This is a genomic window from Halomonas organivorans (assembly GCF_014192055.1).
In the GTDB taxonomy this organism is placed as follows: Bacteria; Pseudomonadota; Gammaproteobacteria; order Pseudomonadales; family Halomonadaceae; genus Halomonas; species Halomonas organivorans.
Window position 1 is genome coordinate 1 of the sequence record NZ_JACHXM010000022.1, and the last position, 56,920, is coordinate 56,920.

The window sequence follows — 56,920 nt, forward strand, 5'->3', positions numbered from 1 at the left end:
AATTACCTGATCGATTGTTAAAGAGCAGCTCTTCCGCTTGGAGAGAGCGTCTTGCGTTGCCGTGGCGGCTGCCCCGGCGCCTCGCAAGGAAGGCGTATTCTACGTGATCGGCGCTTCGTGTCAACCCTGCGGCTCGCTGCGTTCGAAGCGAACCGGGCGACCGAGGCATCGGCTCAAGCTGTTCGAGCCAACTTCCGATCGAGTGGGGCGCATTCTACCGAATCCGCTGAGCTTGTCAACCGGGCGTTTTCGATGTCTTTCGAAAAACCCTCGGCAAAACAAGCACTTTTGCCACTCATCACCGCCTGCAACGTTGCCCGTCGCCGGCAGCGGATGCGTACTTTACGGATTCTCCCGGCACCGCGCAAGGACTTTTTTACCGAATCGTGTCGAAAGCATGAGAAGCCGGTGACACGGCCCCGCCCTGGCTATCCACAACCACCCCGACAACGAACCGGCTGTGGATAATCGTACGCCCCAGCCGGAGACGCGAACGCCCGCACGAGGCGGGCGTTCGTTCTGGCCTGACCCAGCAGTCGGTCAGGCGATGGAGACCTTGGCGTAGCGTTTCTTGCCGGCCTGGATCACGAAGCTCTTGCCGGTATCCAGCATGGCGCTCGGCTCCACGACTTCGCCATCGACCTTGACCCGACCATTCTTGAGCATGTCCTTGGCCTGGGCACTGTTCTTGGTCAAACCGGCACGATTGAGCACCGCCGCGATGGGCGCCTGCTCGCTACCCTCGAAGTCGACCGCCACCTCGGGCATGTCCTCCGGAAGCTCTCCGTCGGCCAACTGGTTGCCGGCACTGCGGTGGGCATTGGCGGCGGCTTCCTCGCCGTGATAGCGAGCGATCAGTTCGCGCGCCAGCTCCATCTTCACGTCCCGAGGATTGGCCCCGGCCTCGACGTCGCGCTTGAGCGCTTCTATCTCTTCGTTGCTCTTCAAGGAAAGCAGCTCGAAGTAGCGCCACATCAGGCTGTCGGGCATCGACACCAGCTTGCTGAACATGGCACCCGGTGCCTCGTCCACGCCGACATAGTTGCCCAGCGACTTGGACATCTTCTGCACGCCGTCCAGGCCTTCCAGCAGCGGCATGGTGATGACCACCTGGGAAGACTGGCCGAAATGCTTCTGCACCTCGCGTCCCATCAGCAGGTTGAACTTCTGATCGGTACCACCCAGCTCGACATCGGCCTCCAGGGCCACCGAGTCATAGCCCTGCACCAGCGGGTAGAGAAACTCATGGATGGAGATCGACTGACCGGCCTGGTAGCGCTTCTCGAAGTCGTCGCGCTCGAGCATGCGCGCCACGGTGCTCTGCCCGGCCAGCTCGATCATGTCGGCGGCGCTCATGGCGGAGAACCACTCGGCATTGAAGCGCACCTCGGTCTTTTCAGGGTCGAGGATCTTGAACACCTGGGCCTTGTAGGTCTCGGCGTTGACCTTGACCTCCTCCTCGGTGAGCGGCTTGCGCGTGACGTTCTTGCCGGTGGGATCGCCGATGCGGCCGGTGAAGTCGCCGATCAGGAAGATGACCGTGTGACCGAGGTCCTGGAACTGACGCATCTTGGTCAGCAGCACGCTATGCCCCAGGTGCAGGTCCGGGGCGGTAGGGTCGAAGCCCGCCTTGATGCGCAGCGGACGGCCGGAGGCCAGCTTCTTCTCCAGCTCGTCTTCCAGCAGGATCTCGTGGGTACCACGCTTGAGCAACGCTAGCGCGTCGGCGACATCGGTCATGCTCTCCTCTCCACTCGGCAGGGCGGCCCGTCCGGGCCAACGATGGACGTTGGGAATGGTCGAGGATGTTACCATGCCAGCCACCAACGGTTGAGCCCCACCGGGAGCCCTTATGCCTTACTTCATCGGCCTGATGTCCGGCACTAGCCTCGACGGTATCGACGCCGCCCTGGTCGACATATCGGCCTCGAGCCCGCCGCGCCTGGTCGCGACCCGCGGCGCGCCGATGCCGCCGACGCTGCGCGATGGCCTGTGGCGGCTGTGCCACGCCGAGCAGGCGAGCTTCGCCGAGCTGGCCGCGGCGGAAGACGCCTTCTGCGCCCTGCAGGCCGAGGCCGTGGCCGGGCTACTGGCCGAGACGGGCCTGGCGGCCGCCGATATCGCTGCCGTCGGCAGCCATGGCCAGACCATCGAGCACGCGCCCTGGGGCCACGACGGCGGCCCCGCCTATACCCTGCAGCTCGACGATCCCAGCCGACTGGCCGAGCTCACCGGCTGCACGGTAGTCGCCGACTTCCGTCGCCGCGACCTGGCCGCCGGCGGCCAGGCCGCGCCCCTGGCGCCGGCCTTTCACCAGGCGCTGTTTCGCGCCCCCGGCCAGTGGCGCCTGGTGCTCAATCTCGGCGGCTTCGCCAACCTGACGCTGCTCCCGCCGGTAGAGGATGGCCGCGACCCGCTGGGCTTCGACACCGGCCCGGCCAACGCGCTGCTGGATGCCTGGCACACCCGACATCGCGGCGGCAACTTCGACGCGGGCGGTGCCTGGGGGGCCTCAGGACGCGTGGACGAGGCCCTGCTCGAGCGGCTGCTCGCCGAGCCCTTCTTCCATCGCCCGCCGCCACGCAGCACCGGGCGCGAGGTCTTCCACCTGGAATGGCTCGAAGCACACCTGCGCGGGGACGAACGCCCCGAGGACGTGCAGGCGACCCTGGCTGAGCTCACCGCCGCCAGCGTGGCCCTTGGCATCGACATGGCCCGGGAACGCTATGCGGCGCCGAGCGCCGAATGCCTGATCCCCTGCGGCGGCGGCGCCCACAACCCGGACCTGCTGGCTCGGCTGGCCCGCCGCCTGCCCGACACGCCGCTGGAGGACGCCACGAGCTTAGGCTGGCCGCCGGACTGGCTCGAGGCGGCGGCCTTCGCCTGGCTGGCCTGGCGCCGCCTCGAGGGGCTGCCCGGCAACCTGCCCTCGGTCACTGGCGCGGCCGGCCCGCGGGTGCTGGGCGGACTGTTCGCCCCCTGAACCCGATCTCTCACATGAAGAAGGGAGCGGCACGCCGCTCCCTTCTTCGGCCTCCCTTCGCCGCCCTCCTCAATAGTCATCCTCGCCGCGCAGGGACAGATGACTGGCCGCTTCCTTGGCCTCGGCCAGCTCCTGGCCGCCTCCATCGCCGTACTTGATCATCATGCGCAGGTCGTTGGCCGAATCGGCATGCACCAGCGCTACCTCTTCGCTGATTTTCCCCTGCTGGTATAGATCGTAGAGCGCCTGATCGAAGGTCTGCATCCCCAGGTCGCGGGAACGAGCCATGAGGGTCTTGACCTCGGAAACCTCGCCCTTGCGGATCAAGTCCCCCATCAGCGGCGACTTCAGCAGAACCTCGATGGCCGGACAGCGGCCGCCGTCCACCGTGGGCAGCAGCTGCTGGGCGACGATGGCCCGCAGGTTGAGCGACAGGTCGAGCCACACCTGGTCGTGGCGCTCGTGGGGGAAGAAGTGAATGATCCTGTCCAGCGCCTGGTTGGCGTTGTTGGCATGCAGCGTCGCCAGGCACAGGTGGCCGGTCTCGGCGAAGGTCAGGGCATGTTCCATGGTCTCGCGGGTGCGAATCTCGCCGATCAGGATCACATCCGGCGCCTGGCGCAAGGTGTTCTTCAGCGCCACCTCGAACGACTCGGTGTCGATGCCCACCTCGCGCTGGTTGATGATCGCCCGGCGATGCGGGTGCACGTACTCGATGGGGTCCTCGACGCTGATGATATGGCCGCCGACGGTTTCGTTGCGCCGCTGGATCATCGACGCCAGGGTCGTCGACTTGCCAGTGCCGGTGCCACCGACCACGAACACCAGGCCGCGCTTGATGTTGACCAGCTCGCCAAGCACCTCCGGCAGCGACAGCTCTTCCAGGTGCGGGATCTCGAAGGCGATTCGCCGAATGACCATGGCCGCCTGACTGCGCTGGCGGAAGGCGCTGACGCGGAAGCGGCCACGCCCCGACAGGCTGAGGGCAAAATTGGCCTCCTGCTCGTCCGCAAAGCGCTGCCGGTGACTGTCCGGCATCGCCGCCACCACCAGCTCGTCGACCTGGGCCATGGACAGCCCTTCCTCGCCCATGGGGACCAGCGTGCCGGCCATCTTCAGCGTCGGCGGCGCGGCCACCGAGATCAGTAGATCAGAGGCATCCTTGTCGATCATGATGTCGAGCAACTGATACAGCCATTCTCTTGCGGTCATCCAGCGTCTCCTACTGCGGGGCATCATCAGCCGGGGAGCAGGGCCTTCGCCTTGGCCTGTGCCTCTTCGCGGGCCACCACATTGTCGGCCACCAGCCGTGACAGGGCCGCATCCAGAGTCTGCATGCCCAGGTTGCCACCGGTCTGGATCGCCGAGTAGATCTGCGCCACCTTGTCCTCGCGGATCAGGTTGCGCACCGCCGAGGTGGCAATCAGCACCTCGTGGGCCGCCACCCGCCCGCCGCCCTGGCGCTTGAGCAACGCCTGGGAGATCACCGCCTGCAGCGACTCGGACAGCATCGAGCGCACCATGGCCTTCTCGTCGCCGGGAAAAACATCGATGATACGGTCGATCGTCTTGGCCGCCGAAGTGGTGTGCAGGGTGCCGAACACCAGGTGGCCGGTCTCCGCCGCGGTCAGCGCCAGCCGGATGGTCTCCAGGTCGCGCATCTCGCCGACCAGGATGACGTCGGGATCCTCGCGCAGCGCGCTGCGCAGGGCCGGAGCGAAGCCGTGGGTGTCGCGATGCACCTCACGCTGATTGATCAGGCAACGCTTGCTGCGATGCACGAACTCGACCGGATCCTCGATGGTAAGGATGTGCTCGAAACGGTTGTCATTGATGTAGTCGATCATCGCCGCTAGCGTCGTGCTCTTGCCTGAGCCGGTCGGCCCGGTCACCAGCACCAGGCCGCGCGGCAGCATGGCCAGGCGACGGAACACCTCGCCCAGCTCCAGGTCATCCAGGGTCCACACCTGGGAGGGGATGGTGCGAAACACCGCGCCAGCGCCACGGGCCTGGTGGAAGACGTTGACGCGGAAGCGCGAGACGCCGGGCACCTCGAAGGAGAAGTCGGTCTCCAGGAACTCTTCGAAGTCACGACGCTGGCGGTCGGCGAGGATATCGTAGATCAGCCTGCGAACCTCGCGATCCTCCATGGCCGGCACATTGAGCCGGCGGATATCACCGTCGACCCGGATCATCGGAGGCAGTCCCGCCGAGAGATGGAGGTCCGAGGCGTTCTGCTTTGCCGAGAATGCCAGCAGTTCGGTAATATCCATGCGGTTCCCCTGCTCCCGGGATAAGGTGTTCTCAGTATGACAGACCTCACGACATGACGGATCTGGTACTTTCCGATTCGCTCGCCGCCGCTCGACGCCGACTCGAGGCGGCGCTGGCCGATGCCGGCCGTGCGCCCGACGCGGCGCGGCTGCTGGCGGTCAGCAAGACCAAACCCGCGGCCATGATCCGCGAGGCGCACCGGCTGGGCCAGCGCGACTTCGGGGAGAACTACCTGCAGGAGGCACTGGACAAGCAGGTCGAACTCGCCGATCTGGACGACATCGTCTGGCACTTCATCGGGCCGCTGCAATCCAACAAGACCCGCGACGTGGCCGGCCACTTCGCCTGGGTACACAGCCTGGACCGGGAGAAGATCGCCCGGCGTCTCAGCGAACAACGCCCCGACGATCTGCCACCGCTGAACGTCTGCCTGCAGGTCAACATCAGCGATGAGACCTCGAAGTCCGGGGTCTCCCTCGCCGAACTGCCGTCGCTGGCCGAGGCGGTGATGGCGATGCCTCGCCTGAGGCTACGCGGGTTGATGGCGATTCCGGCCCCGGCTGACGACCCGATCGCACAGCGCACGCCCTTTGCGCGACTGCGCGAGGCCCTGGCGACACTGCGCCAACGCTTCCCCGAGGCAGGGCTGGACACGCTGTCGATGGGCATGAGCGGCGACCTGGAGGCCGCCATTCAAGAAGGCGCCACCCAGGTGCGGCTCGGCACCGCCATCTTCGGGGCACGCGACCGCTCCGCCTGAGCAACCACGGCGCCGACGGCATGTCGACGGCGCCTCCACGTCGACACAGACAGGACTGAACGCATGGCAAGCCAAGTCACCTTCATCGGCGCCGGCAACATGGCCGGCGCCATCATCGGCGGAATGATCGACAGCGGCTATCCGCGCGATGCCATCACCGCCACCTCGCCCAGCGACGAGATGCTCGCACCGGCCCGGGAAAAGTACGGCATCCATACGTCCACCGACAACGCCGCCGCCGTGGCCCAGGCCGACGTGGTAGTGCTGGCGGTCAAGCCGCAGATCATGCAGGACGTCTGCCGCGCCATGCGAGAGGCCGTCCAGGCGCGCAAGCCACTGATCATCTCGGTGGCCGCCGGCCTGTCCGCCGAGACGCTGGAAGCCTGGCTGGGCGGCGAGCTCGCCGTGGTGCGCTGCATGCCCAACACCCCCTCGCTGGTTGGCGCCGGCGCCGCTGGCCTGTATGCCAATGCACGCGTCGACGACGCACAGCGCCATCTGGCCACGGAGCTTCTCGAAGCCGTGGGGCTGGTCGAGTGGGTCGATGAGGAGGCCCTGCTGGAGGCCGTGACGGCGGTGTCCGGCAGCGCGCCGGCCTACTTCTTCCTGATGTTCGAAGCCATGGAAGAGGCCGGCGCCAAGCTCGGCCTGCCCGCCGACACCGCGCGCCGCCTGGCCATGCAGACCGCTTTCGGCGCAGCGCGGATGGCCATGGACAGCGACAAGACGCCGGGCGAACTCAAGCGCAACGTGATGTCGCCCGGCGGCACCACCGAGCGCGCCATCTCCCATCTGGAAGACGCCGGCCTGCGCCGCATCATGGCCGAGGCCATGGACGCCTGCGCCGAACGCGCCCGCGAGATGGCCGCCGAACTCGGCAAGCGCTAACCGGGCTGGTTCACAAGACACGGAGGAGCCCCGATGGGCAGTCAATTGGGAAACGCCGGCCTGCTGCTGGTCAACACCCTCGTCAACATCTACCTGTTCCTGTTGATGCTGCGCTTCCTGCTGCAGGCATCCCGGGCCGACTATTACAATCCCTTGAGCCAGTCGGTGGTGAAGATCACCCAGCCGGTGGTGCGCCCCTTCCAGAGCTTCCTGGGGCCGGTGATGGGGCGCTTCGACCTGGCCACGCTGGCCGCCGGATTCGTGCTCAAGCTGGTGGCCATCATCGCGATCCTGCAGATCGCCGGCTACGGCATGGCGCCGATCGACAACCTGGCGATCGGCGCCGTGGCATCGCTGGCCAACGCCATCCTGAAGATCTACTTCTTCGCGCTGATCGTGATGATCATCCTCAGTTGGGTGGCGCCGCGCGCCAGCCATCCGGGCGCCATTCTGGTCATGCAGCTGGTGGAACCGATCATGGCTCCGGTGCGCCGGGTGATTCCGCCGCTGGGCATGCTCGACCTCTCGCCGATCGTGGTGTTCATCGCCATCAGCCTGCTCGATGGTATCGTGGTGGGCTCACTGATCCGCGCCGCCGGCGTCGTCGGCGCCCTGGTCGGGCTCTAAGAAGACGCATCACCCTGATGCGGGATTCGCGGTGATGTCCGGCGACCAGCCGTCGCGTGGGCGCCATGACCCCATCCATGGCCCCCTCGCGTCGGCTCATCCCCGACGATGTTCGCATCGCGTCTCCCGGCACGCTCCAAACACCAACGAAAACGACTGGACACGATACTTTAGATGACCGAGCTGCCCCGTGATTCGGTCGGCCTGGTGACGCCCGAGACGGCGCACTTCGACGACCCCCTGGACCTGGCCTGCGGCAGGACGCTGCCGGCCTATGACCTCGTCTACGAGACCTACGGCACCCTCAACGCCGAGGGCACCAACGCCGTGCTGATCTGCCATGCCCTGTCCGGCCACCACCACGCCGCCGGCTTCCACTCGATGGACGAGCGCAAGCCCGGCTGGTGGGACGCCCATATCGGGCCCGGCAAGTCGATCGACACAGAGCGCTTCTTCGTGGTGTCGGTGAACAACCTCGGCGGCTGTCACGGCAGCACCGGGCCCATCAGCGAGAATCCCGAGACGGGTACGGCCTGGGGCCCCGACTTTCCGATGATGACGGTGATCGACTGGGTCCACAGCCAGGCCCGCCTGGCGGATCGGCTGGGCATCGAGCGCTTCGCCGCCGTGGTCGGTGGCAGCCTGGGCGGCATGCAGGTGCTGCAGTGGGCGCTGAGCTATCCGGAACGCATCGCCCACGCCGCGGTGATCGCCGCCACCCCCAAGCTGTCGGCACAGAACATCGCCTTCAACGAGGTGGCCCGCCAGGCCATCCGCTCCGACCCCGAGTTCCATGACGGCCACTACGCCGAGCACGGCGCGCTGCCCCGCCGCGGACTCAAGCTCGCGCGCATGGTGGGTCACATCACCTACCTGTCGGAAGACGCCATGGGCAGCAAGTTCGGCCGCGACCTGCGCAGCGAGGACTTCAACTTCGGCTACGACGTGGAGTTCCAGGTGGAATCCTACCTGCGCTACCAGGGCGATACCTTCTCCACCTCCTTCGACGCCAACAGCTACCTGCTGATGACCAAGGCGCTGGACTACTTCGATCCGGCGGCGGCCCACGGCGGCGACCTGGCGGCGGCAGTGGCCCCGGCCGACTGCCCCTTCCTGGTGGTCAGTTTCTCCAGCGACTGGCGCTTCCCGCCGTCGCGTTCCAAGGAACTGGCCAACGCTCTGGTGCGCGCCGGCAAGGCGGTCAGCTTCGCCAACATCGACTCGCCCCACGGCCACGATGCCTTCCTGCTGCCCGAGCCCCGCTACCAGGCGATCTTCTCCGCTTTCATGGGCCGCGTGGCCCGCGACCAGGGACTGGAGGACCGCTCATGATGCGCGCCGACCTGCAACGGATCTACGACTGGGTACCCGCAGGCGCCCGAATGCTCGACCTGGGCTGCGGCGACGGCACCCTGCTGGCCGCCCTGGCACAGGACAAGGGCGTGACCGGCTACGGCCTGGAGATCGACCCCGACGGCATCACCGCCTGCCTGGCGCGCGGCGTCAACGTCATCGAGCAGAACCTCGACGAGGGGCTTTCCAACTTCGAGGACGATGCCTGCGACCTGGTGGTGATGACCCAGGCCCTTCAGGCGCTGCGCCGCCCGGACCGCATGCTCGACGAGATGCTGCGGGTGGCCGGCGAGTGCATCATCACCTTCCCCAACTTCGCCTACTGGCGCCATCGCGCCTACCTGGGCCTGCGCGGCTACATGCCGGTTTCCAAGTCGTTGCCACATGCCTGGTACGACACGCCCAACATCCACCTGTCGACCTTCAACGACTTTGAACGGCTGTGCCGGGACAAGGGTCTGATCATCATCGACCGCGCGGTAGGCATCGGCGGACGCTCGGGCAACTGGGCATCGCGGCGCTGGCCGAACCTGTTCGGCGAGATCGCCATCTTCCGGGTGACGCGGCGCCAACGCTGACCGGGCAACGCCGCTTCCCGGCTTCGAAGGGAGGGTACGGCATGAGGATTCGACGACTATTCGGTGCCCTGCTGGCCGGCGTATTGCTGGCCGCCCCGGCGGCCGAGGCCCAGCAGTACGAGCAGGTCGGCGACGTCCAGATCCACTACAACGCCCTGAACACCACCTTCCTGGCACCCGAGATGGCCCGAGCCGCCGGCATCCAGCGTAGCCCGGGGCTCGGCCTGCTCAATGTCAGCGTGCTGGAGTCGCGCCAGGACGGCACGTCGCGGGCGGTCAACGCCCGAGTCGACGGCAGGGTCGGCATCCTGGGCGGAGAGGGCCGCCCCCTGGACTTCCGCACCGTGCGCGACGGCGGCGGGATCTCGCACATCGCCACCTTCCGCATCCGCGAGGGCGAGCCGATGCAGTTCACCCTGGTGGTGACGCCGGATCCCGACCGGCCGCCGACCGAAATCGGCTTCATCCAGCGCTTCTATATCGATCGCTGACGCCATCTCCGCCGGCCTGATGCCCGTGGCTGGCCCGCGGCATCATCTCGCCAGGTCGCGTCCGGGGACGACCGGGAGCGCCCCGCCGAGGGCGACGCCCATCGGCCGCCCCTCGGCACGCTCGAAGCGACATGCCCGCGCCAGCACCTCCACGCCCTCCCCGATCACCCGACGCAGGGTGGCGGCGTAGGTGGGATCCAGGTGGGCGGCCGGAGCGACCGCCGCGATGCCCTCGTGGGCCACGCAGAACAGCAGCACGGCGCGGTGGCCCTCGGCGGCGAGCCCTGCCAGGGTCTCGAGGTGCTTGCGCCCTCGCTCGCTGACCGCGTCCGGGAAATAGCCGTGGCCGTCCACCTCGCGCAAGGTGACCTGCTTGACCTCCACGTAGGTGGTCGCGCCGGCATCGCCATCCAGCCGAAAGTCCAATCGCGCGCCCTCCACGCGGGCCTCTCGCTTCAGCCTACCGGCCCCAGCCAGTTCCTGGATCCTCCCGGCCGCCAGCGCCTCTTCGACGATACGATTGGCACGACCGGTGTGCACCGAGGCCAGCGCCGTGGTGCCGTCCGGCTGGGGCAGCTCGATCAATTCCCAGGTCCAGGCCAGCTTGCGCCGCGGGTCGTCGCTGGGCGCCAGCCACACCCGGCATCCCGGCACGTTGACCGCCCGCATCGAACCGGTGTTGGGACAGTGGGCGACCACCTCACGACCATCGTCGAGGCGCACGTCGGCCAGGAAGCGCTTGTAGCGGCGCAGCAGCACGCCGGACACCAGCGGCTCGGGATAGTCCATCAGGCGCCCTCGCGGCGAGACAGGAACCGCCCCAGCCGCGCCACGGCCTCCTCCAGCCGCTCGATGCCGGTGGTGAAGGCGATGCGCACGTGATGCTCGCCGCCCGCCAGGGCGAAGTCGGTGCCAGGGGTGATGGCGACGTTCTCTTCCTCGAGCAGCGCCTGGCAGAAGGCCTCGCTGTCGCGGCTGTAACGAGAGATGTCCAGCCACAGGTAGAAGGCCCCCTGGGGCGGCAGGTCGGGCACCAGCCCCAGTGTCTCGAGCCCCGCGAGCAGGGCATCACGGCGCCGAGCCAGTTCCGCGCGTCGACCTTCCAGGATATCGCGGCACTCGGGCTCGAAGGCCGCCAGGGCGGCGTGCTGGGCCGGAGTGGGGGCCGAAAGGAAAACGTTCTGGGCCAGCCGGGTCAGCGGCTCGATAGCCGCCTCGGGCGCCACCAGCCAGCCCAGACGCCAGCCGGTCATGCCGAAGTACTTGGAGAAGCTGTTGACCACGAAGGCCTCCGGGGCCACTGCCGCCGCGGACAGCGGCGCCAGGTCATAGCACAGCCCCTGGTAGATCTCGTCGACCAGCAGATGGCCGCCGCGGGAGGACACCGTCCTCGCCACGGCGGTGAGCCCGGCGGCATCGAGCATGTGCCCGGTGGGATTGGAAGGCGTTGCCAGCATCGCCAGCCGGGTGTCGTCGCGCCAGTGCTGGGCGACGCCCTCGGCGTCGAGCTGCCAGCCGCTCTCCGGCCCCACCGGCACCGCATCGACCTCGGCACCCGCCAGCGCCATGAAGTGGCGATTGCAGGGATAGGTAGGGTCGGCCATCAGCACTCGGTCGCCGCCCTCGACCAGCAGCTGGCTGGCCAGCAGCAGCGCGCCGGAAGCCCCCGGCGTGACGATGATCCGCGCCGGATCGACGTCGGCGCCGAAGTGCCGCGCATAGTGATCGGCAATCGCCTCGCGCAATGCCGGCAGGCCCGCCGCTGGGGTGTAACGGGTGCGCCCCTCTGCCAGCGCACTCTGGCCGGCGACCAGCACCGGTTCGGGCGTGGGGAAGTCGGGCTCGCCCACCTCCAGGTGGATGACGTCGTGGCCGGCGGCCTCCCGGGCCTGGGCAGCCTCCAGCAGGCGCATCACGCGGAAAGGGGCGACGGCATCGAGTCGCGAGCTCCAGGACATGGATGTCTCCTCTGCACGGCAACACATGGCGGGCATCTTTTCGGCCTGCCATAGTCAAAGGCCGCATGTTACGACTTTTGGCGCGACGACGCAGTCCGCTGCCGCCGGGGTGTTGCAAAGGCGGCGTTTTTTCGCTAAACAAGCATCCCTTTGGCGTGAGATACCTTGAGCAGTTCATCGGGTATTGATCAGCAGTCACACAAGTAACGAGGCAGTCCCATGCCAGTAGCAGAAAAGAAGATGGAAGCGCCCAAGAAATTCACCCCGTACGAGCCGGCACCGGGTGAAGAGTACATGAACGACAAGCAGCTCGAGCACTTCCGCCAGATCCTGCTGGGCTGGAAACAGGAGCTGATGGAGGAAGTGGATCGCACGGTGCGACATCTTCAGGAGGAGGCGAACAACTACGCCGACCCGGCGGATCGCGCCACCCAGGAGGAGGGCTTCAGCCTCGAGCTGCGCACCCGCGACCGCGAACGCAAGCTGCTCAAGAAGATCAACGAGACCATCGAGAAGATCGACGAGGACGACTACGGCTTCTGCGAGGCCTGCGGCGTGGAGATCGGCATCCGTCGCCTGGAGGCGCGTCCCACCGCTACCCTGTGCGTCGACTGCAAGACCCTTGCCGAGCTCAAGGAGAAGCAGCTGGGCGGCTAAGCCCCGGTTCGCACCGCTCCCGTGATGGGCACCCTGGGGTGCCCATCCGCCTGTTCGTCCCTCGCCCCGGAGCCGTCCATGCGTCCCTACCGTGGCCGCTTCGCCCCGACCCCCTCGGGCCCTTTGCATTTCGGTTCGCTGATCGCCGCCCTGGCCAGCTTCCTGGACGCCCGCCATGCGGCCGGCCACTGGGGACTGCGCATCGAGGACGTCGATCCACCGCGCTGTCCATCTGGCGCCGTCGACACCATCCTGCGCCAGCTTGAGGCCTTCGGCCTGCAGTGGGACGGCCCGGTCGTCTGGCAGAGCAAACACCACGACGCCTATGCCGCCGCCCTGGCCCGCCTCGAGATCCAAGGCCTGGCCTACCCTTGCAGCTGCTCGCGCAAGCAGTGGCGCGCTCATCCCGTCTACCCCGGCTGGTGTCGCGACGGCGTGTGCGAGCCGCACAAGCCGGCGGCCTGGCGGCTGCGCAGCGACCTCGGCCTGCGCCCGGTGCGTTGGGAGGATCGGTTATTCGGCCCCCAGGCCTTCGACCCCGCCGAGCTCGGCGACGTGGTGCTGCAGCGCAAGGATGGCCTGTGGGCCTACCAGCTCGCCGTGGTGGTGGACGACGCCGACCAGGGCATCAACGAGGTGGTGCGCGGCGCCGACCTGCTCGACAACACGCCCTGGCAGCGCCAGCTGCAGCACGCCCTGGCACTGCCCGAGCCCCGCTACCTGCACCTGCCGCTGATCCTCGGCGACGACGGCCAGAAGCTGTCCAAGCAGAATCTGGCTCCGGCGCTGCCGGACACCGAAACCGAGGCCCGAGCGCTATTGCATCGCGCCCTGGCCCTGCTCGACCAGGCGCCCCCCGCCGAGCTCGCCATGGCGCCGGTGGCAGAGCAGCTTGCCTGGGCCATCGCCCACTGGGACCCGGGCCGGCTGCGCGCCGACCCCGAACGCCGTTTGACGCACGACACCGTCGACTGAGGAGGCACCGTGTACGTCTATCGCATCGTGCTGTTCCTGGTGTTCGGCGGCTATCTGCTCTCGCCGCTGCTGATGAGCGGCTGGGGCAGCCCAGGGGCCGCCTGGTATCGGCCCTTCCTGATCTGGGGCGTGCTGATCGCCCTGACCCTGTGGCTGGAACGCAAGCGCAAGCTCGATGAACGACGTTAGGGGGTCCTCGCGATGAGCCTGACCGGCCTCATGGTCCTGGGCATCGGCTACATGCTGGTGCTGTTCCTGTGCGCCCTCGCAGTGGAGCGCGGCTGGCTGCCGTCACGCCTGACCCGCCATCCGGCGATCTACACCTTGGCGCTGGGGGTCTACGCCAGCGCCTGGGCGATTCACGGCAGTCTCGAACAGGCCGGACGCAGCGGCTACGGCTACCTGGCCTACTACCTCGGCGCGGCCGGGGCCTTCCTGCTGGCGCCAGTGCTGCTGGTACCGATCCAGCGCATGGCGCGCACCTATCAGCTGGCGTCGCTGGCCGACCTGTTCGCCTTCCGCTTCCGCTCGCGCTGGGTCGGCACCCTGATCACCCTGGTCAGCCTGCTGGCGGTGCTGCCACTGCTGGCGCTGCAGGTGCAGACCATGGGCAATGCCATCCAGTTGCTGTCCGGCGGCGGGTCGCAGGAGTGGCTGGCACTGGGATTCAGCGGCCTGATCGCGCTGTTCGCGATCCTCTTCGGCGCCCGCCATACCCATCTCAATGCCCGCCACGACAGCTTGCTGGCGGCGATCGCCTTCGAGTCGGTGGTCAAGCTCGGGGCCATGCTGGCGCTCGGCGCCTTCGCCCTCTATGGCATCTTCGACGGCCCCGGCGATCTCCAGGCCTGGCTCGACGGCCCCGGCCACCTCGAGCAGGCCGAAACGCATCCGCTGGCCCCGGCCCAGTGGCGCACCCTGCTGATGCTGTTCTTCGCCGCGGCCTTCCTGATGCCGCACATGTTCCACATCACCTTCGCCGAGCCTCTGAACCGACGTACCCTGCTGCGTGCCGGCTGGGTGCTGCCGCTGTTCCTGCTGCTGATGGCCCTGCCGGTGCCGCTGATCCTGTGGGGCGCCCAACGCCTCGGGATCGACGCCTCCGCCACCGGCACCGCCTACCTGGCCTTCGGCCTGTCATCCTCCTGGTGGGTCGGCGCGCTGGCCTTCATCGCCGGCCTGGCCGCGGCCAGCGGCACCATGATCATCATCTCCCTGGCGCTGTCGGGGATGATCCTCAACCACCTGGTGCTGGTGGCCCATCCGCCGATCGCCCAGCCCGATCTCTACCGCTGGCTGCGCTGGCTGCGACGCGGCCTGATCGCCGCGGTGATCGTCGGCGGCTGGCTGTTCTACCGCACCGTGGGCGTGCATCACGACCTCTCGACCCTGGCGATGGCCTCCTTCGTCGGCATGGCCCAGTGTCTGCCGGGCATGCTCGCCCTGCTCTACTGGCCGGGTGCCAACCGCAAGGGCATGGTCACCGGGCTCGTGGTCGGCGTGTCGATCTGGCTGGCCGGCCTGTGGCCGCCGCTGCTCGGGGCGCCCTCCGGAGTGGTACTGCTCCCGCCCGGTCTCGAAGTGCTGGCCGACGAACCCGACTGGTACCTGATCACGCTGGTCTCGCTGGCGGCCAACGTGCTCAGCTTCATTCTGGTTTCGCTGGCGACTCGCACCTCGGCCGGCGAGCGCGCCGCCGCCGAGGCCTGCTCGGTGGACGCCGTGGTGCGCCCGATGCGATTGCCGCTGGTGGCCGGCAACGGCATGGAGATCAAGCAGCACCTGGCGCGCGCGCTGGGCGAGGACGTCGCCGAGCGCGAGGTGGAACGAGCCCTGGCGGCGCTGAAGATGTCGCCGCTGGACGGCCGCCCCTACGCCCTGCGTCGTCTGCGCGACCGCATCCAGGCCAACCTCTCGGGCCTGATGGGCCCTTCGGTAGCCCAGGACATCGTCGACCGTTTCCTGCCCTATCGGCAGGACGGCCCTGGCGCCACAGAGGACATCCACTTCGTCGAGAGCCGTCTGGAAGCCTACCGCTCGCGGCTCACCGGCCTGGCTCGAGAGCTCGACGGCCTGCGCCGCTATCACCGCCGTACCCTGACCCGGCTGCCGGTAGGGCTGTGCGCCTTCGGCGAGGACGGCGAGCTGCTGATGTGGAACGACGCTCTGGCCGAGCTCTCCGGCATCCCCGGGGAATCGGTGATCGGCGCCCACCGCGACACCCTGCCGCCCCCGTGGAACGAACTGCTGGGCCGCATCCTCGCTGAACCCCATAGCCAGCTCTACAAGCAGCCGGTGGCCCTGGCCCGCGGCCAGCGCTTCCTCAGCCTGCACAAGGCCGCATTGCATGGCGACCATGGCGACCCCGGCGGCAACGTCATCCTGGTCGAGGACCACAGCGAGATGAAGTGGCTGGAAGACGAGCTGGTGCATGCCGCCCGACTGGCCTCGATCGGCCAGTTGGCGGCCGGCGTCGCCCACGAGATCGGCAACCCCATCACCGGCATCTCGTCTCTGGCCCAGAATCTGCGCTACGACACCGACGATCCGGCCCTGCTGGAGACCGCCGATCAGATCCAGCAGCTCACCGATCGGGTGTCGCGCATCGTCGGCTCGCTGGTCGGCTTCGCCCATGGCGGCCGCCACGTCACCGGGGCGGCCTTCGAGGCAGTGTCGATGGCCGAGGTCACCGATGAGGCGCTGCACTTGATCCACCTCGCCCGCTCGGGGGAGGATATTCAATACGTGAACCACTGCCCGCCCGCCCCCCGAGTGGACGGTGACGCCCAGCGCCTTCAGCAGGTGATGATCAACCTGCTCGGCAACGCCCGGGACGCCAGCGAGCCGGGGGGACGCGTGATCGTCGACGCCGAACCCCAGGGCGAGTCGCTGCTGGTCACCGTTACCGACGAGGGGCACGGCATCGATGAGCGCGTGCGCGACCACCTCTTCGAGCCCTTCACCACCACCAAGCCGGCCGGTGAGGGCACGGGACTCGGCCTGCCGCTGGTCTACAGCATCATCGCCGAGCACGGTGGCCAGATCGACATCGAGTCCCCTCCCGCCGGGCGGGCCAACGGCACCCGCATCAAGCTGTGGCTGCCCCTCAACCGAGAGGATGCTGAGAGTACCGATGAGCCGGATCCTGATCGTTGAAGACGAAGCCATCATCCGCAGCGCCCTGAGGCGCCTGCTGGAACGCCATGACCACAGGGTCAGCGAGGCCGGCTCGGTGGACGAGGCGCTGTCCCTCGATCCCCAGGGCTTCGACCTGGTGATCAGCGACCTGCGACTGCCGGGCGAGCCGGGCACCGACCTGATCGCCCGCGCTGCCCCGGTACCGGTGCTGATCATGACCAGCTACGCCAGCATGCGCTCGGCGGTGGAAGCATTGAAGCTCGGCGCCGTGGACTACGTGGCCAAGCCCTTCGACCACGACGAGCTGCTCGAGACCGTGGCCCGGGTGCTTCACCAACGCGCGCTGCAGCAGGGCGAGCCCCCGGACGTCACCGACCCCGGCGGCGAACGCCAGACCATGATCGGCAACTGCCCGGCCATGCAGGCGGTCTATACCCGCATCCGCAAGACCGCACCGGCCGACGTTACCGTGCTTATCCAGGGCGAATCCGGCACCGGCAAGGAGCTGGTGGCCCGCGCGCTTCACCAGCAGAGCCAGCGTGCCGCGGCCCCGCTGGTATGCGTGAACTGCGCGGCCATCCCCGAGACGCTGATCGAATCGGAGCTGTTCGGTCACGAGAAAGGGGCTTTCACCGGCGCCAGCGCCGCGCGCACTGGCCTGGTGGAAGCCGCCGACGGCGGCACCCTGTTCCTCGACGAGATCGGCGAGCTGCCCCTCGACGCCCAGGCCCGCCTGCTGCGGGTCCTCCAGGAGGGCGAGATTCGCAAGATCGGCTCGGTGGAAACTCGCCACGTGGACGTACGGTTGATTGCCGCCACCCACCGCGATCTACGCGTCCTGTCGAGAACCGGCGAGTTCCGCCTCGATCTCTACTACCGTCTCAACGTCATGCAGATCGACCTGCCGCCGCTGCGCGACCGCGAGGACGACATCCTGGAGATCGCCGACGTTCTGCTGGATAAGGCCTGCCGCCGGCACGAGCGCGACGGCCTCCGCCTGTCGCGTGCCGCGCGCCGGGTAATCCGCGATTTTCCCTGGCCCGGCAACGTGCGTGAACTGGAGAACGCCCTGGAGCGCGGCGTCATCCTCGCCGAGGGCCATCTCATCCACCCCGACGACCTGGGGCTCGGGCCAACGACGCCCCGGCCCAGCCCGCCGCCGCCGCCAGCGATCGAACCGATAGCCCCGGGGAGCGATGAAGCGCCCCACGGACAGACCGCCGAGACGGCAGCGGACGAAGAGGAAGAGGATCTGTCGCTGGAAGATTATTTCCAGCACTTCGTGCTCGAACACCAGGACCAGATGAGCGAGACCGAGTTGGCCCAGAAGCTCGGGATCAGCCGCAAGTGTCTTTGGGAGCGACGCCAGCGCCTGGGGATCCCACGCAAGAAGGGCCCGAGGCGCAATGCCGGCTAGGCGCCGCCTCACCTACGACCAAAGCACTAGCGCCCGCGGCCTCGGCCGCGGGCGCCGTTTTTGGCACGTTCGATGGCGTTCTCGCACCATTTGTTACCTTCCCACACAACCACTGCCCCATGGAGGGGCATATTGGGTAACACTCCACCCAGCTCCGACAGACGCCACAATGCATCATAAAAACAAACCATTGTTTTATATGTATTTTTCTAGAAATGGCACGCCCTCTGCTATATACAGGGCAAGAAAAACAACGCCGGATGCCACCCGCGGCCAACAACAACAAAAAGGCTCGCGAGCGGTGACAGGCCCGACCCGATAACAACAACAAGACCCCGGGCCACAGACACTGAGCGCCATGCCGACAACAAGAACAACAGCGGCAAGCAGGCGCGAGTCCTTCGAGGCAACAACAACAAGACGCTCGAAGTCCGGAATCAGGACGCGACGCACCATACCGGCCGCCAACAACAACAAGGGCCGTCAGAGGTGCACCCCCGTCAACAACGACAACACGTCGGGGGGAGGCAATCATCTGCCGTCGTGGTTGGATTATTGTTTTGAATACGAGGCGGTCGCCTTCAGGAACGTTTACAAAGACAACAACATTGCTTGCCTGAATTCCTTGGTGACTGTGGTGCGTATTCAAGGCGATGCGCCATCACGAAGAAGAATCAGCAGCAGGGATGCTGCATCCTGCTTGACAGGGGAGGCCAGTGGCCTCCCCTTTCTACTTTAGGGCCGATTGCCAGAAGGCCCAATGCTTTGCAAGGTGTCGGGTGTTCGCTACACTCAACGCTTTTCGAATCCTCGCGAGTCGACAACGCCGCATGATCAAAGGTTTTACCCGCTTTCTGCAGAGTCCGGGCGAGCATCTCCGGTCACTGTTCGGTCCTCAGGACGCGTCGGCCGCCGGCCCCGAGCTGCGCGTCATCCCCCGCCAGGAGCATCCGGTCTCGCGCCAGCACTTCAGCGATGCCGCTCTCAAGGTGCTGTACCGGCTGCACAACGCCGGCCACGAAGCCTTCCTGGTAGGAGGGTGCATCCGCGATTCCCTGCTCGGTCGCATGCCCAAGGACTTCGACGTGGCCACCGACGCCACCCCTGAGCGGGTCCGTGAGCTGTTCCGCAACTCACGCATCGTCGGCCGCCGCTTCCGTATCGTCCACGTGCGCTTCGGCCGCGAAGTGATCGAGGTCACCACCTTCCGCGGCAAGCCCGGCGACGACCATGCCGACCACATCGCCCAGCAGTCCGACGACGGCATGCTGCTGCGCGACAACGTCTGGGGCAACATCGAGGAAGACGCCATCCGACGCGACTTCACGATCAATGCCCTCTACTACAGCATTGCCGACTTCTCGATCCACGACTTCGCCGACGGCGTGCGGGACATCGAGTCGCGCACCCTGAGGTTGATCGGCGACCCGGCGACCCGCTATCGCGAGGACCCGGTGCGCATGCTGCGCGCGGTGCGCTTCGCCGCCAAGCTCGACTTCGACATCGAGCCGGCCACCGAGGCACCGATCGCCGAGCTCGCCGAACTGCTGCTCCAGGTGCCCCCGGCGCGACTGTTCGACGAAGTGCTCAAACTGTTCATGGGTGGCCATGGGGTCGAGACCTTCCGTCTGCTACGCGACTACGGCCTGTTTGCCATGCTGTTCCCCGAGGCCGATGAAGCCATGGAGGAATTGCCGTGGGCGGAGGCGGTCATCGAGCGCGCCCTGGCCAGCACCGATCGACGCATCCACGAAGAGCGCCCGGTAACGCCGGCCTTCCTGTTCGCCGCCCTGCTGTGGGGCCCGGTGCAGCAGCGCCAGCAGACCCTGGAGGCCGAAGGCATGCCTCCCATCCCGGCGCTGCAGGCCGCCTCCCAACAGGTCATCTCGCGCCAGCTGCAGCATGTGGCCATTCCCAAGCGTTTCAGCCTGCCGATGCGCGATATCTGGGACCTGCAGCAGCGCCTGCCGCTGCGCCGTGGCAAGAGAGTCTTCCAGACCCGCGAACATCCGCGCTTCCGTGCCGCCTACGATTTCCTGCTGGTCCGCGAGGCCGCCGGCGAGCTGTCTCCCGGCCTCGGCGACTGGTGGACCGCCTTTCAGGATGCCGACGAGCACGAACAGCGCCGCCTGCTGGGCAAGGTCGACGCCGATCCGGCCGGCACCCCGGCCCCACGCAACAAGCGCCGCCGACGCCGTCGCCGTCGCAAGCCGTCCAACGACGACTCATGAGCCGCCCGCATCGAGCCTGGATCGGGCTCGGCAGCAACCTCGACGATCCCCACGGCCACGTCGAGCGCGCCCTGGCCGAGCTCGACGCCCTGCCGCTGACGCGACGTCGTCAAGCCTCGTCGCGCTATGCCAGCCGCCCGGTGGGGCCTGCCGATCAGCCCGACTTCGTCAACGCCGTGGCCGAGCTCTCGACCCGACTGTCGCCGCTGGCACTGCTCGACCAGCTGCAGGCTCTGGAACAGCGCCACGGTCGAGTGCGTGGCCGACGCTGGGGGCCACGCACCCTCGACCTCGACCTGCTGCTGTTCGATCAACGCCGACTGGCAACGCCACGCCTGACGCTGCCCCATCCGGAAATGGTCCGACGCGCCTTCGTGCTGGTACCGCTGGCCGAGCTTGATCCCGAGCTCGAGCTGCCGGACGGCCGACACGTCGCTACCCTGGCGATAGCGCTGGACCAGACCGGCCTGCGCCGGGTGTTACCCTGGCCCTGAGACCGACGCCACAGTGTTACCTATCGACACCTTTGCCCGGATCGGGTAACAATTGCGGGTTACACGAGGGCCCGGCCCGCCGATGCCGCCCCGATAACGACACGAGAGCACGCCATGAAAACCGTCACCCTGAGCACGCTGCAGGCCACCAAGCGCGCCGGTGAGGCCTTCAGCTGCCTGACCGCCTACGATGCCACCTTCGCCCATACCGCCAGCCAGGCCGGTATCGAGGTGCTGCTGGTAGGCGACTCCCTGGGCATGGTCCTGCAGGGTCACGCCAGCACGCTGCCCGTCACCCTGGAAGATGTCTGCTATCACACCCGCTGCGTGGCCCGCGGCAAGGGCGCGAGCCTGCTGATGGCCGACCTGCCGTTCATGAGCAATGCCAGCACCGAGCGCCTGCTGGAAGATGCTGGGGCGCTGATGCGTGCCGGGGCGGAAATGGTCAAGGTGGAGGGCGAAGCCTGGATGGCCGACGGCGTTCGCGAACTGACGCGCCGTGGCGTGCCGGTGTGCGCCCACCTGGGGCTGACGCCCCAGACCGTCTACCAGTTGGGCGGCTACAAGGTACAGGGCCGCGACGCCGATCAGGCCAGCCGCATCCTCGAGGACGCCCGCACGCTGGTCGAGGCCGGTGCCTCGGTGATCCTGCTCGAGTGCGTGCCGGCGAGCCTGGGTCGCGCCGTGGCCGAGGCCCTGGACGTGCCGGTGATCGGCATCGGCGCAGGCCCCGACACCGACGGCCAGATCCTGGTGATGCACGACGTGCTCGGCATCACCGCCGGGCGCACCCCGCGCTTCGTGAAAAACTTCATGGCAGAAGCCGATGACATCCAGGCGGCGTTCCGCCGCTATCACGAGGACGTCAAGGCGCGGCGCTTCCCCGCCGAGGAGCACTGTTTCTGATGCGCACCCTGCACGACATCGCTGCACTGCGCGAGGCCCTGGCGACGCATCGTCGGGCCGGTCGCACCATCGGCCTGGTGCCGACCATGGGCAATCTGCATGCCGGTCACCTGGCGCTGGTCGCCGCCGCGCGCCGCCGCGCCGACGTGGTGATAGCGACCATCTTCGTCAACCCGATGCAGTTCGGGCCGAACGAGGATCTCGACGCCTATCCGCGCACCCTGGCGGAAGATCGCGCCAAGCTCGAGGCGGCCGACTGCGACCTGCTGTTCGCCCCCGACGTGGCCACCATCTATCCGCGCGGCCTCGCCGTCCAGACCCGGATCAGCGTGCCCGAGGTCTCGGAAGGCCTGTGCGGCGGCGATCGCCCCGGTCATTTCGACGGAGTAGCGACCGTCGTCACCATGCTCTTCAACCTGGTGCAGCCCGATCTCGCCTGCTTCGGCGAGAAGGACTACCAGCAGCTGGCAGTGATCCGCCGCCTGGTGGCCGACCTGCACCTGCCGATCGAGATCGTCGGCGTGCCCATCGAGCGCGCCGAAGACGGTCTAGCGCTGTCCTCGCGCAATGGCTATCTGGATCCGGCACAGCGTGCCCTGGCACCCGAGCTCCATCGCACCCTGTGCGGGCTGCGCAAGGCCCTGGAGGCCGGCGAGCCGGTCGAAGACAGCCTGGCGCACGGCCTTGCACGCCTGCGCGAGGCGGGCTTCGCCCCCGACTACCTGGAACTGCGTGCCGCCGACCTGGGCCCGGTCGGCGAGACCACACGCGACGCCGTGCTGCTCGTCGCGGCGCGCCTGGGCCCGACCCGGCTGATCGACAACCTGTCGCTGACCCTCCCTCGCTAAAGGCCCGGCCACCGCCACCACAGGAGTTGCCCGTCCATGCTGACCACCATGCTCAAGGCCAAGCTGCACATGGCCCGCGTCACCCACGCCGTCCTGAACTACGAGGGTTCCTGCGCCATCGATGGCGAACTGCTGGACATGTCCGGCATCCGCGACAACGAGCAGATCCAGATCTACAACGTCGAGAACGGCCAGCGCTTCACGACCTACGCGATCCGCGCCGAGGAAGGGTCGAAGGTGATCTCGGTCAACGGCGCCGCCGCCCACCTGGCCAGCGAAGGCCAAAGGGTGATCATCTGCAGCTATGCCCAGTACACGGAAGCCGAGCTCGACGCCCACGAGCCCTCCCTGGTCTACCTGCAGGAAGGCAACGTCGTCAGCCACACCAGCAACGCCATTCCCGTCCAGCTCGCCTGATCCGCGCCAGGGTATCGCTCCGGCTGCCTCCCGCTCACTCGCCTATACTGAAGTTCCATTTCTTTTACCTCAGCGGGGATTGCCGCAGCGCACAAAAGTCCCCTATGCTGAGCGGACGCTCGTCCGCGAACTTCAGGAGTAAGCCTCATGCAAGAAGTGGTGATCGTTGCCGCCCGTCGTACCGCCGTGGGTGCCTTCGGCGGCTCCCTGGCAGGCATTCCCGCCAGCGACCTGGGCGCCCATGTCATCAAGGACATCCTGGCCAGCACCGGCGTCGCCGCCGATCAGGTCGACGAGGTACTGCTCGGTCAAGTGCTGACCGCCGGGGTCGGCCAGAACCCCGCTCGCCAGGCCGCCATCAAGGGCGGACTGCCAGACGCGGTGCCCGCCATGACCATCAACAAGGTCTGCGGCTCCGGCCTCAAGGCGCTGCACCTGGGCGCCCAGGCGATCATGCTCGGCGACGCCGAGGTGATCCTGGCCGGCGGCCAGGAAAACATGTCGCTGTCCCCGCACGTGCTGCCCAACTCGCGCAACGGCCAGCGCATGGGCGACTGGAAGGCCATCGACTCCATGGTTCACGACGGCCTGTGGGACGCCTTCAACAACTTCCACATGGGCATCACCGCCGAGAATCTGGCCGAGAAGTACAGCATCACTCGCGAGGCGATGGACGAGTTCGCCGCCGCTTCCCAGCAGAAGGCCGCCGCCGCCATCCGCGAGGGCAAGTTCAAGGGCCAGATCGTTCCGGTGGAGATTCCCCAGCGCAAGGGTGACCCGGTGGTCTTCGACACCGACGAGAACCCCCGCGAAGTCACCGCCGACAAGCTCGGCGGCATGCGCCCGGCGTTCAAGAAGGACGGCACCGTCACCGCCGGCAACGCCTCATCGATCAACGACGGCGCCGCCGTGGTGATGCTGTGCTCCGCCGAGAAGGCCAAGGCCCTTGGCCTCGAGCCGCTGGCCCGCATCAAGGCCTACTCCAACGCCGGCGTCGATCCGGCGATCATGGGCATCGGCCCGGCACCGGCTACCCGTCGCTGCCTGGAGAAGGCCGGCTGGAGCCTCGACGACCTGGACCTGATCGAAGCCAACGAGGCCTTCGCCGCCCAGGCGCTGTCGGTCAACAAGGAGCTCGGCTGGGACGCCTCGAAGATCAACGTCAACGGCGGCGCCATTGCGCTGGGCCATCCGATCGGCGCCTCCGGCTGCCGTATCCTGGTGACCCTGGTGCACGAGATGATCGCCCGCGATGCCAAGAAAGGCCTGGCCACGCTGTGCATCGGCGGCGGGCAAGGTGTGGCACTCGCCATCGAACGCTAAGAGTGGAAGTACCGGCGCTCGGCGACTTCGCATGAAGGGTGCCAACCGCTGAATGAAAAGCCCCCGCTCAGATGAGCGGGGGCTTTTTCGTTCAGCCTGGCCTCCCTCGGCCTCAGCCCTGGGGTGGCCCAACCACCCGGGAGGGCGTGCACGCCACCAGCGCCGCGGCCAGGGTAAACAGCGCCCCGGCGCCGAGCAGCACGCCGGTCAAGCCGATGGCATCCACCACCCGGCCGCCGGCCATGGCACCGATGCCGATCGACAGGTTGAAGACGAAGGCCATCAGCGCGGTGGCCGCCTCGGTATTCAGGGCACTCTTGAGGATCCAGGTCTGCAGGCTCACCGAGATGCTGCCGAACACGGCCCCCCACAGCATCAGCAGCCCGATCGCGGTGGCCGGCTCTTGCCCCAGCCAGGGGAACGCCAGGGTCGCCACGGCGAGCAGCAGCGGAATCACCAGTACGGTGGCATAGGGCCGCCGCCCGGCGGCGCTGCCGGCGAGAAAGTTGCCCGCCAGCCCCGCCCCGCCGTAGCAAAGCAGCAGGGTGCTGACGCTGGTCAGGGGAATGCCGGCAATATGCTGCAGGATCGGACTGACGAAGGTGTAGGCAGCGAAGTGCCCCATCACGATCAGTGCGGTGACGGCCACCCCGACCCGCACCCCACGGCTGGCGAACTGGCCGGCCAGGCTGGAAAGCCGCACCGGCTGCTGCGCCGGCAGCGATGGCAGCAGCTGCCACAGCGCGATCGTCACCACCAGGCTCAGTCCCGACAGCGAGCCGAAGGCGATACGCCAGTCGGTATGCTCGCCGAGCCAGGTGCCTGCCGGCACGCCCAGCACCGACGCCCCTGCCACACCACTGAAGATCAGCGCCATGGCGCGAGGCACCTGTGGCAGTGCCACCAGACGCCCGGCCAGCCCACCGGCGATGGCCCAGAAGCCGCCGATGCACACGCCCACCAGCACCCGGGTGGCCAACAGCATGGCGAACCCCTCGGCCACCGCGCCAAGCAGGCTGGCCAGGGTCATCAACGCCATCAGCCCGGTGAGCAGCCAACGACGATCCAAACGGCCCACCGCTACCGGCAGCAGCGGTGCGGCGAACGCCGCCACCACGCCGGGCACGGTGATCAACAGCCCCGCGATACCCGGTGTGACGGCAAGCGAATCGGCTACCTGGGAGAGCAGCCCGATGGGCAGTTGCTCGGCGGTGACCAGCAGGAAGATGCCGATCATCACCGCGCCCACGCCCAGCCAGTCGCGGCGCTGGGTCATGGCCTTGGCGGCGGATGATGATGGGTCGGAATCGTGGCGCGTCATGGGTCGTCCTTGATCGATGGCGGGGCCGGCCCCGGAACGAGAACGCCCCCGCGGCGTGAGCCACGGGGGCGTTCGGCTCTTTTATCGTGCGATCAGAGCTCGGTCGCGGCTTCCTCGGCCTCGAAAGCACTCTTCTCTTCCGGCGTGATTTCCTTGATGGTCAGCTTCACCCGGTTGCGATTGTCGATATCGAGCACCTTGACCACCGGCTCGTCTCCCTCGTTGAGGAAGTCGCGCACGTCGTTGACGCGCTCGGGCACGATCTGGGAGATGTGCACCAGGCCATCGGTGCCCGGCATGATGTTGACGAAGGCGCCGAAGTCGGCGATCCGCACCACCTTGCCGCGATACAGCTTGCCGATCTCCGGCTCGGCGGTGATCGCCAGCACGGTGTCGATAGCCGCCTTGGCCGCCGACTTATCCTCGGCGTAGATGCGCACGGTGCCGTCGTCGTCCAGGTCGATGGAGGCACCGGTGTCCTCGCAGATCTTGCGGATGGTGGCGCCGCCCTTGCCGATGACGTCGCGGATCTTCTCCGGATCGATCTTGATCGTGGCCATGGAGGGCGCGTTCTCGGAGACCTCTGCACGGCTCTGGGCGATCACCGCGTTCATCTGCTCGAGGATGCTCAGGCGGGCCTCGTTGGCCTGCTGCAGCGCCTGCTCCATGATCTCCTCGTTGATGCCCTCGATCTTGATGTCCATCTGCAGGGCGGTAACGCCGGAGGCCGAGCCGGCCACCTTGAAGTCCATGTCGCCGAGGTGATCCTCATCGCCGAGGATATCGGTCAGCACGGCGAAGCCGTCATCGTCCTTGACCAGGCCCATGGCGATGCCGGCCACCGGGGCCTTCATGGGCACGCCGGCATCCATCAGCGCCAGCGAGGAGCCGCACACGGAAGCCATGGAGCTGGAGCCGTTGGACTCGGTGATCTCGGAAACCACGCGGATGGTGTAGGGGAACTCATCCTCGGCGGGCAGCATGGCCTGGACGCCGCGGCGCGCCAGACGGCCGTGGCCGATCTCGCGACGCTTCGGGCCGCCCATGAAGCCGGCCTCGCCCACGCTGTAGGGAGGGAAGTTGTAGTGCAGCAGGAAGCGGTCCTTGCGCTCGCCTTCCAGCGACTCGATCAGCTGAGCGTCGCGCAGGGTGCCGAGGGTGGCCACGACCACGGCCTGGGTCTCGCCGCGGGTAAAGATCGCCGAGCCGTGGGTCTTGGGCAGGCTGCCGACCTCGATGTCGAGCGGACGCACGGTCTTGTGATCGCGGCCGTCGATGCGCGGCTCGCCCTTGATGACCCGGGAGCGCACCACGCGCTTCTCGAGGCCGGCGAAGGCCCCCTTGACCTCGTCGGCAGCGAACTGGCCCTCTTCCTCACCGGCCAGCTGCGCTACGGCCTCGTCCTTCAGCGCGGACAGGGCGTCCTGGCGGGCCATCTTGTCGGTGATGCGATAGGCCTCGCCGACCTTGGCTTCGAAGCCCAGTGCCACGGCGTCCTTGAGAGCGGTGTTCTCGGCGGCCGGCTGCCAGTCCCAACGCGGCTTGCCGGCCTCGGCGGCCAGCTCGTTGATGGCGGAGACGGCGACCTGCATCTCCTGGTGGCCATAGAGCACGGCGCCCAGCATCTCGTCCTCGAGCAGCTCGTTGGCCTCGGACTCGACCATCAGCACGGCCTTCTCGGTGCCGGCGACGACCATGTTGAGCTCGGACGTGGTGAGCTCCTCGACGGTGGGGTTGAGGAAGTAGCCCTTGTCCTCGGTGAAGCCAACGCGAGCGGCGCCGATCGGGCCGTTGAAGGGCACCCCGGAGACGGCCAGCGCAGCGGAGGTACCGATCATGGCGGCGATGTCCGGGTCCTGGTTACGGTCGGTGGAGAGCACCGTGCAGATGACCTGGACCTCGTTCATGAAGCCCTTCGGGAACAGCGGGCGGATCGGGCGATCGATCAGCCGCGAGGTGAGGGTTTCCTTCTCGGTGGGACGCCCCTCGCGCTTGAAGAAGCCGCCGGGAATCTTGCCGACCGCGTAGGTCTTCTCCTGGTAGTGGACGGACAGCGGGAAGAACGGCTGGGCGGGATTGACGTCCTTCTTCGCCACCACGGTGCACAGCACCACGGTGTCGTCCATGGTGACCATCACGGCACCGGAGGCCTGGCGGGCGATGCGCCCGGTTTCCAGGGTGACGGTACTGCGACCGTACTCAAACGTTTTCTTGACCGGGTTCACGGCGACTTCCTTCAACTTTTCGATTCATGTTCGGGTCGTTTCGACTCGGCGACCATTTTAGGGGTTGACGCTCGCGAGGGCCACCGGTCAAACAGTGCACCGACCATAAACGCAAAACGGGCAGCCCCGGAGGGCTGCCCGTTTCACGTCGTCCTGGACGCCGTCGCTTAGCGACGGAGGCCGAGGCGCTGGATCAGTGACTGATAGCGCTCGAAGTCCTTGCGCTTCAGGTAGTCCAGCAGCTTGCGGCGCTGGTTGACCATGCGGATCAGGCCACGACGGGAGTGGTGATCCTGCTTGTTGGTCTTGAAGTGATCCTGCAGGCCGTCGATGTTGGCGGTCAGCAGGGCCACCTGCACCTCGGGGGAACCGGTGTCGTTCTCGCCACGGCCGTATTCGTTGACGATCTCGGCCTTCTGCTCAGCGGTCAGTGCCATCTGTCTCTCCAGTTCAGCAATATGCCTGAATGATGTGAATGTCGGAGACCACGCATATTTGCAGTCTCCACGCCGGCCCCGAAGGGTCGGATCATGCCGAGTCCGCCTCGGCGGTGCTCAGCAGGCGGCGCGGGGCGATCTCCCCCGCCGCTCTCACCACGCCGAGCCCCAGGAAGGTCTCGTCGCGATAGAGTCTGGCCAGGCCGTCGACCGGCAACTCGCCGGTGTCACACCTGGCACCCTGGCCGTGCAGCAGGCGACTCGCCGCCTGCTCGTCCAGAGCCAGCCTGGGCAGGTCGGCCACCAGCACGTCCACCGGCAGCAGCACGCCTTCGCGGGCCGCCTGGTCCGGCAACGTCTCCAGAGCCTCCGGCCTCAGCATGCCGTCGGCGCCGAAGGGGCCGGTGGCCAGCCGCCGCAGGGCGCTGATGTGGGCGCCACAGCCGAGCGCCTCGCCGATGTCCTCGGCCAGCGTGCGGATGTAGGTGCCCTTGCTCACCCGCACCTCCAGTTCGAAGGCGTGGCCCTCGAACGCAAGAAGGCGCGCATCATACACCGTCACGCGGCGCACTGCACGCTCCACGGTCTTGCCCTCGCGAGCCAGTTCGTAGAGCTTGCGCCCCTGGTGCTTGAGCGCCGAGTACATCGGCGGCACCTGGTCGATCTCGCCGGTGAAGCGCTCGAGAACCCCGCGCAGGTCGGCCTCCACGAGGCGTGGCACCTCGCGGCGCTCGACCACCTCGCCCTCGGCGTCGCCGGAGTCGGTGATCGTCCCGAGCTCGACCCGGGTGCGATACGTCTTGTCGGCATCGAGCAGGAAGGCCGAGAACTTGGTGGCCTCGCCGAAGCACACCGGCAACAGGCCGGTGGCCATCGGGTCGAGGGTGCCGGTGTGGCCGGCCTTCTGTGCCTGGAACAGGCGCCGGGCCCGCTGCAGCGCATGATTGCTGGACGCACCCTGGGGCTTGTCCAGCAGCAGCACGCCGTTGACCGGCAATCCGCGACGCCGACGCGCCATCAGTCGCGCTCTCCCTCGCCGCGCTCGCCGTCGTCACCTTCGACCTCATCGTCGTGACGGTCGCGATCGCTCGCCACCGCCTCGTCGATCAGCGAGGAGAGGTGCTGGCCGCGCACCACGCTCTCGTCGTAGTGGAAACGCAGCTCGGGCACATGGCGCAGCTTGATGCGACGGGCGATCTGGCTGCGCAGGAAACCGGCGGCACGCTTGAGCACCGCCAGATTCTCCTTGATGCGCTCGGCATCCTGCTCGCCGAGCAGCGTCACGTAGACGTCGGCATAGCCGAGATCACGGCTGACCGTGACCCCGCTGACGGTGACCATGCCCAGGCGCGGATCCTTGATCTCGCGCTGGATGAGTACCGCCAGCTCCTTCTGGAGCTGGTCGGCTACCCGGTCGGTACGCTTGAACTCGCGCATGATCGACTCCTCGCGGTCAGAGCGTCCGCTCGACCTTGACCTGATCGAAGACCTCGATCTTGTCGCCGACCTGGACGTCGTTGTAGTTCTTCACGCCGATACCGCATTCGATACCGCTGCGAACCTCGTTGACGTCGTCCTTGTAGCGGCGCAGGGACTCGAGCTCGCCCTCGTAGATCACCACGTTCTCGCGCAGCACGCGGATCTTCTTGTGGCGATAGACGGTGCCTTCGACCACCATGCAGCCGGCCACGGCGCCGATCTTCGGTGCGCGGAAGACGTCGCGAACCTCGGCCACGCCGACGATCTCCTCCTTCCACTCCGGCGCCAGCATACCGCTCATCGCCTGCTTGACCTCGTCGATCAGCTGGTAGATGACGCTGTAGTAGCGCAGGTCGAGGCCTTCGCGCTCGATGATCTCGCGAGCGGCGGCGTCGGCACGCACGTTGAAGCCGACCACGATGGCGTCACTGGCCAGTGCCAGGTTGGCGTCGGTACCGGTGATACCGCCCACGCCGGAGGACACCACGGCGACCTGCACCTCATCGGTGGACAGCTCTTCCAGCGCGCCCTTGATGGCCTCCAGGGAACCCTGGACGTCGGCCTTGAGCACGATGTTGACCTTGGCGACCTCTTCCTGGCCCATCTGGGAGAACATGTTCTCCAGCTTGGCCTTCTGCTGGCGAGCCAGGCGCACTTCGCGGTACTTGCCCTGACGGAAGTTGGCCACTTCACGCGCCTTCTTCTCGTCGTCGAGGACCATGAAGTCGTCACCCGCCTCGGGGGTGCCGTCCAGGCCCTGGATCTCCACCGGCATGGCGGGACCCGCCTCGTCGACCTGCTTGCCGAGCTCGTTGGTCAGGGCGCGCACGCGGCCGTAATGCAGGCCGGCGAGCACGATATCGCCCTTCTTCAGGGTACCGTTCTGGACCAGCACGGTGGCCACCGGGCCACGGCCCTTGTCCAGACGCGACTCGACCACCACGCCCTTGCCGGGCGCTTCCGGGACGGCCTTGAGCTCGAGCACTTCGGAGACCAGCTGGATCGACTCGAGCAGGCCCTCGATGCCTTCGCCGGACTTGGCGGAGACGTGCACGAACTGGGTATCGCCACCCCACTCCTCGGAGATCACGCCGTGCTGGGACAGCTCGTTCTTGACCCGGTCCGGATCGGCGCCCTGCTTGTCGATCTTGTTGACCGCCACCACCAGCGGCACGCCGGCGGCCTTGGAGTGCTCGATGGCCTCGATGGTCTGGGGCATGACGCCGTCGTCGGCGGCCACCACCAGCACCACCACGTCGGTGGCCTTGGCACCGCGGGCACGCATGGCGGTGAACGCCGCGTGGCCCGGGGTATCCAGGAAGGTCACGCCGCCGTGGTCGTCCTCGACGTGATAGGCACCGATGTGCTGGGTGATGCCGCCGGCCTCGCCGGTGGCGACCTTGGCACGACGGATGTAATCGAGCAGCGAGGTCTTGCCGTGGTCGACGTGACCCATCACCGTCACTACCGGCGAGCGGGTGATCTCCTCACCTTCGTAGGAGATGTTCTCGAGAACCTCGGTCTCCAGCGCATCGTCCTTGACCAGCTTGGGCTTGTGGCCCATCTCCTCGACCACGATGGCCGCGGTGTCCTGATCGATGGTCTGGTTGATGGTTACCGCCGCGCCCATGGTGAACATGGTCTTGATGACCTCGTTCGCCTTGATCGACATCTTGTCGGCCAGATCGGCGACGCTGATCGACTCGGGGATCGAAACCTCGCGGACGATCGGCTGGGTCGGCTTCTGGAAACCGTGCTTGCCGCCGCCCTGGCTGCCACCGCGGCGACCGCCGCGACGCTCGGCGCGCTTGGCCTTCTTGCCGCCGCGACGGCGCTCTTCGCGATCGCCACGATCTTCGTCACGGTCATGACGCCCTTTCTTGCCACTCTTCTTGGCAGGCGCGCTGCGACGGTCGGGACGACCCTCCTTGGGCGGGGCCGGCGCGTCCGCCGGAGACGGCGTGGCCTCGAGGTCGGGCACCGGGATCTCCGGCTCGGCCGGCACCGCGGCCTCGGCTTCCGCCTTGGCCTTCTCGTCGGCCTCGCGGGCAGCCTGTTCGGCGGCGCGCTGCTTGGCCTCCTCGGCCTCCTGCGCCTCGCGCTTGGCCTGGGCCTCGGCCATGTCACCGACCAGCTGGCGTGGACCGTGATCCTCGACCTTCGGCTCTTCGGCGGGCTTCTCTTCCTCGCGCTTGACGTAGGTACGCTTCTTGCGCACCTGCACCTCGATGCTCTTGCCGCGGTCACCGGTCTTGATGCGGCTGCGCGTCTTGCGCGTCAGGGTGATGCGGTTCCTGGGCGCGGCCTGCTCGGCACTGCCGCCGTGGCTCTTGGTCAGGTAATCCAGCAGCTGGCGCTTGTCCTCCTCGGACACGGCGTCGCCCTCGGCCTTGTGCTCAAGCCCGGCTTCTTTCATCTGTTCCAGCAGGCGGGGGACATCGCGCCCCACCTTCACTGCAAAATCCTTAACGGTCATTTCTGACATTACGACCCTCCTCAGCCCGTGACCCGTTTACTGTTCGCTCTCGAACCATGGCGCACGGGCAGTCATGATCAGTGCCGCGGCGCGCTCCTCGTCCAGTTCCTCGATATCCGTCAAATCGTCGACGGACTGTTCGGCGAGGTCCTCCATGGTCTTGATGCCCCGGCTGGCCAGAATGAAGGCCAGGTGACGTTCCATGCCCTCCATCTCGAGCAGGTCGTCGGCCGGCTGGGCCCCATCGAGTTCCTCTTCGGAAGCAATGGCCAGGTTCAACAACTCGTCCTTGGCGCGAGCGCGCAGCTCCTCGACGAGATCCTCGTCGAATTCTTCGATCTCCAGCATTTCTTCGGCCGGGACATAGGCGACTTCCTCCAGGGAGGTGAAGCCTTCCTCGACCAGCAGGCGCGCCACATCGTCGTCGATGTCCAGGTGCTGAATGAAATGCTCGACCAGGCTGTCGATTTCCTGGTCGCGCTTGGCCTCGGCCTCGTCCTCGGTCATGACGTTGAGACGCCAGCCGGTGAGTTCGGAGGCCAGGCGCACGTTCTGGCCGCTACGGCCGATGGCCTGGGCCAGATTGTCCTCGGCGACCGCCACGTCCATGGCGTGGGCGTCCTCGTCGACGAGAATGGAAGCGACATCCGCCGGTGCCATGGCGTTGATCACCAGCTGGGCGGGGTTGTCGTCCCACAGCACGATATCCACCCGCTCGTTCTGCAGCTCGGTGGACACCGCCTGGACCCGCGAACCGCGCATGCCCACGCAGGCGCCGACCGGATCGATACGACGGTCGTTGGTCTTGACCGCGATCTTGGCCCGCGAGCCCGGATCGCGGGCTGCGCCCTTGATCTCGATAAGCTGCTCGGCGATTTCCGGCACCTCGATGCTGAACAGCTCGATGATCAGCTCCGGGCAGGTTCGCGACAGGATGAGCTGTGCGCCGCGAGCCTCCGGGTCGACCTTGACCAGCAGCGCCCGAACCCGCTCGTTCATGCGGTAGCGCTCGCCGGGAATCATCTCGCTGCGCGGCAGGAAGGCCTCGGCGTTGTCGCCAAGGTCGATGATCAGGCCATCGCGTGTCGTCTTCTTGACGATGCCCGCGACCAGCTCGCCTTCGCGGTCGGCGTAGAGACGCACCACTTCGGCACGCTCGGCCTCGCGCACTTTCTGCACGATGACCTGCTTGGCAGTCTGCGCTGCGATGCGCCCGAAGGCGGCATTCTCGATCTGCTCCTCGACGACGTCACCCAGGCCCAGCGGCGGATCGCGGCGCTCGGCGAAGGACAACTTGATCTGGGCATCGGGCCCGTCGAAGTCGTCGTCCTCGACGACCTCCCAGCGACGGAAGGTGTCGTAGTCACCGGTGCGGCGATCGATATGCACCCGCACGCTGGCTTCCTCGTCCTCGAAGCGCTTGCGTGACGCGCTGGCCAGCGCCGCCTCGACGGCTTCGAAGATCACCTCGCGGGGGACCCCCTTTTCGTTGGAGATCGCATCGACGACCGCCAGAATCTCTTTACTCATGCCTTAGCCTCGCCAGAAAACCCGTCCTTGTGCATCGACCTCAGTCTTCGAACTGCGGCACGACCCGCGCCTGATCGATGCTCTCGATGGGAAAGCAATATTCCTCGCCGTCGAGCCGCACCAGCACCTCGTCGTTCTCGACCCCGGCCAGCAGCCCCTGGAACTTGCGCCGCCCGTCGAAGGGCACACGCAGCTTCACGGCCACCTGATGGCCGGCATAACGCGCGAACTGCTCGAGGGTATACAGGGGGCGATCCATCCCGGGGGAGGAAACTTCGAGTCGGTACTCGCCGTGGATGGGATCCTCGACGTCGAACACCGCGCTGACCTGACGGCTGACGTCGGCACAGTCATCGACGCTCACACCATCCGGATGATCGATGAAGATCACCAGACGCGAGTGCTTGCCCTGGGACAGGTAGTCGATGCCCCACAGTTCGAAGCCCATGGCCGAAACCACCGGTTCGATCAGCGCGTGCAGCGCAGCATCCTTGGTTGCCACGGAAGAAAGCTCCTACAGCCGTTGCATCAGGCACCTGGCCGGGAGTGAACAGGAAAGTCAGGTGGCTGATTGGCGTTGCCCGGATCAGCCCGCCGACCACGGCCGGCGGGCTGGCCGCTAACAAAAAGCCCCTTCACAGGAAGGGGCTTTTACAAGAAACCTGTATACCACTTCTAAGGTCTGGCATGCCCCTATGCGTACCTGCATGCCTGCCAGGAAGATGGTAGCGGGGACCGGATTTGAACCGATGACCTTCGGGTTATGAGCCCGACGAGCTACCAGACTGCTCCACCCCGCATCAATCTAGGTCGGTGATTCTATGTCGACTCGGCGATTGCGTCAAGCCACATCACACCGTATCGCCAATCCTGCTATGAAGGCCCGATGCGCGACGAACGACATTCGCCGGACCGGCTTCAAGATGGTGCCGAAGGCGGGACTTGAACCCGCACGGCCGTAAGGCCACTACCCCCTCAAGATAGCGTGTCTACCAATTCCACCACTTCGGCATCAGGGGAGGCCGGATTCGCGGCTCAGTTGCTGCCGCTCTCCTCCAGCACTGGCGCAGTATTATCCATACCCTGCCCCTCTTCGTCAAGGGCCGGCACGGCATTCTGCTGCTGTTCGATCAACTCGGCATCGGGAATGCCGGTTTCTTCGGGCGCCTCACCGGCCCGAGAGGCGAAATACGCCAGGGTCAGGGAGGTGGCGAAGAAGGCTGCCGCCAGCACGGCAGTGGCCCGCGACAGGAAGCTACCGCTGCCGCGTGAACCGAACACGGTCTGGGAGGCACCGCCGCCGAACGAGGCGCCGGCATCGGCACCCTTGCCCTGCTGCAGCAGGATCAGGGCGACCAGGGCGATGGCGATCGCCACATGGATCATGAGAATGGCAACTTGCATGGAATCAACCTGCTGACTGGCAAATGGCTAGGAAATCGTCGACTTTCAGGGAAGCCCCACCGATCAGGCCACCGTCGATATCGGGCTGGGCGAGCAGTTCGGCGGCATTGGCGGCCTTCATGCTGCCGCCGTAGAGCACCTGCATGGCGGCGGCGAGCTCGGCGTCGTAGCGGACCAGGCGCTCCCTGATGGCAGCGTGCACGACCTGGGCCTGCTCGGGCGTCGCGGTGCGGCCGGTGCCGATGGCCCACACCGGCTCGTAGGCGACCACCAGGCGGGCACGCTCGGCAGGCTGCAGGGCGTCGAACACCGCCTCGAGCTGGCCCAGCACCACGGCTTCGGTGCGTGCGGCGTCACGCTCTTCAAGGGTCTCGCCCACGCACAGCACCGGGGTGAGCTCAACGGCCAGGGCAGCCCGCACTCGAGCCAGCACGGCGGCATCGTCCTCACCGAACAGGGTGCGACGCTCGGAATGGCCCACCAGCACCATCCGCGCACCGCATTCGCGCAGCATCTCGCCGCTGACCTCGCCGGTGAAGGCCCCCGCGGGCTGATCGCTCAGAGTCTGGGCGCCCAGCGTCAGGCACGAGCCATCGAAGGCGCGCTCTGCGGCCTCCAGATAGGGAAAGGGCACCATCAATGCCACTGCCACGCCTTCCGGCAGGTCGGCATCATGGAAGGCCCGGCCGAACGCTTCGACCAGTGCCCGGGATCCGTTCATCTTCCAATTGCCGGCGATCAGCGGCGTAGGCATGCAACTTCCCTCTTTCAAGGTGGAGCGAAATGGTATAGGAGCGGCCCTGTCAACACAACCAGGGCCGTGAGCCTGTCGATCTCAACGCCGATCCAGGGTGACACATGGCTTGCGGCCGGGATCGTTCGATCCTGCTCGCTGAATGGCGGGCCATTCACCTCGTGAGATCGATCCACATGTCTCGACATCCGGACGCCCCCGAGACCGGGTCGGATCACACCGACCCTTTCGGTCAGGACAGCAGCCCCTCGACGTCACCGGCCAGGCGACGGGCCAGGCCGTCCACGTCGAGGTGCGGGCGCCCCTCGACCATCACCCGAATCAGCGGCTCGGTGCCGGAAGGACGCAGCAGCACCCGCCCCTGATCGCCGAGCTCTGCCTCGACCGCCGCCACCGCCGACTTGAGCGCGGGCTCGTCCATCAGCGCCCGGGCATCGGCGTTCGGCGTCAGCCGCACGTTGACCAGCGACTGCGGCGCCTTCTCCAGGCCATCGAGCAACTGCCCCAGCGCCCGACCCTCGCGAACCATGATCGACAGCACCTGCAGGGCCGAGACGATACCGTCGCCGGTCGTCTGCACATGGCCACAGACGATATGCCCGGAGGATTCACCGCCCAGCTGCCAGCCATTGGCCGCCAGGCGCTCCATGACATAGCGATCGCCGACCTTGGCCCGTTCGAAGGGGATGCCCAGCGTCTCGAGCGCCGCGGCCAGGCCGAAGTTGCTCATCAGGGTGCCGACCACGCCACCGCCCAGGTCGCCTCGCCCGTGGCGGTCGCGTGCGATCAGGTAGAGGATGTCGTCGCCGTCGATCTCGCGACCGTCGGCATCCACCATCAGCACCCGGTCGCCGTCGCCGTCGAAGGCCACGCCCAGGTCGGCGCCTCGCTGGATCACCGCCGCCCGCAGTGCCGCGGGGTGGGTGGAACCGACCTCATGATTGATGTTGAGCCCGTCGGGCTCGGCGCCGATGACGTCCACCCGGGCGCCCAGTTCGCGAAACACGTTGGGCGCAATGTGGTAGGTGGCGCCATGGGCGCAGTCGATCACCATCTTCAGGCCATGCAGATCGACCCGGTCAGGAATGGTCGACTTGCAGAACTCGATGTAGCGGCCGGCCGCATCGTCCACCCGGCGCGCCTTGCCCAGAGCATCCGGTGCCACGGTGGTCAGCGGCTCGTCGAGCATCGCCTCGATGCGCTCCTCGACGGCATCGTCGAGCTTGGCCCCGGCGGCGGAGAAGAACTTGATGCCGTTGTCGGCGAACGGATTGTGGGAGGCCGAGATGACGATGCCCGCATCGGCGCGAAAGGTCCGCGTCAGGTAGGCGATCCCCGGGGTGGGCATGGGACCGAGCAGGATGACATCGACGCCGGCCGCGGACAGGCCGGCCTCCAGGGCCGACTCGAACATGTAGCCGGAAATGCGGGTGTCCTTGCCGATCAACACTCGGGCCCGACCGTTCTCGCGGACCAACACCCGACCGGTGGCCCAGCCCAGCTTGAGCATGAAGTCGGGGGTGATGGGCGCCTCACCCACGGTGCCGCGAATACCGTCGGTTCCGAAGTAACGCTTAGTCATTCTCGCATCCTTCCTCAAGCACGGCCCAGGTCATGTTCACCGCGTCCACGTGGGGCCCCACATCATGGACACGCAGTATCCGTGCACCGCGCTCGACGGCCAGCGCCGACAGCGCCAGTCCGCCGGACAGGCGCTCCTCGACCGGCCGCTCCAGCACCTTGCCGATCATGCTCTTGCGCGACATGCCCACCAGCAGCGGCAAGCCGAGCCGCTGCAGACGCTCCATGCGATTGAGCAGACGCAGGTTATGCTCGACGGTCTTGGCAAAGCCGAAACCGGGGTCGAGGATCAGCCGCTCGCGACGCAGCCCGGCAGCCTCGCAGGCCGCCAGACGCTGCTCGAGAAACTCGGCCACCGCCTCCTCCACGGGCACGTCGTAGTGAGGCGCCTCCTGCATGTCGCCCGGCTCGCCGAGCATGTGCATCACACACACCGGCAGCCCGCTGGTGGCTGCCGCACGCAGGGCTCCTTCACGGCGCAGGTTGCGCACGTCGTTGAGCATCCCGGCGCCGGCCAGCGCCGACTCGCGCATCACCTCGGGCGTACTGGTATCCACCGACACCAAGGCGTCGAGCTCGCGTACCAGGGCCTCGACCACCGGCACCACGCGATCGATCTCCTGCTGCGCCGAGACGGGGTCGGCCCCGGGGCGCGTGGACTCACCGCCGACGTCGATGATCGCCGCTCCCTCGGCCAGCATCTGCTCGGCACGCTGCAAGGCGTCGTCGAGGGCCACGTGGCGGCCACCGTCGGAGAAGGAGTCGGGAGTGACGTTGAGGATCCCCATGACGCGGGGAAAGGAGAGATCGAGCCGGTGCCGGCCGCACTGGAGGGAAGTCGGGGCGCTGTTATGCATCGTCGTCCTGGAAGCGTTCTGGGATCGACGGGGGCCGGAGACGCCCCCGCCACGGCAAGGGCGCCCCGCGGGGCGCCCGGTGATCATCGATGCCGCATGGCGTCAGCTGCCGGCTGGCCCGCCGAGAGGATCGGAAGGACGTCGGCTCGGCGACTCCTCGTCATCGCCGTCATCGGCACTCGAGGCCGGCTGCTCGGGCGCCTCGGAGACCGGCGCGCCGCTGCCGGGACCACCCTCGTCCCAGTCCTTGGGCGGACGCGGCGTGCGGCCTGCCATGATGTCCTTGAGCTGGTCGGCGTCGATGGTCTCGTACTGCACCAGCGCTTCGGCCATGGCATCCAGCTTGTCGCGGTTGTCCTCGAGGATCTGCTTGGCCTGGGCGTAGCATTCGTCGATGACGCGGCGCACTTCCTTGTCGAGCTTGGTGACCGTCTCGCCGGACTTGAGCTTGCCGCCGCTCTGGCCGGGCCCGCCGAGGAACTGGTGGGACTCGTCCTCGTCGTACATGATCGGCCCCATCTCCTCCGACAGGCCCCACTTGGCGACCATGTTGTGGGCCAGCTCGGTGGCACGCTTGATGTCGTTGGAGGCGCCGGTCGTCACGCCGTTCGGCCCCAGGGTCATCTCCTCGGCGATGCGGCCGCCGAACAGCGAGCAGATCTGACTGATGATCTGCTGGCGCGACAGGCTGTAGCGGTCTTCCTCGGGAAGGAACATGGTCACGCCCAGCGCCCGGCCGCGCGGGATGATGGTGACCTTGTAGACCGGATCGTGCTCGGGCATCACCAGGCCGATGATCGCGTGGCCCGACTCGTGATAGGCGGTATTGAGCTTGTCCTTCTCGGTCATGACCATGGAACGGCGCTCGGCGCCCATCATGATCTTGTCCTTGGCCATCTCCAGCTCGTCCATGCCCACCAGGCGCTTGTTGCCGCGTGCGGCAAACAGTGCCGCCTCGTTGACCAGGTTGGCCAGGTCGGCGCCGGAGAAGCCCGGAGTGCCGCGAGCGATGTAGGACGGCTTGACGTCATCGGCCAGCGGCACCTTGCGCAGGTGCACGTTGAGGATATGCTCGCGGCCGCGGATGTCGGGCAGCGGCACGGTGACCTGGCGATCGAAGCGACCCGGACGCAGCAGCGCCGGATCGAGCACGTCGGGACGGTTGGTGGCGGCGATGACGATGATGCCTTCGTTGGCCTCGAAGCCATCCATTTCCACCAGCAGCTGGTTCAGCGTCTGTTCCCGCTCATCGTTGCCACCACCCATGCCGGCACCGCGAGAGCGGCCCACGGCATCGATCTCGTCGATGAAGATGATGCACGGCGCCTGCTTCTTGGCCTGCTCGAACATGTCGCGCACCCTTGATGCGCCAACACCGACGAACATCTCGACGAAGTCGGAGCCGGAAATCGAGAAGAACGGCACCTTGGCCTCGCCGGCGATCGACTTGGCGAGCAGCGTCTTGCCGGTCCCGGGCGGGCCCACCATCAGCACGCCGCGCGGAATGGTGCCGCCGAGACGCTGGAACTTGGTCGGATCGCGCAGGAAGTCAACCAGCTCCTCGACCTCCTCCTTGGCCTCGTCGCATCCGGCCACGTCGGCAAAGGTGGTCTTGATCTGGTCCTGGGAAAGCAGCTTGGCCTTGGACTTGCCGAAACTCATCGGCCCGCCCTTGCCGCTACCACCGCCCTGCATCTGGCGCATGAAGAACATGAAGATGGCAAGAATCAGCAGGATCGGGAAGCTGGCGATCAGCAGCCGCGTCCACAGGCTCTGCTGCTCGGGCTCCTTGCCCACCACCGTGACGTCGTGGGCCAGCAGATCATCCATCAGCTTGGGATCGTCCGCCGCCGGCCGGATGGTCTGGAACTGGGAGCCGTCGGTGCGTTCGCCATTGATGGTGTAGCCATCGATGGTCACGCTCTTGACCTGCTCGTTCTGCACCTGCTGGACGAACTGCGAATAGTTCATCGTCTGCGGTGTGTTCTCGACGCTGAAATTGTTGAACACCGTCAGCAGCACCGCCGCGATGACCAACCACAGAATCAGGTTCTTCGCCATGTCGTTCAAGGGACTACCCTCAATTGCAAGAATCTGTCGGCCGAACAGGCCTGGCCCTTCGACACTACCCTAGCAGTACATGTTCGGCCAGCGGGCGAGATGCCCGCACCTGCCCACACTGTGACACAGACACGCCACCGTGTCTGGCCATTGCATCGTTAGGCTGACACTATCAGGGCGCCGCGGCGCCCTGGAGGGCCGAACCGGCATCCATAGGCCGACTCAGCCGCGGAATCCTTCCGCCAGCAGGTAGACCTCGCGGGAGCGCGCCCGGGAGGCTTCCGGCTTGCGGGTCACCACCCGCTGGAAGCTGCCGCGCAGCTCCTTGAGGTAGGCATCGAAGCCTTCACCCTGAAACACCTTGGCCAGGAAGGTTCCGCCGGGCGACAGGGTCTGGCGCGCCAGATCCAGCGCCAGCTCCACCAGGTACATGGCCTGGGGCTGGTCGATGGCGGCCATACCACTCATATTGGGGGCCATGTCCGACATCACAAGGTCTACAGGGCGATTCCCCAGGCGGGCGAGGATCTCGTCGAGCACGTGGTCTTCGGTGAAATCGCCCTGCACGAAGTCGACGCCGGCCAGGGCGTCCATCTCGAGGATGTCGGATGCGATGACCACGCCCCGGTCGCCGACCTTCTCGGCGGCGATCTGGCTCCAGCCGCCCGGGGCGGCGCCCAGGTCGATCACCGTCATGCCCGGGCGCAGCAGGCGGTCCTTGTCGTCCAGGGCCAGCAGCTTGTAGCTGGCCCGCGAGCGGTAGCCATCCTGCCAGCTCTGCTGGACGTAGCGATCGTCGAAGTGTTCCTTCAGCCAGCCGGCACTGCTCTTGCTGGCGCTGCGCCGCTTGGCGCCGCCCTTGTTGCGGGAATCATGGGAAGAGGCCACGGCATCACCTGTGAATGGTCTGGATGACAGGCGGTCGAGCGGATTCCGGACATCGGGGGACGGGGTGCTGACCTGCGACCCGGCCGGGGGAGGCCATGTGGCGGCCGTGCTTTCGCCGCGCGGCAATTCGCCGTACCATGGAACGCTGCGCGCCAACCGGGAAGAAGCACGATACCATGAGCTTGTCACAGGCACAAAAGAAAGCATTTCGCAGCATCGGCCACCATCTCGACCCCGTGGTGACGGTCTCCGAGAACGGCCTCTCAGAGGGCGTGCTCGCCGAACTCGAGCGGGCCCTGAGAGATCATGAGCTGGTCAAGATCAAGCTGGCCCTGCCCGAACGAGAGGATCGCGCCGCCATGCTCGAGGCCCTGGTCGCCGAGAGCGACGCCGAGCTGGTGCAGAAGATCGGCAAGGTCGCACTCTTCTACCGCCACAACCCCAAGGTCAACCCGAAGCTCTCCAACATCAAGCGCTTCGAGGAGCACCACGGGCGGCGCTAAAGCTGGAAGCTGGAAGCTGGAAGCTGGAAGCTGGAAGAACAGCAGAATCAACGGCTTCAGAAATGGAAACACCCCCGCAGCGGCGCTGCGGGGGTGTTTTTCTTCAAGCTTCCAGCTTAAGGCTTCAAGCTTGATTTACAGGTGCTCGACGCTCGAGATCTCGTACTCGACCTCACCGCCGGGGGTGCGCACCAGCGCCACGTCGCCCTCTTCCTTGCCGATCAGGGCACGGGCGATGGGAGAGGTGACGGAGATCTGGCCGGCCTTGATGTCGGCCTCGTCCTCACCGACGATGCGGTAAGTCACCTCATCGTCGGTCTCCAGGTTGAGCAGCCCCACGGTCACACCGAAGATCACCTTGCCAGTCTTGGGCAGCTTGGTGACGTCGATGACCTGCGCGTTGGAGAGCTTGCCTTCGATCTCCTGGATCCGCCCCTCGATGAAGCCCTGCTGTTCGCGGGCCGCATGGTACTCGGCGTTCTCCTTGAGGTCGCCGTGCTCGCGAGCCTCGGCGATGGCCGCGATCACGTTCGGGCGGGCCTCGCTCTTGAGGTGATCGAGCTCGTCGCGAAGACGCTGCTCACCGACGACGGTCATCGGAACCTTGTTCATTGACTGACTCCTGCATGCTGTTCCTGTAACCGCCGCACGGTAATGGCATTGCCGTACTCGAGCGCCAGACAAACGGCCTTGGCCCCTGCCAGGGTGGTGGCATAGGGAACCTTGCGGGCGAGTGCGGTGCGGCGGATCACCGAGGAATCATTGATGGCCTGACGGCCCTCGGTGGTATTGACGATGTAGGCGACCTCGTCGTTCTTGAGCAGATCGACGATGTGCGGACGACCCTCATAAACCTTGTTGACGATCTCCACGGGCAGATCGGCCGCTTGAAGGGCCGATGCCGTGCCACGGGTCGCGCAAAGGGTGAAGCCCAATGTTAACAGAGAACGGGCCACCTCGATAACACCCTCCTTGTCCGGCTCGCGCACCGAGAGGAAGGCCTTGCGCTCGCCGGTCAATGCCGGAATCGCCTCGCCGGCGCCCAACTGCGCCTTGTAGAAGGCCTCGGCGAAGGTCTCGCCGGAGCCCATCACCTCGCCGGTGGACTTCATCTCCGGCGACAGGATCGGATCGACGCCCGGGAACTTGTTGAACGGGAAGACCGCCTCCTTGACGCTGTAGGTCCGCGGCACGATCTCGGCCACGAAGCCCTGGTCGGCCAGGCTGATGCCGGCCATGCAGCGCGCCGCCACCTGGGCCAGCGAGGTGCCGATGCACTTGGAGACGAAAGGCACGGTGCGCGAGGCGCGCGGGTTGACCTCGATGACGTAGATCTCGCCGTCCTGCCAGGCAAGCTGCACGTTCATCAGGCCTTTGACGCCAAGCTCCACCGCCATGCGCTTGACCTGGTCGCGCATCTCGTCCTGCACGTCGGCGGGCAGCGAGTACGGCGGCAGCGCACAGGCGGAGTCGCCCGAGTGCACGCCGGCCTGTTCGATATGCTGCATGATGCCGCCGATCACCACCTGCTTGCCGTCGGAGACGGCGTCGATGTCCACCTCGACGGCGGCGTTGAGGAAGTGGTCCAGCAACACCGGCGAGTCGTTGGAGACCTTGACCGCGTGGGTCATGTAGTTCTCCAGCTCGGAAGCGTCGTAGACGATCTCCATGGCCCGGCCACCGAGCACGTAGCTCGGGCGCACCACCAGCGGGTAGCCGATGGTCTCGGCCTTGGCGAAGGCCTCGTCGAAGCTGCGCGCGGTGGCGTTGGGCGGCTGCTTGAGCCCCAGCTTGTCGATCATCTGCTGGAAGCGCTCGCGGTCTTCGGCGCGGTCGATGGCGTCCGGAGTGGTGCCGATGATCGGCACGCCGGCGGCCTCCAGCTCGCGGGCCAGCTTGAGCGGCGTCTGGCCGCCGAACTGCACGATGACGCCGGCCGGACGCTCCTTGTCGGCGATCTCCAGCACGTCCTCCAGCGTCACCGGCTCGAAGTAGAGGCGGTCGGAGGTGTCGTAGTCGGTGGAGACGGTCTCCGGGTTGCAGTTGACCATGATGGTCTCATAGCCGTCGTCGCGCATGGCCAGCGCGGCGTGGACGCAGCAATAGTCGAACTCGATGCCCTGGCCGATGCGGTTCGGCCCGCCACCGAGCACCATGATCTTCTGCTTGTCGCTCACCTCGGCCTCGCACTCCTCCTCGTAGGTGGAGTACATGTAGGCGGTATCGGAGGCGAATTCGGCCGCGCAGGTGTCGACCCGCTTGTAGACCGGGCGGATACCGGCCTTCTGCCGAGTCTTGCGGAATTCCTTCTCGGCCACGCCGAGCAGCCGGGCCAGGCGAGCATCGGAGAAGCCCTTGCGCTTCAGTCGCAGCAGCTCGCGGGCGTCGAGCTCGGAGAGCGAGCGCTTGGCGATCTCGGCCTCGGTCGCCACCAGGTCCTCGAGCTGGACCAGGAACCAAGGGTCGATGTTGGTCAGCGCGAAGACCTCTTCGCGACTCATTCCAGCGCGCATGGCGTCGGCGACATAGAAGATGCGGTCGGCGCCGGCGGCCTGCAGCTCGCCCTTGATGTGGGCCATCGCCTCATCGGTGAAGCGGGTGACCTTGGGGTCGAGGCCGTCGTTGCCGGTCTCCATGCCGCGCAGCGCCTTCTGCAGCGACTCCTGGAAGGTCCTGCCGATCGCCATCACCTCGCCCACCGACTTCATCTGGGTGGTCAGGCGGTCGTTGGCCTGGGGGAATTTCTCGAAGGTGAAGCGCGGAATCTTGGTGACCACGTAGTCGATGGACGGCTCGAAGGACGCCGGTGTGCGGCCACCGGTGATGTCGTTCTGCAACTCGTCCAGGGTATAGCCGACGGCCAGCTTGGCGGCGATCTTGGCGATCGGGAAGCCGGTGGCCTTGGAGGCCAGCGCCGAGGAGCGCGACACCCGCGGGTTCATCTCGATGACCACCACGCGCCCTGTCTGCGGGTCGACGCCGAACTGGACGTTGGAACCACCGGTCTCGACGCCGATCTCGCGCAGCACCGCCAGGGAGGCGTCGCGCATGATCTGGTATTCCTTGTCGGTCAGCGTCTGGGCCGGTGCCACGGTGATGGAGTCACCGGTGTGCACGCCCATGGGGTCGAAGTTCTCGATCGCGCAGACGATGATGCAGTTGTCGTTCTTGTCACGAACGACCTCCATCTCGTATTCCTTCCACCCCAGCAGCGACTCGTCGATCAGCAGCTCGTGGTTGTTGGAGAGCTCGAAGCCGCGGGTGCAGATCTCCTCGAACTCCTCCTTGTTGTAGGCCACGCCGCCGCCGGAGCCGCCCATGGTGTAGGAGGGCCGGATGATCACCGGGAAGCCGAGCTCGCCCTGGATCTCCCAGGCCTCGCCCATGGTGTGGGCGACCTTGGCCTTGGGGCACTCCAGGCCGATGCGCTTCATGGCCTGGTCGAAGAGATCACGGTCCTCGGCCATGTTGATGGCGTCGGCGTTGGCGCCGATCATCTCCACGCCGTGCTTCTCGAGCACGCCGTGCTTGTCCAGGTCGAGCGCGCAGTTGAGCGCGGTCTGGCCGCCCATGGTCGGCAGCACGGCATCGGGCTTCTCGGCCTCGATGATCTTCTCCACCGCCTGCCAGGTGATCGGCTCGATATAGGTGGCATCGGCCATCACCGGGTCGGTCATGATGGTGGCCGGGTTGGAGTTGACCAGGATGACCCGGTAACCCTCTTCGCGCAGGGCCTTGCAGGCCTGGGCGCCGGAATAGTCGAACTCACAGGCCTGGCCGATGACGATCGGGCCGGCGCCGATGATCAGGATGCTCTGGATGTCGGTACGTTTTGGCATGACGGTTCCCGCGGCTAATCGGTGTAAAGACGGACTCGATGGTGACTGAGGATCAACGCTTAGCGGCGTTCCTTCATCATGGAGATAAAGCGGTCGAACAGCGGCGCGACGTCGCGCGGCCCGGGACTCGCCTCCGGATGGCCCTGGAAGCTGAAGGCCGGACGGTCGGTGCGCTCGATGCCCTGCAGGGTGCCGTCGAACAGCGAACGATGGGTCGCGCGCAGGGTGTCGGGCAGGGTCGCCTCGTCCGCGGCGAAGCCGTGGTTCTGGCTGGTGATCATCACATGCCCGGTGTCGAGGTCCTGCACCGGATGGTTGGCGCCATGATGGCCGAACTTCATCTTCACCGAGCTGGCCCCGCTGGCCAGCGCCAGCAGCTGATGACCCAGGCAGATACCGAAGATCGGCACCCCGGTCTCGAGCAGCTCGCTGATGGCGGTGATGGCATACTCGCAGGGCTCGGGGTCGCCGGGGCCGTTGGAGAGGAAGATGCCGTCAGGGTTCAGCGCCATGACCTCGCTGGCCGGGGTCTGGGCCGGCACAACGGTCAGCCGGCAGCCGCGGGAGGCCAGCATGCGCAGGATGTTGCGCTTGACCCCGTAATCGTAGGCGACCACGTGATAGGGCCGTTCGCTCTCGCCGGCATCGGCGTAGCCCGCGCCCAACGCCCACTCGCCCTCGCTCCACTCGTAGGGCGACTGGCAGGACACCACCTTGGCCAGGTCCATGCCCTTGAGCCCGGGAAAGGCCTTGGCCGCGTCCAGGGCGCGCGCCACGGCGTCTTCGCCCTCGGCCTCCGCGCCGGCCAGGATGGCGCCGTTCTGGGCCCCCTTGTCGCGCAGGATGCGCGTCAGTCGGCGGGTATCGATGTCGGCGATGCCCAGCACGTTCTGGCTGGCCAGGTAGTCGGAGAGCGACTGCTCGGAGCGGAAGTTGCTGGCCAGCAGCGGCAGGTCGCGGATCACCAGGCCGGCGGCGGCGATGGCACCGGATTCGACGTCCTCTGCATTGATGCCGGTGTTGCCGATATGGGGATAGGTGAGGGTGACGATCTGACGGGTATAGGAGGGGTCGGTGAGGATTTCCTGGTAGCCCGTCATGGCCGTATTGAACACCACCTCACCGCTGGTTTGTCCGTCGGCACCGATGGCGGTGCCATGAAACACACTGCCATCTTCCAAGGCCAGTATCGCGGGTTTGTTCAATGCAACGTCCTCCCAGGTGTTAAGAGACAGCTCGTCAGGAATAGGGCTCGGCTGGCACCCGACGGGCGATTCGACCCACGGCTTTTCGGCCCGTAAAAAAGCGGGACGAAACCCGACAGTAAAGACCGGTTTCATCCCGCTTGTTGTCATTCGCTCGGAACGCAGGGCCGACGCAACAAGCGCTTGCGCGGCGATGGGCCGTCGCCCGGCCAAAATTTGTGGGATTTTAAAGCATCGAGCGCCGCTCGGCTACCCCTTGGCGCAGAACAATGGCTCAGTTCAGCCCGATCACATCCTGCATGTCATAGCGTCCCGCCGGCTGGCCGGCCACCCAACGCGCGGCGCGCACCGCGCCCTTGGCGAAGGTCATGCGGCTACTGGCCTTGTGGGTGATCTCGATGCGCTCGCCCTCGGTGGCGAACATCACGGTGTGCTCGCCGACGATGTCACCGGCACGCACGGTCGCGAAGCCGATCTCCTTGTTGGTGCGCGGCCCGCACTGGCCGACCCGCTCGAACACCCCGTACTCCTTGAGCGGGCGATCGAGGGCCTCGGCCATCACCTCGCCCATCTTCAGGGCGGTGCCGGAGGGGGCATCGACCTTGTGGCGGTGGTGAGACTCGATCACTTCGATGTCGTAACCCTCGTCGCCCAGCGCCTTGGCGGCGGTCTCGAGCAGCTTGAGCGTCAGGTTGACCCCCACGCTCATGTTGGGCGCGAAGACCATCGGCACCCGATCACGGTAGCCGTCCAGCTCGGCCAGTTCCTCGTCGGACAGCCCGGTGGTGCCGATCACCATGCGCTTGCCGTGCTCGGCGCAGAAGGCCAGGTTGGCCAACGTCACCTTCGGGGCGGTGAAGTCGATCAGCACGTCGAAGTCGTCGACGATAGCCGCCAGGGAATCGGCGGCGGCAACCCCCAGCCTGCCCTGCCCGGCCAGCTCGCCGAGATCGGCGCCGGCCAGCGAGCTGCCCGGCTCGACGACACCGCCGGCCAGACTGGCCTCGGCATCCTGCTGCACGGCGTTGACCAGGGTGCGGCCCATGCGGCCGGCGACACCGACAATGGCGATACGAGTCATGCGGGAACTCCTGAAAGTGACTGGCCTGAAGATGCCCGAAGTATACCAGAGGCCCGAGGGCGGCTGGGGCGACGAGTCAAGGCGCGGTGGCTGACGACCGGCCGTGCAAACCCGCTTGGGGGCGGCCGGGTCTTCACCCACACTGGAAAGAGCCGCACAGGAGACGCGTCATGACTCCTTCCCTCGCCCCGCTACCCACCAACCACCCGCTACCCGCGCTGCTGCGCCGCCACTTGCGGGTGCTGCTGCTTGGCGCCCCCGGCAGCGGCAAGACCACCCTGGCCACTGCGGCCGCCGCGAGACTCGCGGCGACCGGCCAGCCCTGCCGCTGCCTGAGCGCCGATCCGGGCCTGCCGGGCGTCGGCCCGCCGGGGGCGCTGGGGCTGGGCGCCTGGAACGGCGATCACTGGCGCCTCGAGGCACTGGTGGCGCTGTGCAGTCTCGACGCGTCGCGCTTTCGGTTGCCACTGGCGGAAGCCGCCCACCGCCTGGCCGGGGAGGCGCCGCCCGGCCCGCTGCTGATCGACGCCCCGGGCCTGGTCCGCGGCGGAGGGGCCGCCGAACTGCTGATGGCCCTGACGATTGCCACCGACACCCGCGCCCTGCTGGTGATCGCCCCGTCAGACGCCCCACTGCCGCTGGCAGACGAGTGTCGCGCCCTGGGCATGCCCCTCGTGCGGCTGCCGCCTGCTCCCGCGGCGCGCCCTCCGGGCAAGCGACAGCGGCGGCTGCACCGCAGCGCGGCCTGGAATGCCTGGCTGGCCGACGCTATCGAGAGCACGCTACTCCTCGACGACCTGGCGGTGCTCGGCACCCCGCCGCCCCGAGAGGCCGCCGCGGCCTGGCGGGGGCGTCAGATCGGACTGCTGGACGCCCGCGGCGATACCCTGATTCTGGGCGAGAGCGTCGCCCTGGAGGGCGATCGGCTGCGCCTGCGCGCCCCACCTTTCGAGGGGCGAGTTCACGCCCTCGTCGTCCGCGATGCGCATCGCGACGACGAGGACCGGCTGGCTACCGCAGCGCCCTATCGTCCGATCCCTGCGGCTCCCGCACACCCTGAGCTGAGCGTTGCCCTGCCGTCGACGGCCCGTCCGGACAATCATCGCCCGGTGATCCGCCTCGAGGCGGCCACGGCCACCCTGATCAACGGCATGTTCGGCGACCCACTGCTGCACCTGCGACTGCATCGGCAGCGTCGCCAACTGCTGTTCGATCTCGGCGATGCCGGAAGGCTGCCGGCGCGACTCGCCCACCGGGTTGGCGACGTCTTCATCAGCCACGCCCATTTCGACCACATCGGCGGCTTTCCCTGGCTGCTGCGCTCGCGAATCGGCGCCTATCCACCCTGCCGGCTATTCGGCCCGCCGGGGCTCGCCGGCCACGTGGCGGCACAGGTCGATGGCGTACTCTGGGATCGAGTCGGCGACAAGGCGCCGCGCTTCGAGGTCGCCGAACTGCACGGCGAACGGCTCGAACGCTGGTCCATCGTCGCCGGCCGCCAGCCTCGCCGACTGCCCGACGCTCCCGCGCCGGACGGTGTGCTGCTCGCCGAGCCAGGCTTCCGGGTGCGCGCCGTCACCCTGGACCACGGTACGCCAGTGCTCGCCTTCGCCCTGGAGCCTGGGGCCCATGCCCGAGTTCGCCGGGAACAACTGGCGGCCCGCGGCGTTTCTCCGGGCCCGTGGCTCGGCGAGCTCAAGCGCCGGGTACTGGCCGGCGAGCCCGAGGCGCCGATCGTCCTGCCCAACGGCCGGATGCGCCCCGCAGCCGAACTGGCCAGCGAGCTGCTGGACGTCTTGCCGGGCCAGCGGCTGGTCTACGCCACCGACCTGGCCGACACGCCGGACAATAGAACGCGCCTGGTGACACTGGCGCGGGGGGCACACACCCTGGTCTGCGAGGCGCCCTTCCTCGAACGGGAGGCGGACCAGGCTCGCGACACCGGCCACCTCACCGCCAGGGCCTGCGGCGAGATCGCCGCCGCCGCTGGCGTGGCGCAGCTGGTGCCCTTTCACTTCTCGCGACGCCACGCCGGCGATACCGCGGCCCTGTATGCCGAGCTCGACGCCGCCTGTCAGCCGTCCCGTCGCGCGCCACCGGGAGACTCGGCAGGCGCGGAGGGCTGAACCAGCAGCAGGACGATGGCCAGCAGCACCAGGGCGCTACCCGGCAGCCAGACCCAGCCGATGCGCGACGGCGACTCGAGGAACAGCAGCAGCATGGAGACGAAAGGCACCAGGTAGCCATAGGCGGTGACGGTACCCGGACCCAGCAACGCGGTGGCCCGCTGCATCAGCCAGAAGGTCAATGCGCTGGAGCACAGCCCCAGGTAGACGATCAGCAGGCCGTCGCGCCAGGTCATCGCCGCGAGTTGACCAACCGGCTCAATCGCCAGCCCCAGCGCACCGATCAGCAGGCCGCCGAGCCCCAGGCTCCAGAAGGTCCGCACCGCCGCCGAGGCGGGCAGCCGGCCGCTCTCAAGGCCGTGCCGCGACAGCACCGGATAGAGCGCCGAACACACACAGCCAAGGAAGAACACGGCCTCGCCCGTGCCGAACCGCCACGAGCCGCCGCGCTGAATGGCCTCCGCCGCGGCCAGACCCAGGGCACCAACCGCCCCCAGGGCAAGGATCGCCGGCAACTGCCAGCTCGGGCGCTCCACGCCGAACCCCCGTCCCATGCCATAGGCCAGCAGCGGTACGCTGACGTAGAGGGTTGCCATGGACAGTGCCGTGGCGTGATGGGCCGCCCAGAACATGGCGCCGAAGAAGCCCGCCAGGCAAAGCCCCATGGCGGCGAACCACAGCAGCGCTCGCCAGCCGGGCCAGACGTCCGGCGCTCGACGCACCAGCCCCCAAAGGCCCAGGCAGGCGATGGCGAAGCGCAGCGCGGTCAACGACAGCGGCGGCAGCTCGCTGAGCAGTCCCACGGCGGGAAACGACAGCCCCACCAGCACCGACCACGCCAGCAGGCCGAGGTGGGCGCCGCGCGCCGACCGCTGCTCGATCGTCAATTCTCCCAGACGATCTCCAGCGATTCCTTGCCGGCCATGCGCTCGAGGTGGCTGGCCACCACGCCCTCGAGTCGATCGAGGGCCTCTTCGTCCAGGGCCTCGACGGCCACGTGCAGCTTGCCGGGCTCGGCCCGCATCAGGCAGCTCCCCGCGTCGAAGGTCACCCGCCCCTCGCCCTCGCTCTGCTCAACCTCCAGCTTGTGGGCCCAGTGCTTGCAGAGCCGGTTGATCAGCTTGTCGCCGGATTCGGTGGCAATCTCGGCACGTGAAATCGGCATATCGGACTCCGTGTTCCTTGGTCATGGGCCTCCAGCCTATGACGTCGCCCCCTCCCAGCGCCAGCCCCATGCCGACAACCACGCGTTCGACGTAGCGAGACGGCTATGCTCTCTAGCAGGAGGCTCCGTTCACGACAGGGAGGAAGCGTCATGATCGTCAACTGCGTTGCCTACGAGCAGGGGCGCCGACTGCGCGACATCCGGCCCGAAGAGGTCGCCGAGCACATGGCCCGACCGAACTGCTTCGTGTGGGTGGCCCTGCACGACCCCGACCCGGAGGAACTGGCCCCCTTTCAGGACATCTTCGGTCTTCACGAGCTGGCCATCGAGGATGCCCTGCGCGGCGAGCAGCGCCCCAAGGTCGAGGAGTACGGCGAGACGCTGTTCGTCATCATGCACATGATCACCATGCGCGACGAGCGGCTGGAGTCGGGGCAGGTAGCGGTGTTCGCCGGCCCCGGCTACGTGCTCTCGGTGCGCTTGCGCTCGTGCCAGGGCTTCACCGCCGTGCGCCGCCGCTGCGAGCGGGAGCCGAAGCTGCTCAAGCAGGGCCCGGCCTTCGTGCTCTATGCCCTGCTGGATGCCGTCGTCGACCGCTACTTTCCGGTGGTCGAGGCGCTGCAGGCGGAACTGGAAAGCATCGAGGACCAGATCTTCGTGCGCGGCACCGCGCGTGCCAGCCTCGAGCGCCTCTACCAGCTCAAGCGCCAGACCATGCAGCTCAAGCATGCCGCCATGCCCCTGGGCGACGCCGTCAGCCACCTGTTCGGCGGGCGGGTCCCGGCGCTGTGCCGCAAGACCCGCGAGTACTTCCGCGACGTCTACGACCATCTGCACCGCCTCGAGGCGGCGGTGGACACCATGCGCGAGATGATCATCACCGCGATCCAGGTCAACCTGTCGATGGTGGCCATCGACGAGGGCGAGGTGCACAAGCGCCTGGCGGCCTGGGCGGCGATCTTCGCCGTGGCCACCATCCTCGCCGGCGTCTGGGGCATGAACTTCGCCCACATGCCGGAGCTCGACTGGCGCTACGGCTATCCCCTGGCGCTGCTGATGATGGGGCTGGCATGCGGCGCCCTCTACCGGCGCTTCCGGCGCACCGGCTGGCTGTAACCGCACCTCGACGGCACTCGACGTTTCGGCCATACTGGCGCCGCCTGCGAATAGTAACGATACGCAACGGCCAACGAGAAAGGCTTGCGAAAGCCCTCGGGGAGACGCACGCCCGTGACACGGCGACGGCCTCCGCGCCTCCGTGCCGGCCAGACGCGCCCGGCCTTCGCAGCACGGCCATCAACGAGATCCCACCCCATGCTGAACTCCCTGCTCAACGCCGTCGGCGGCACGGCCTTCGCCCTCGCATCCTCGGCCGTCCTGGCCGAGGAAATCACCGTCACCGATGTCGCCGGCCGCGAGGTTACCGTCGACGTTCCGGTAGAGCGCATGATCCTCGGCGAGGGCCGCCAGATCTACCTGCTGGGCGCCCTGCAGCCCGACGCCCCCTTCGCGCATGTCGCGGGCTGGCGCGCGGACTTCTCCCAGGCCGACCCGGACAACTACGCCCGCTACGCGGCGAAGTTCCCCGAGCTGAAGGACATTCCCACCTTCGGCGGCTTCAAGGACGGCACCTTCGACGTGGAGCAGGCCGCCGCGCTGCAGCCGGATGTGGTGCTGATGAACCTCGAGGCCAGAACGGCCACCGAGGACGCCGGTTATGACGACAAGCTGGCCGAGCTCGGCATCCCCATCGTCTACGTGGACTTTCGCGAGGCGCCGCTCGCGCACACCATCCCCTCCATGCGGCTGATGGGCGAGCTGCTGGGCGAGGAGGACGACGCCGAGGCCTTCATCGACTTTGCCCGGGAGCAGATGGCGCGCGTCACCGAGACGATCGCCGCCGCCGACCCCGAGCGCCCGCGAGTCTTCATCGACCGCGCCGGTGGCTACTCCGAGGAATGCTGCATGAGCTTCGGCCCGGGCAACTTCGGGGAATACGTCGAGATCGCTGGCGGCACCAACATCGCCGGCGACATCATTCCCAACACCTTCGGCACACTGAACCCCGAACAGATCATCGCCGCCGACCCGCAGCAGGTGGTGGTGACCGGCGGCAACTGGGACGCCTATGTGCCCGGCGGCGCCTGGGTAGGCGTGGGGCCCGGCGCCGACATGGACGCCGCCCGGGCCAAGCTCCAGGCACTGACCGAGCGCACCGCCATGACCGGCATCGAGGCCGTGGAGAGCGGTAATTTCCACGCTATCTGGCACCAGTTCTACAACAGTCCCTACTATTTCGTCGCCGTCCAGCGGCTGGCCAAGTGGTTTCACCCGGAGCTATTCGGCGACCTCGATCCCGAGGCCACCCTGCAGACGCTGCACGAGCGTTTCCTGCCGGTGGACTACGCCCCGGGCTACTGGCTCTCGCTGAAGGACCGCTAGGATGCATGCCGGCATGAATGCCTCGACCACCGACACCGCGTCCCCTGCTCCGCGGGGAAGAGGCTTCTATCGCGCCCTGGTGCTGCGCCGCCAGTTGATCCTCGCCGCCCTGACACTGGCACTGTTCCTGAGCTTGTGCGTCGACCTGGCCCTGGGGCCGGCCCGCTTCAGCCTCAGCGAGGTGATCGCCGCGCTGCTCACCCCAGAGTCGGTGAGCCAGCAGGCAAGGGTGATCCTTTGGGAGATCCGCATGCCGGTGGCGCTGATGGCCCTGGTGGTGGGCGCCAGCCTGTCGGTCGCCGGCGCCCAGATGCAGACCATCCTCAGCAACCCGCTGGCCAGCCCCTTCACGCTGGGCATCTCCGCCGGGGCCAGCTTCGGTGCCGCCCTGGCGCTGGCCTTCGGCGTAGCGATCGTGCCCGCCGCGGTCGACTACGTGATTCCGATCAATGCCTTCGTGATGGCCATGCTGACCGCCTTCGCGATCCACGCCCTGAGCATGCGACGCGGGGTGACCATCGAGACCATCGTGCTGCTGGGCATCGCCATGGTGTTCATCTTCAACGCCCTGATGGCGCTGATCCAGTTCTTCGCCAGCCAGCAGGCGGTGTCCGCGGTGGTGTTCTGGACAATGGGCAGCCTGACCAAGGCCACCTGGCCCAAGCTGTGGATCGCGCTGGGCGTGCTGGCCGCGGTCATGCCGCTGCTGGCCCGCCACGGCTGGGCGCTGACCGCCATGCGCCTGGGCGACGCCAAGGCCGAGAGCCTGGGGGTGAAGCCCCGCCGGCTTCGCCTGGAAGTCCTGGTGCTGGTCTCGCTGCTGGCCGCCATCGCCGTAGCGTTCGTCGGCACCATCGGCTTCATCGGCCTGGTCGGTCCGCATATCGCTCGCCTGCTGCTGGGCGAGGATCAGCGCTTCTTCTTGCCGGGGGCGGCGCTTTGCGGCGCGCTGATTCTCTCCGTCGGCTCGGTGCTGTCGAAGATCATCCTGCCCGGCACCATCATTCCCATCGGCATCATCACCTCGCTGGTGGGCATCCCCTTCTTCCTGTTCCTCGTCCTCAGCCACAAGAAGGCCTCATGGTAACGCTCACGCTCGACCGCCTGTCGGCCCGCTACGGCCGCCGCCGGATTCTCTCCGAGATCAGCACGCCCAGCTTCGCGGGCGGCCAGGTGGTGGCCCTGCTCGGCCCCAACGCCGCGGGCAAGTCCACCCTCTTCCGCCGCATCCTCGGGCTACTCGAGGGCGACGGCTCGGTGCGCATCGATGGCGCCCTCACGGAGCGCCCGCTGGCCTACATGCCTCAGGACACCGGCGCCAACGCGGTGCTGACGGTCTATGAATCCGTGCTGCTGGCACGCATGCAGGGGCGCCGCCTGAAGGTCCAGGCCGACGACATGGCAGAGGTCGACCGCGCCCTGGATGACCTGGGCATCGCCGAGCTTGGCGAGCGCGACATCGGCGACCTCAGCGGCGGGCAACGACAACTGGTCGGGGCGGCGCAGGCGCTGGTACAGGCACCCGAGATCCTGCTGCTCGACGAGCCCACCTCGGCGCTGGACCTGCATCGCCAGATCCAGCTGCTGTCGATCCTGCGCCGCCTGGCGCAGGAACGCGGAATGCTGGTGATCGCGGCATTGCACGACCTTGGCCAGGCGCTGCGCTTCACCGACCAGGCCATGGTCCTCAAGCGCGGCGAGCTGATCGCCTGCGGGCCGACCGAGGACGTGGTCACCCCCGAGCTGCTGCATCGCGTCTACCGGGTGGCCGCCCGCATCGAACGCTGCTCGAGGGGCGAGCCCCAGCTCATTGTCGAAGCGGCCGTCTGAAGCGACGCCCCTCGAGCGCCGCCAGGCCCGCGCCACCCAGCACCAGGGGCAGGGCCACCAGGAAGCCGCTGGATGGCGCCAGACCGAAGATCAGCAGGTCGGCCAGCACCGGCCAGACCAGTGCCACGTATTCGAAGGGAGCCAGGCGGGAGACTTCGGCATAGCGCAGCGCCAGGGTCATGCAGATATGGGCGGCACCGCCGAACAGCCCCGCCATTACCAGAAGTGCCAGCGTCTCCCCGGATACGGCCACCCAGCCCAACGGCAAGGTGGCAAGCCCCGCCAGGGCCGTGACCAGCACGAAGTAGAAGGCGATGGACGCCGCCGTCTCGGTGCGCGAGATGCGCCGCACCGTGACCAGCGCCCCGGCCGTCAGCAGGGCGGCGAGGACGCCCAGGCCGTAGCCCAGCACCTGCCCCCGGGACTCGCCCAGGTCGGGCACCACCAGCGCCGCCACGCCCGCCAGCACCAGCGCGAAGGCCGCCGCCCGATGCAGGGTGAAGCGCTCGCCCAGCAGCAGCACGCCGCCTATCGCCATGGCCACCGGCGACAGCTGCGCCAGCAGCGTCGCCTCGGCGACCGGCAACCGCGCCACCGCCGCGAAGGAAGCGAACATCGCCGCCGCACCCAGCCCCGAGCGCACGAGGTGCCCCAGGGGCTTGCGGGTGACCAGTGCCCGGGGAAACTCCCGCCGCCAGGTCATGAAGATCACGATCGGCAGCAGCGCAAAGGCCGAGCGAAAGAACACCGTCTGGCCCAGCGGCACCTCCGCGCTCACCGCCTTGACGCACACCATCATCCCCGTGAACAGAATGCCCGACAGCAGCCTGAGCAGAATGCCGGCCAGCGGCCGATCCGCGACGTTGTCCATGCGTGTCCTTGTCCCGTGATTCGAAATTTTCATTCTGGCGCGCCCGCTTGAGCATCGACGCCCCTCGGCACGCGAGGACAGCCCCCGATACCTGGACCAAGCCAACCATGATACGCCACTAACGGGAATGATTCCTATCCCAATTCCCCTGCCTGTTGGCGCCCGTCACATCGGCACGGACACGACAAGGCCCCGCCTCCTGATGGAGCGCGGGGCCTCGTGCGTTCAGACGAGGGGCGAGCCTTACGGCTTCATGTCCTCGAAGAACTTCTTCACGCCGTCGAAGAAGTTGCTCTTCTTCGGCGAGTGGTGGCTGTTGCTGCCCTCCAGGCTGTCCTGGAAGCGGCGCAGCAGCTCCTTCTGCTCTTCGCTGAGCTTGACCGGCGTCTCGACCACCACCTTGCACAGCAGGTCGCCGGCAGGGCCGCCGCGCACCGGCTTGACGCCCTTGCCCTTGAGCCGGAACAGCTTGCCGGTCTGGGTCTCGGGCGGGATCTTCAGCTTGACCCGGCCGTCCAGGGTCGGCA

General features: G+C 67.3%; 51 protein-coding genes and 2 tRNA genes (1 of these 53 cut by a window edge). 24 read left to right on the plus strand and 29 right to left on the minus strand.

Translation table 11 applies throughout. The features are described 5' to 3' along the window. Positions 1 to 540 precede the first annotated feature (540 nt). Positions 541 to 1,740, minus strand: coding sequence for a tyrosine--tRNA ligase (tyrS, locus tag FHR96_RS16610; RefSeq protein ID WP_183388847.1), 1,200 nt, complete (start codon positions 1,738 to 1,740; stop codon positions 541 to 543). 112 nt (positions 1,741 to 1,852) lie between these two features. On the opposite strand from tyrS, the gene FHR96_RS16615 reads away from it, so the two are divergent. Continuing rightward, positions 1,853 to 2,983: an anhydro-N-acetylmuramic acid kinase gene (locus FHR96_RS16615; RefSeq protein ID WP_183388848.1), complete on the plus strand. Its 1,131-nt coding sequence runs from the start codon at positions 1,853 to 1,855 to the stop codon at positions 2,981 to 2,983. Between the two features lie 69 nt (positions 2,984 to 3,052). On the opposite strand, the gene FHR96_RS16620 is transcribed toward FHR96_RS16615, so the two are convergent. Together FHR96_RS16620 and FHR96_RS16625 are read right to left on the minus strand one after the other, a co-directional pair. After that, positions 3,053 to 4,195 carry a PilT/PilU family type 4a pilus ATPase gene (locus FHR96_RS16620; RefSeq protein WP_183388849.1) on the minus strand — a complete coding sequence of 381 codons (1,143 nt, stop codon included), beginning with the start codon at positions 4,193 to 4,195 and terminating at the stop codon, positions 3,053 to 3,055. 26 nt (positions 4,196 to 4,221) lie between these two features. Beyond that, positions 4,222 to 5,256: a type IV pilus twitching motility protein PilT gene (locus tag FHR96_RS16625; protein WP_183388850.1), complete on the minus strand. Its 1,035-nt coding sequence runs from the start codon at positions 5,254 to 5,256 to the stop codon at positions 4,222 to 4,224. Positions 5,257 to 5,309: 53 nt separating this feature from the next. On the opposite strand from FHR96_RS16625, the gene FHR96_RS16630 reads away from it, so the two are divergent. From FHR96_RS16630 to FHR96_RS16655, 6 genes are all read left to right on the plus strand, one after another. Beyond that, positions 5,310 to 6,017, plus strand: a complete 708-nt coding sequence (locus FHR96_RS16630; protein WP_183388851.1) for a YggS family pyridoxal phosphate-dependent enzyme — start codon at positions 5,310 to 5,312, stop codon at positions 6,015 to 6,017. A 63-nt stretch (positions 6,018 to 6,080) separates the two neighbouring features. Continuing rightward, on the plus strand, positions 6,081 to 6,905 hold the full coding sequence (gene proC, locus FHR96_RS16635) for a pyrroline-5-carboxylate reductase (RefSeq protein WP_183388852.1): 825 nt from the start codon (positions 6,081 to 6,083) through the stop codon (positions 6,903 to 6,905). A gap of 33 nt (positions 6,906 to 6,938) precedes the next feature. After that, on the plus strand, positions 6,939 to 7,532 hold the full coding sequence (locus FHR96_RS16640) for a YggT family protein (RefSeq protein ID WP_183388853.1): 594 nt from the start codon (positions 6,939 to 6,941) through the stop codon (positions 7,530 to 7,532). Between the two features lie 174 nt (positions 7,533 to 7,706). Continuing rightward, a complete protein-coding gene (metX, locus tag FHR96_RS16645) occupies positions 7,707 to 8,864 on the plus strand; it encodes a homoserine O-succinyltransferase MetX (protein WP_183388854.1) in 1,158 nt (385 codons plus the stop codon). Beyond that, positions 8,864 to 9,463: a methionine biosynthesis protein MetW gene (gene metW, locus FHR96_RS16650; protein WP_183388910.1), complete on the plus strand. Its 600-nt coding sequence runs from the start codon at positions 8,864 to 8,866 to the stop codon at positions 9,461 to 9,463. Before metX ends, metW begins: the two co-directional genes overlap by 1 nt. 41 nt (positions 9,464 to 9,504) lie before the next feature. Then, the gene (locus FHR96_RS16655) at positions 9,505 to 9,954 is read left to right on the plus strand and encodes a DUF4426 domain-containing protein (protein ID WP_183388855.1); all 450 of its coding nucleotides are present in this window, start codon (positions 9,505 to 9,507) and stop codon (positions 9,952 to 9,954) included. A gap of 42 nt (positions 9,955 to 9,996) precedes the next feature. On the opposite strand, the gene sfsA is transcribed toward FHR96_RS16655, so the two are convergent. Continuing rightward, the gene (gene sfsA, locus FHR96_RS16660; protein ID WP_183388856.1) at positions 9,997 to 10,743 is read right to left on the minus strand and encodes a DNA/RNA nuclease SfsA; all 747 of its coding nucleotides are present in this window, start codon (positions 10,741 to 10,743) and stop codon (positions 9,997 to 9,999) included. Then, complete coding sequence (locus tag FHR96_RS16665; protein ID WP_183388857.1) at positions 10,743 to 11,912, minus strand: pyridoxal phosphate-dependent aminotransferase; 1,170 nt, start codon at positions 11,910 to 11,912, stop codon at positions 10,743 to 10,745. The genes sfsA and FHR96_RS16665 overlap by 1 nt, the downstream gene beginning before the upstream one ends. Positions 11,913 to 12,131: 219 nt before the next feature. Between FHR96_RS16665 and dksA the strand changes: the two genes are divergently transcribed. From dksA to FHR96_RS16720, 11 genes are all read left to right on the plus strand, one after another. Then, entirely contained in the window at positions 12,132 to 12,569 is a 438-nt protein-coding gene (gene dksA / locus FHR96_RS16670) for an RNA polymerase-binding protein DksA (protein ID WP_183388858.1), read from the plus strand. A 78-nt stretch (positions 12,570 to 12,647) separates the two neighbouring features. After that, entirely contained in the window at positions 12,648 to 13,544 is an 897-nt protein-coding gene (gene gluQRS, locus FHR96_RS16675; RefSeq protein ID WP_183388859.1) for a tRNA glutamyl-Q(34) synthetase GluQRS, read from the plus strand. Between the two features lie 9 nt (positions 13,545 to 13,553). Next, positions 13,554 to 13,733, plus strand: a complete 180-nt coding sequence (locus FHR96_RS16680) for a hypothetical protein (RefSeq protein WP_183388860.1) — start codon at positions 13,554 to 13,556, stop codon at positions 13,731 to 13,733. Between the two features lie 12 nt (positions 13,734 to 13,745). Beyond that, positions 13,746 to 16,700, plus strand: a complete 2,955-nt coding sequence (locus FHR96_RS16685) for an ATP-binding protein (RefSeq protein WP_183388861.1) — start codon at positions 13,746 to 13,748, stop codon at positions 16,698 to 16,700. Further along, entirely contained in the window at positions 16,678 to 18,099 is a 1,422-nt protein-coding gene (locus tag FHR96_RS16690) for a sigma-54-dependent transcriptional regulator (RefSeq protein WP_183388862.1), read from the plus strand. Before FHR96_RS16685 ends, FHR96_RS16690 begins: the two co-directional genes overlap by 23 nt. A gap of 830 nt (positions 18,100 to 18,929) precedes the next feature. Further along, a complete protein-coding gene (pcnB, locus tag FHR96_RS16695) occupies positions 18,930 to 20,330 on the plus strand; it encodes a polynucleotide adenylyltransferase PcnB (protein ID WP_183388863.1) in 1,401 nt (466 codons plus the stop codon). Next, complete coding sequence (folK, locus tag FHR96_RS16700; protein WP_183388864.1) at positions 20,327 to 20,824, plus strand: 2-amino-4-hydroxy-6-hydroxymethyldihydropteridine diphosphokinase; 498 nt, start codon at positions 20,327 to 20,329, stop codon at positions 20,822 to 20,824. Before pcnB ends, folK begins: the two co-directional genes overlap by 4 nt. 114 nt (positions 20,825 to 20,938) lie before the next feature. After that, a complete protein-coding gene (gene panB / locus FHR96_RS16705) occupies positions 20,939 to 21,730 on the plus strand; it encodes a 3-methyl-2-oxobutanoate hydroxymethyltransferase (protein ID WP_183388865.1) in 792 nt (263 codons plus the stop codon). Next, complete coding sequence (gene panC, locus FHR96_RS16710; protein WP_183388866.1) at positions 21,730 to 22,578, plus strand: pantoate--beta-alanine ligase; 849 nt, start codon at positions 21,730 to 21,732, stop codon at positions 22,576 to 22,578. Before panB ends, panC begins: the two co-directional genes overlap by 1 nt. A 36-nt stretch (positions 22,579 to 22,614) precedes the next feature. Further along, on the plus strand, positions 22,615 to 22,995 hold the full coding sequence (gene panD, locus FHR96_RS16715; RefSeq protein ID WP_183388867.1) for an aspartate 1-decarboxylase: 381 nt from the start codon (positions 22,615 to 22,617) through the stop codon (positions 22,993 to 22,995). A 147-nt stretch (positions 22,996 to 23,142) separates the two neighbouring features. Next, entirely contained in the window at positions 23,143 to 24,318 is a 1,176-nt protein-coding gene (locus FHR96_RS16720) for an acetyl-CoA C-acetyltransferase (protein ID WP_183388868.1), read from the plus strand. Between the two features lie 112 nt (positions 24,319 to 24,430). Here the strand turns inward: FHR96_RS16720 and FHR96_RS16725 are convergent, their stop codons facing one another. From FHR96_RS16725 to rlmE, 16 genes are all read right to left on the minus strand, one after another. Continuing rightward, positions 24,431 to 25,639, minus strand: a complete 1,209-nt coding sequence (locus FHR96_RS16725) for an MFS transporter (protein WP_379685101.1) — start codon at positions 25,637 to 25,639, stop codon at positions 24,431 to 24,433. Positions 25,640 to 25,731: 92 nt separating this feature from the next. After that, positions 25,732 to 27,864, minus strand: a complete 2,133-nt coding sequence (pnp, locus tag FHR96_RS16730) for a polyribonucleotide nucleotidyltransferase (protein WP_183388869.1) — start codon at positions 27,862 to 27,864, stop codon at positions 25,732 to 25,734. 167 nt (positions 27,865 to 28,031) lie between these two features. Further along, positions 28,032 to 28,301, minus strand: a complete 270-nt coding sequence (rpsO, locus tag FHR96_RS16735; RefSeq protein ID WP_183388870.1) for a 30S ribosomal protein S15 — start codon at positions 28,299 to 28,301, stop codon at positions 28,032 to 28,034. A gap of 91 nt (positions 28,302 to 28,392) precedes the next feature. Continuing rightward, positions 28,393 to 29,319 carry a tRNA pseudouridine(55) synthase TruB gene (gene truB, locus FHR96_RS16740; RefSeq protein ID WP_183388871.1) on the minus strand — a complete coding sequence of 309 codons (927 nt, stop codon included), beginning with the start codon at positions 29,317 to 29,319 and terminating at the stop codon, positions 28,393 to 28,395. Continuing rightward, positions 29,319 to 29,738 (minus strand): 30S ribosome-binding factor RbfA, encoded by a 420-nt coding sequence (gene rbfA, locus FHR96_RS16745; RefSeq protein WP_183388872.1) that lies wholly within the window; start codon positions 29,736 to 29,738, stop codon positions 29,319 to 29,321. Before rbfA ends, truB begins: the two co-directional genes overlap by 1 nt. 16 nt (positions 29,739 to 29,754) lie before the next feature. Further along, complete coding sequence (gene infB, locus FHR96_RS16750) at positions 29,755 to 32,265, minus strand: translation initiation factor IF-2 (protein WP_183388873.1); 2,511 nt, start codon at positions 32,263 to 32,265, stop codon at positions 29,755 to 29,757. A 27-nt stretch (positions 32,266 to 32,292) separates the two neighbouring features. Beyond that, complete coding sequence (gene nusA / locus FHR96_RS16755) at positions 32,293 to 33,786, minus strand: transcription termination factor NusA (RefSeq protein ID WP_183388874.1); 1,494 nt, start codon at positions 33,784 to 33,786, stop codon at positions 32,293 to 32,295. A gap of 40 nt (positions 33,787 to 33,826) precedes the next feature. Then, a complete protein-coding gene (gene rimP / locus FHR96_RS16760) occupies positions 33,827 to 34,288 on the minus strand; it encodes a ribosome maturation factor RimP (RefSeq protein ID WP_183388875.1) in 462 nt (153 codons plus the stop codon). A gap of 221 nt (positions 34,289 to 34,509) precedes the next feature. Next, a tRNA-Met gene (locus tag FHR96_RS16765) sits at positions 34,510 to 34,586 on the minus strand. A 124-nt stretch (positions 34,587 to 34,710) separates the two neighbouring features. Then, positions 34,711 to 34,797, minus strand: a tRNA-Leu gene (locus FHR96_RS16770). Positions 34,798 to 34,821: 24 nt separating this feature from the next. Then, the gene (gene secG, locus FHR96_RS16775) at positions 34,822 to 35,190 is read right to left on the minus strand and encodes a preprotein translocase subunit SecG (RefSeq protein WP_183388876.1); all 369 of its coding nucleotides are present in this window, start codon (positions 35,188 to 35,190) and stop codon (positions 34,822 to 34,824) included. A gap of 4 nt (positions 35,191 to 35,194) precedes the next feature. Continuing rightward, positions 35,195 to 35,944 (minus strand): triose-phosphate isomerase, encoded by a 750-nt coding sequence (gene tpiA / locus FHR96_RS16780; protein ID WP_183388877.1) that lies wholly within the window; start codon positions 35,942 to 35,944, stop codon positions 35,195 to 35,197. A 232-nt stretch (positions 35,945 to 36,176) separates the two neighbouring features. Next, the gene (glmM, locus tag FHR96_RS16785; protein WP_183388878.1) at positions 36,177 to 37,526 is read right to left on the minus strand and encodes a phosphoglucosamine mutase; all 1,350 of its coding nucleotides are present in this window, start codon (positions 37,524 to 37,526) and stop codon (positions 36,177 to 36,179) included. Continuing rightward, on the minus strand, positions 37,519 to 38,382 hold the full coding sequence (gene folP, locus FHR96_RS16790; protein WP_183388879.1) for a dihydropteroate synthase: 864 nt from the start codon (positions 38,380 to 38,382) through the stop codon (positions 37,519 to 37,521). Before folP ends, glmM begins: the two co-directional genes overlap by 8 nt. A gap of 102 nt (positions 38,383 to 38,484) precedes the next feature. Then, a complete protein-coding gene (gene ftsH, locus FHR96_RS16795; RefSeq protein ID WP_183388880.1) occupies positions 38,485 to 40,452 on the minus strand; it encodes an ATP-dependent zinc metalloprotease FtsH in 1,968 nt (655 codons plus the stop codon). A 213-nt stretch (positions 40,453 to 40,665) separates the two neighbouring features. Further along, entirely contained in the window at positions 40,666 to 41,331 is a 666-nt protein-coding gene (gene rlmE, locus FHR96_RS16800) for a 23S rRNA (uridine(2552)-2'-O)-methyltransferase RlmE (protein ID WP_183388881.1), read from the minus strand. Between the two features lie 176 nt (positions 41,332 to 41,507). Between rlmE and yhbY the strand changes: the two genes are divergently transcribed. Then, entirely contained in the window at positions 41,508 to 41,834 is a 327-nt protein-coding gene (gene yhbY, locus FHR96_RS16805; RefSeq protein ID WP_183388882.1) for a ribosome assembly RNA-binding protein YhbY, read from the plus strand. Between the two features lie 135 nt (positions 41,835 to 41,969). Here the strand turns inward: yhbY and greA are convergent, their stop codons facing one another. The 4 genes from greA to dapB form a co-directional block, all read right to left on the minus strand. Further along, positions 41,970 to 42,446, minus strand: coding sequence for a transcription elongation factor GreA (greA, locus tag FHR96_RS16810; protein ID WP_183388883.1), 477 nt, complete (start codon positions 42,444 to 42,446; stop codon positions 41,970 to 41,972). Further along, positions 42,443 to 45,673, minus strand: a complete 3,231-nt coding sequence (gene carB / locus FHR96_RS16815; protein WP_183388884.1) for a carbamoyl-phosphate synthase large subunit — start codon at positions 45,671 to 45,673, stop codon at positions 42,443 to 42,445. The genes greA and carB overlap by 4 nt, the downstream gene beginning before the upstream one ends. Positions 45,674 to 45,732: 59 nt before the next feature. Further along, positions 45,733 to 46,878: a glutamine-hydrolyzing carbamoyl-phosphate synthase small subunit gene (carA, locus tag FHR96_RS16820; protein WP_183388885.1), complete on the minus strand. Its 1,146-nt coding sequence runs from the start codon at positions 46,876 to 46,878 to the stop codon at positions 45,733 to 45,735. A gap of 274 nt (positions 46,879 to 47,152) precedes the next feature. Then, the gene (dapB, locus tag FHR96_RS16825) at positions 47,153 to 47,959 is read right to left on the minus strand and encodes a 4-hydroxy-tetrahydrodipicolinate reductase (protein ID WP_183388886.1); all 807 of its coding nucleotides are present in this window, start codon (positions 47,957 to 47,959) and stop codon (positions 47,153 to 47,155) included. Between the two features lie 170 nt (positions 47,960 to 48,129). Between dapB and FHR96_RS16830 the strand changes: the two genes are divergently transcribed. Next, positions 48,130 to 50,085, plus strand: a complete 1,956-nt coding sequence (locus FHR96_RS16830; RefSeq protein ID WP_183388887.1) for an MBL fold metallo-hydrolase — start codon at positions 48,130 to 48,132, stop codon at positions 50,083 to 50,085. Here FHR96_RS16830 and FHR96_RS16835 read toward each other — a convergent pair. Both FHR96_RS16835 and FHR96_RS16840 read right to left on the minus strand, forming a co-directional pair. Further along, a complete protein-coding gene (locus FHR96_RS16835) occupies positions 50,034 to 50,972 on the minus strand; it encodes a DMT family transporter (RefSeq protein WP_246392998.1) in 939 nt (312 codons plus the stop codon). The two genes, FHR96_RS16830 and FHR96_RS16835, sit on opposite strands and share 52 nt — an antisense overlap. Then, entirely contained in the window at positions 50,969 to 51,250 is a 282-nt protein-coding gene (locus tag FHR96_RS16840) for a DUF2218 domain-containing protein (protein WP_183388888.1), read from the minus strand. The genes FHR96_RS16835 and FHR96_RS16840 overlap by 4 nt, the downstream gene beginning before the upstream one ends. Before the next feature lie 150 nt (positions 51,251 to 51,400). On the opposite strand from FHR96_RS16840, the gene corA reads away from it, so the two are divergent. The 4 genes from corA (at position 51,401) to FHR96_RS16860 (ending at position 55,522) form a co-directional block, all read left to right on the plus strand. Further along, positions 51,401 to 52,366 (plus strand): magnesium/cobalt transporter CorA, encoded by a 966-nt coding sequence (gene corA, locus FHR96_RS16845; protein ID WP_183388889.1) that lies wholly within the window; start codon positions 51,401 to 51,403, stop codon positions 52,364 to 52,366. Between the two features lie 198 nt (positions 52,367 to 52,564). Beyond that, the gene (locus FHR96_RS16850; protein ID WP_183388890.1) at positions 52,565 to 53,692 is read left to right on the plus strand and encodes an ABC transporter substrate-binding protein; all 1,128 of its coding nucleotides are present in this window, start codon (positions 52,565 to 52,567) and stop codon (positions 53,690 to 53,692) included. 13 nt (positions 53,693 to 53,705) lie between these two features. After that, a complete protein-coding gene (locus FHR96_RS16855) occupies positions 53,706 to 54,779 on the plus strand; it encodes a FecCD family ABC transporter permease (RefSeq protein ID WP_183388891.1) in 1,074 nt (357 codons plus the stop codon). Beyond that, on the plus strand, positions 54,773 to 55,522 hold the full coding sequence (locus FHR96_RS16860) for an ABC transporter ATP-binding protein (protein ID WP_183388892.1): 750 nt from the start codon (positions 54,773 to 54,775) through the stop codon (positions 55,520 to 55,522). Before FHR96_RS16855 ends, FHR96_RS16860 begins: the two co-directional genes overlap by 7 nt. Here FHR96_RS16860 and FHR96_RS16865 read toward each other — a convergent pair. Together FHR96_RS16865 and dnaJ are read right to left on the minus strand one after the other, a co-directional pair. Beyond that, on the minus strand, positions 55,500 to 56,393 hold the full coding sequence (locus FHR96_RS16865; RefSeq protein ID WP_183388893.1) for a DMT family transporter: 894 nt from the start codon (positions 56,391 to 56,393) through the stop codon (positions 55,500 to 55,502). The genes FHR96_RS16860 and FHR96_RS16865 overlap by 23 nt on opposite strands. 243 nt (positions 56,394 to 56,636) lie before the next feature. Further along, a protein-coding gene (gene dnaJ, locus FHR96_RS16870; RefSeq protein WP_183388894.1) for a molecular chaperone DnaJ crosses the window boundary here: on the minus strand, positions 56,637 to 56,920 show its end. 856 nt of this gene lie beyond the right edge of the window; only the last 284 of its 1,140 coding nucleotides appear in the window; the start codon falls outside the window, past its right edge; the stop codon is at positions 56,637 to 56,639.

Excerpts from the sequence above, each read along its gene's own strand:
- panB (WP_183388865.1), top strand. The coding sequence starts at position 20,939 with ATGAAAACCGTCACCCTGAGCACGCTGCAGGCCACCAAGCGCGCCGGT.
- infB (WP_183388873.1), bottom strand. The coding sequence starts at position 32,265 with ATGTCAGAAATGACCGTTAAGGATTTTGCAGTGAAGGTGGGGCGCGAT.
- gluQRS (WP_183388859.1), top strand. The coding sequence starts at position 12,648 with ATGCGTCCCTACCGTGGCCGCTTCGCCCCGACCCCCTCGGGCCCTTTG.
- secG (WP_183388876.1), bottom strand. The coding sequence starts at position 35,190 with ATGCAAGTTGCCATTCTCATGATCCATGTGGCGATCGCCATCGCCCTG.
- metX (WP_183388854.1), top strand. The coding sequence starts at position 7,707 with ATGACCGAGCTGCCCCGTGATTCGGTCGGCCTGGTGACGCCCGAGACG.
- metW (WP_183388910.1), top strand. The coding sequence starts at position 8,864 with ATGCGCGCCGACCTGCAACGGATCTACGACTGGGTACCCGCAGGCGCC.
- yhbY (WP_183388882.1), top strand. The coding sequence starts at position 41,508 with ATGAGCTTGTCACAGGCACAAAAGAAAGCATTTCGCAGCATCGGCCAC.
- FHR96_RS16625 (WP_183388850.1), bottom strand. The coding sequence starts at position 5,256 with ATGGATATTACCGAACTGCTGGCATTCTCGGCAAAGCAGAACGCCTCG.
- FHR96_RS16665 (WP_183388857.1), bottom strand. The coding sequence starts at position 11,912 with ATGTCCTGGAGCTCGCGACTCGATGCCGTCGCCCCTTTCCGCGTGATG.
- proC (WP_183388852.1), top strand. The coding sequence starts at position 6,081 with ATGGCAAGCCAAGTCACCTTCATCGGCGCCGGCAACATGGCCGGCGCC.
- FHR96_RS16865 (WP_183388893.1), bottom strand. The coding sequence starts at position 56,393 with ATGGACAACGTCGCGGATCGGCCGCTGGCCGGCATTCTGCTCAGGCTG.
- folP (WP_183388879.1), bottom strand. The coding sequence starts at position 38,382 with ATGCATAACAGCGCCCCGACTTCCCTCCAGTGCGGCCGGCACCGGCTC.
- panC (WP_183388866.1), top strand. The coding sequence starts at position 21,730 with ATGCGCACCCTGCACGACATCGCTGCACTGCGCGAGGCCCTGGCGACG.
- pcnB (WP_183388863.1), top strand. The coding sequence starts at position 18,930 with ATGATCAAAGGTTTTACCCGCTTTCTGCAGAGTCCGGGCGAGCATCTC.
- FHR96_RS16640 (WP_183388853.1), top strand. The coding sequence starts at position 6,939 with ATGGGCAGTCAATTGGGAAACGCCGGCCTGCTGCTGGTCAACACCCTC.
- FHR96_RS16655 (WP_183388855.1), top strand. The coding sequence starts at position 9,505 with ATGAGGATTCGACGACTATTCGGTGCCCTGCTGGCCGGCGTATTGCTG.
- corA (WP_183388889.1), top strand. The coding sequence starts at position 51,401 with ATGATCGTCAACTGCGTTGCCTACGAGCAGGGGCGCCGACTGCGCGAC.
- FHR96_RS16840 (WP_183388888.1), bottom strand. The coding sequence starts at position 51,250 with ATGCCGATTTCACGTGCCGAGATTGCCACCGAATCCGGCGACAAGCTG.
- FHR96_RS16830 (WP_183388887.1), top strand. The coding sequence starts at position 48,130 with ATGACTCCTTCCCTCGCCCCGCTACCCACCAACCACCCGCTACCCGCG.
- nusA (WP_183388874.1), bottom strand. The coding sequence starts at position 33,786 with ATGAGTAAAGAGATTCTGGCGGTCGTCGATGCGATCTCCAACGAAAAG.
- FHR96_RS16685 (WP_183388861.1), top strand. The coding sequence starts at position 13,746 with ATGAGCCTGACCGGCCTCATGGTCCTGGGCATCGGCTACATGCTGGTG.
- FHR96_RS16630 (WP_183388851.1), top strand. The coding sequence starts at position 5,310 with ATGACGGATCTGGTACTTTCCGATTCGCTCGCCGCCGCTCGACGCCGA.
- rpsO (WP_183388870.1), bottom strand. The coding sequence starts at position 28,301 with ATGGCACTGACCGCTGAGCAGAAGGCCGAGATCGTCAACGAATACGGC.
- tpiA (WP_183388877.1), bottom strand. The coding sequence starts at position 35,944 with ATGCCTACGCCGCTGATCGCCGGCAATTGGAAGATGAACGGATCCCGG.
- glmM (WP_183388878.1), bottom strand. The coding sequence starts at position 37,526 with ATGACTAAGCGTTACTTCGGAACCGACGGTATTCGCGGCACCGTGGGT.
- FHR96_RS16690 (WP_183388862.1), top strand. The coding sequence starts at position 16,678 with ATGAGCCGGATCCTGATCGTTGAAGACGAAGCCATCATCCGCAGCGCC.
- FHR96_RS16620 (WP_183388849.1), bottom strand. The coding sequence starts at position 4,195 with ATGACCGCAAGAGAATGGCTGTATCAGTTGCTCGACATCATGATCGAC.
- FHR96_RS16720 (WP_183388868.1), top strand. The coding sequence starts at position 23,143 with ATGCAAGAAGTGGTGATCGTTGCCGCCCGTCGTACCGCCGTGGGTGCC.
- rbfA (WP_183388872.1), bottom strand. The coding sequence starts at position 29,738 with ATGCGCGAGTTCAAGCGTACCGACCGGGTAGCCGACCAGCTCCAGAAG.
- panD (WP_183388867.1), top strand. The coding sequence starts at position 22,615 with ATGCTGACCACCATGCTCAAGGCCAAGCTGCACATGGCCCGCGTCACC.
- FHR96_RS16850 (WP_183388890.1), top strand. The coding sequence starts at position 52,565 with ATGCTGAACTCCCTGCTCAACGCCGTCGGCGGCACGGCCTTCGCCCTC.
- carB (WP_183388884.1), bottom strand. The coding sequence starts at position 45,673 with ATGCCAAAACGTACCGACATCCAGAGCATCCTGATCATCGGCGCCGGC.
- dapB (WP_183388886.1), bottom strand. The coding sequence starts at position 47,959 with ATGACTCGTATCGCCATTGTCGGTGTCGCCGGCCGCATGGGCCGCACC.
- FHR96_RS16725 (WP_379685101.1), bottom strand. The coding sequence starts at position 25,639 with ATGACGCGCCACGATTCCGACCCATCATCATCCGCCGCCAAGGCCATG.
- dksA (WP_183388858.1), top strand. The coding sequence starts at position 12,132 with ATGCCAGTAGCAGAAAAGAAGATGGAAGCGCCCAAGAAATTCACCCCG.
- truB (WP_183388871.1), bottom strand. The coding sequence starts at position 29,319 with ATGGCGCGTCGGCGTCGCGGATTGCCGGTCAACGGCGTGCTGCTGCTG.
- greA (WP_183388883.1), bottom strand. The coding sequence starts at position 42,446 with ATGAACAAGGTTCCGATGACCGTCGTCGGTGAGCAGCGTCTTCGCGAC.
- FHR96_RS16855 (WP_183388891.1), top strand. The coding sequence starts at position 53,706 with ATGAATGCCTCGACCACCGACACCGCGTCCCCTGCTCCGCGGGGAAGA.
- FHR96_RS16860 (WP_183388892.1), top strand. The coding sequence starts at position 54,773 with ATGGTAACGCTCACGCTCGACCGCCTGTCGGCCCGCTACGGCCGCCGC.
- folK (WP_183388864.1), top strand. The coding sequence starts at position 20,327 with ATGAGCCGCCCGCATCGAGCCTGGATCGGGCTCGGCAGCAACCTCGAC.
- FHR96_RS16615 (WP_183388848.1), top strand. The coding sequence starts at position 1,853 with ATGCCTTACTTCATCGGCCTGATGTCCGGCACTAGCCTCGACGGTATC.
- tyrS (WP_183388847.1), bottom strand. The coding sequence starts at position 1,740 with ATGACCGATGTCGCCGACGCGCTAGCGTTGCTCAAGCGTGGTACCCAC.
- sfsA (WP_183388856.1), bottom strand. The coding sequence starts at position 10,743 with ATGGACTATCCCGAGCCGCTGGTGTCCGGCGTGCTGCTGCGCCGCTAC.